The 57,671-nt window shown below is 67.0% G+C and carries 46 protein-coding genes and 1 pseudogene (2 of these 47 cut by a window edge); 21 read left to right on the top strand and 26 right to left on the bottom strand.

The window, feature by feature from the left end:
* Nucleotides 1–535 carry the 5' portion of a hypothetical protein gene (locus AAF481_01315; GenBank protein ID MEM7479785.1) on the bottom strand. It extends 146 nt beyond the left edge of the window, so 535 of the gene's 681 nt are visible here — the first part of the coding sequence; the start codon lies at nt 533–535; its stop codon lies beyond the left edge, outside the window.
* Between the two features lie 186 nt (nt 536–721).
* Here AAF481_01315 and AAF481_01310 point away from each other — a divergent pair, with 186 nt between their 5' ends.
* Nucleotides 722–1,603 carry a polyphosphate kinase 2 family protein gene (locus AAF481_01310; protein ID MEM7479784.1) on the top strand — a complete coding sequence of 294 codons (882 nt, stop codon included), beginning with the start codon at nt 722–724 and terminating at the stop codon, nt 1,601–1,603.
* A 44-nt stretch (nt 1,604–1,647) separates the two neighbouring features.
* Here the strand turns inward: AAF481_01310 and AAF481_01305 are convergent, their stop codons facing one another.
* Nucleotides 1,648–2,964, bottom strand: coding sequence for an NAD(P)/FAD-dependent oxidoreductase (locus AAF481_01305; GenBank protein MEM7479783.1), 1,317 nt, complete (start codon nt 2,962–2,964; stop codon nt 1,648–1,650).
* Between AAF481_01305 and AAF481_01300 the strand changes: the two genes are divergently transcribed.
* Both AAF481_01300 and AAF481_01295 read left to right on the top strand, forming a co-directional pair.
* Nucleotides 2,963–6,481, top strand: coding sequence for an MMPL family transporter (locus AAF481_01300; GenBank protein ID MEM7479782.1), 3,519 nt, complete (start codon nt 2,963–2,965; stop codon nt 6,479–6,481). The genes AAF481_01305 and AAF481_01300 overlap by 2 nt on opposite strands.
* A gap of 37 nt (nt 6,482–6,518) precedes the next feature.
* Nucleotides 6,519–6,668: a hypothetical protein gene (locus tag AAF481_01295; GenBank protein MEM7479781.1), complete on the top strand. Its 150-nt coding sequence runs from the start codon at nt 6,519–6,521 to the stop codon at nt 6,666–6,668.
* Nucleotides 6,669–6,709: 41 nt separating this feature from the next.
* Here AAF481_01295 and AAF481_01290 read toward each other — a convergent pair whose 3' ends face one another.
* The 4 genes from AAF481_01290 to AAF481_01275 form a co-directional block, all read right to left on the bottom strand.
* Nucleotides 6,710–9,178 carry a choice-of-anchor B family protein gene (locus tag AAF481_01290; protein MEM7479780.1) on the bottom strand — a complete coding sequence of 823 codons (2,469 nt, stop codon included), beginning with the start codon at nt 9,176–9,178 and terminating at the stop codon, nt 6,710–6,712.
* Nucleotides 9,179–9,281: 103 nt separating this feature from the next.
* Entirely contained in the window at nt 9,282–9,713 is a 432-nt protein-coding gene (locus AAF481_01285) for a hypothetical protein (GenBank protein MEM7479779.1), read from the bottom strand.
* Nucleotides 9,710–10,069 (bottom strand): hypothetical protein, encoded by a 360-nt coding sequence (locus AAF481_01280; protein ID MEM7479778.1) that lies wholly within the window; start codon nt 10,067–10,069, stop codon nt 9,710–9,712. Before AAF481_01280 ends, AAF481_01285 begins: the two co-directional genes overlap by 4 nt.
* The gene (locus tag AAF481_01275) at nt 10,069–10,323 is read right to left on the bottom strand and encodes a hypothetical protein (protein ID MEM7479777.1); all 255 of its coding nucleotides are present in this window, start codon (nt 10,321–10,323) and stop codon (nt 10,069–10,071) included. The genes AAF481_01280 and AAF481_01275 overlap by 1 nt, the downstream gene beginning before the upstream one ends.
* Nucleotides 10,324–10,588: 265 nt before the next feature.
* Between AAF481_01275 and AAF481_01270 the strand changes: the two genes are divergently transcribed.
* Nucleotides 10,589–11,749 (top strand): succinylglutamate desuccinylase/aspartoacylase family protein, encoded by a 1,161-nt coding sequence (locus AAF481_01270; protein ID MEM7479776.1) that lies wholly within the window; start codon nt 10,589–10,591, stop codon nt 11,747–11,749.
* A gap of 180 nt (nt 11,750–11,929) precedes the next feature.
* Nucleotides 11,930–12,151: a hypothetical protein gene (locus AAF481_01265; GenBank protein ID MEM7479775.1), complete on the top strand. Its 222-nt coding sequence runs from the start codon at nt 11,930–11,932 to the stop codon at nt 12,149–12,151.
* Between the two features lie 16 nt (nt 12,152–12,167).
* Here AAF481_01265 and AAF481_01260 read toward each other — a convergent pair whose 3' ends face one another.
* From AAF481_01260 to AAF481_01240, 5 genes are all read right to left on the bottom strand, one after another.
* Nucleotides 12,168–13,502 carry a WS/DGAT domain-containing protein gene (locus AAF481_01260; GenBank protein MEM7479774.1) on the bottom strand — a complete coding sequence of 445 codons (1,335 nt, stop codon included), beginning with the start codon at nt 13,500–13,502 and terminating at the stop codon, nt 12,168–12,170.
* 188 nt (nt 13,503–13,690) lie between these two features.
* On the bottom strand, nt 13,691–15,532 hold the full coding sequence (locus tag AAF481_01255) for a VRR-NUC domain-containing protein (protein ID MEM7479773.1): 1,842 nt from the start codon (nt 15,530–15,532) through the stop codon (nt 13,691–13,693).
* Nucleotides 15,533–15,741: 209 nt separating this feature from the next.
* Nucleotides 15,742–17,169 (bottom strand): M64 family metallopeptidase, encoded by a 1,428-nt coding sequence (locus AAF481_01250; protein ID MEM7479772.1) that lies wholly within the window; start codon nt 17,167–17,169, stop codon nt 15,742–15,744.
* Between the two features lie 77 nt (nt 17,170–17,246).
* Nucleotides 17,247–19,913: a hypothetical protein gene (locus tag AAF481_01245; protein MEM7479771.1), complete on the bottom strand. Its 2,667-nt coding sequence runs from the start codon at nt 19,911–19,913 to the stop codon at nt 17,247–17,249.
* On the bottom strand, nt 19,913–20,596 hold the full coding sequence (locus AAF481_01240; protein ID MEM7479770.1) for a hypothetical protein: 684 nt from the start codon (nt 20,594–20,596) through the stop codon (nt 19,913–19,915). Before AAF481_01240 ends, AAF481_01245 begins: the two co-directional genes overlap by 1 nt.
* Nucleotides 20,597–21,237: 641 nt before the next feature.
* Here AAF481_01240 and htpG point away from each other — a divergent pair.
* From htpG to AAF481_01220, 4 genes are all read left to right on the top strand, one after another.
* Nucleotides 21,238–23,181, top strand: coding sequence for a molecular chaperone HtpG (htpG, locus tag AAF481_01235; GenBank protein MEM7479769.1), 1,944 nt, complete (start codon nt 21,238–21,240; stop codon nt 23,179–23,181).
* Nucleotides 23,182–23,382: 201 nt separating this feature from the next.
* Complete coding sequence (locus tag AAF481_01230; GenBank protein ID MEM7479768.1) at nt 23,383–23,613, top strand: MbtH family protein; 231 nt, start codon at nt 23,383–23,385, stop codon at nt 23,611–23,613.
* Between the two features lie 74 nt (nt 23,614–23,687).
* On the top strand, nt 23,688–24,320 hold the full coding sequence (locus AAF481_01225) for a Type 1 glutamine amidotransferase-like domain-containing protein (protein ID MEM7479767.1): 633 nt from the start codon (nt 23,688–23,690) through the stop codon (nt 24,318–24,320).
* Nucleotides 24,313–24,657, top strand: coding sequence for a hypothetical protein (locus AAF481_01220; GenBank protein ID MEM7479766.1), 345 nt, complete (start codon nt 24,313–24,315; stop codon nt 24,655–24,657). Before AAF481_01225 ends, AAF481_01220 begins: the two co-directional genes overlap by 8 nt.
* Nucleotides 24,658–24,944: 287 nt before the next feature.
* On the opposite strand, the gene AAF481_01215 is transcribed toward AAF481_01220, so the two are convergent.
* The 11 genes and pseudogenes from AAF481_01215 to xrtH form a co-directional block, all read right to left on the bottom strand.
* Complete coding sequence (locus AAF481_01215) at nt 24,945–25,406, bottom strand: hypothetical protein (protein MEM7479765.1); 462 nt, start codon at nt 25,404–25,406, stop codon at nt 24,945–24,947.
* A 118-nt stretch (nt 25,407–25,524) separates the two neighbouring features.
* Entirely contained in the window at nt 25,525–26,271 is a 747-nt protein-coding gene (locus tag AAF481_01210; protein ID MEM7479764.1) for a 4'-phosphopantetheinyl transferase superfamily protein, read from the bottom strand.
* Nucleotides 26,272–26,290: 19 nt separating this feature from the next.
* Nucleotides 26,291–29,836, bottom strand: a complete 3,546-nt coding sequence (gene smc, locus AAF481_01205) for a chromosome segregation protein SMC (GenBank protein MEM7479763.1) — start codon at nt 29,834–29,836, stop codon at nt 26,291–26,293.
* Nucleotides 29,837–30,018: 182 nt separating this feature from the next.
* The gene (locus tag AAF481_01200; GenBank protein MEM7479762.1) at nt 30,019–30,813 is read right to left on the bottom strand and encodes an ABC transporter permease; all 795 of its coding nucleotides are present in this window, start codon (nt 30,811–30,813) and stop codon (nt 30,019–30,021) included.
* Nucleotides 30,810–31,715 carry an ABC transporter ATP-binding protein gene (locus AAF481_01195; protein MEM7479761.1) on the bottom strand — a complete coding sequence of 302 codons (906 nt, stop codon included), beginning with the start codon at nt 31,713–31,715 and terminating at the stop codon, nt 30,810–30,812. The genes AAF481_01200 and AAF481_01195 overlap by 4 nt, the downstream gene beginning before the upstream one ends.
* A 102-nt stretch (nt 31,716–31,817) precedes the next feature.
* Nucleotides 31,818–32,909: pseudogene (locus tag AAF481_01190) on the bottom strand (acyltransferase family protein).
* Between the two features lie 29 nt (nt 32,910–32,938).
* Nucleotides 32,939–33,607, bottom strand: coding sequence for a hypothetical protein (locus tag AAF481_01185; GenBank protein MEM7479760.1), 669 nt, complete (start codon nt 33,605–33,607; stop codon nt 32,939–32,941).
* The gene (locus tag AAF481_01180; protein ID MEM7479759.1) at nt 33,604–34,494 is read right to left on the bottom strand and encodes an ABC transporter ATP-binding protein; all 891 of its coding nucleotides are present in this window, start codon (nt 34,492–34,494) and stop codon (nt 33,604–33,606) included. Before AAF481_01180 ends, AAF481_01185 begins: the two co-directional genes overlap by 4 nt.
* Nucleotides 34,491–34,865, bottom strand: a complete 375-nt coding sequence (locus AAF481_01175) for a GntR family transcriptional regulator (protein ID MEM7479758.1) — start codon at nt 34,863–34,865, stop codon at nt 34,491–34,493. The genes AAF481_01180 and AAF481_01175 overlap by 4 nt, the downstream gene beginning before the upstream one ends.
* Before the next feature lie 386 nt (nt 34,866–35,251).
* On the bottom strand, nt 35,252–35,830 hold the full coding sequence (locus AAF481_01170) for a hypothetical protein (GenBank protein ID MEM7479757.1): 579 nt from the start codon (nt 35,828–35,830) through the stop codon (nt 35,252–35,254).
* Nucleotides 35,830–36,390: an exosortase H gene (gene xrtH / locus AAF481_01165; protein ID MEM7479756.1), complete on the bottom strand. Its 561-nt coding sequence runs from the start codon at nt 36,388–36,390 to the stop codon at nt 35,830–35,832. Before xrtH ends, AAF481_01170 begins: the two co-directional genes overlap by 1 nt.
* Before the next feature lie 198 nt (nt 36,391–36,588).
* On the opposite strand from xrtH, the gene pyrR reads away from it, so the two are divergent.
* Genes pyrR through AAF481_01150 form a run of 3 tightly spaced genes read left to right on the top strand, consistent with a single transcriptional unit; the run spans nt 36,589 to nt 39,361 of the window.
* On the top strand, nt 36,589–37,146 hold the full coding sequence (gene pyrR / locus AAF481_01160) for a bifunctional pyr operon transcriptional regulator/uracil phosphoribosyltransferase PyrR (GenBank protein ID MEM7479755.1): 558 nt from the start codon (nt 36,589–36,591) through the stop codon (nt 37,144–37,146).
* Nucleotides 37,146–38,087: an aspartate carbamoyltransferase catalytic subunit gene (locus tag AAF481_01155; GenBank protein ID MEM7479754.1), complete on the top strand. Its 942-nt coding sequence runs from the start codon at nt 37,146–37,148 to the stop codon at nt 38,085–38,087. Before pyrR ends, AAF481_01155 begins: the two co-directional genes overlap by 1 nt.
* Nucleotides 38,084–39,361 (top strand): dihydroorotase, encoded by a 1,278-nt coding sequence (locus tag AAF481_01150; GenBank protein MEM7479753.1) that lies wholly within the window; start codon nt 38,084–38,086, stop codon nt 39,359–39,361. Before AAF481_01155 ends, AAF481_01150 begins: the two co-directional genes overlap by 4 nt.
* 24 nt (nt 39,362–39,385) lie before the next feature.
* On the opposite strand, the gene cdd is transcribed toward AAF481_01150, so the two are convergent.
* Nucleotides 39,386–39,790, bottom strand: coding sequence for a cytidine deaminase (cdd, locus tag AAF481_01145; GenBank protein ID MEM7479752.1), 405 nt, complete (start codon nt 39,788–39,790; stop codon nt 39,386–39,388).
* Between the two features lie 131 nt (nt 39,791–39,921).
* Between cdd and AAF481_01140 the strand changes: the two genes are divergently transcribed.
* On the top strand, nt 39,922–42,327 hold the full coding sequence (locus tag AAF481_01140) for a PP2C family protein-serine/threonine phosphatase (protein MEM7479751.1): 2,406 nt from the start codon (nt 39,922–39,924) through the stop codon (nt 42,325–42,327).
* Between the two features lie 40 nt (nt 42,328–42,367).
* Here AAF481_01140 and AAF481_01135 read toward each other — a convergent pair whose 3' ends face one another.
* Nucleotides 42,368–44,680, bottom strand: a complete 2,313-nt coding sequence (locus tag AAF481_01135; GenBank protein ID MEM7479750.1) for an aminotransferase class III-fold pyridoxal phosphate-dependent enzyme — start codon at nt 44,678–44,680, stop codon at nt 42,368–42,370.
* 791 nt (nt 44,681–45,471) lie between these two features.
* On the opposite strand from AAF481_01135, the gene sucC reads away from it, so the two are divergent.
* The 4 genes from sucC to ndk all read left to right on the top strand — a co-directional run bounded on the left by sucC (nt 45,472) and on the right by ndk (nt 48,909).
* Nucleotides 45,472–46,641 (top strand): ADP-forming succinate--CoA ligase subunit beta, encoded by a 1,170-nt coding sequence (gene sucC, locus AAF481_01130; GenBank protein MEM7479749.1) that lies wholly within the window; start codon nt 45,472–45,474, stop codon nt 46,639–46,641.
* Nucleotides 46,642–46,643: 2 nt separating this feature from the next.
* On the top strand, nt 46,644–47,516 hold the full coding sequence (gene sucD / locus AAF481_01125; protein ID MEM7479748.1) for a succinate--CoA ligase subunit alpha: 873 nt from the start codon (nt 46,644–46,646) through the stop codon (nt 47,514–47,516).
* A 195-nt stretch (nt 47,517–47,711) separates the two neighbouring features.
* On the top strand, nt 47,712–48,386 hold the full coding sequence (locus AAF481_01120) for a Type 1 glutamine amidotransferase-like domain-containing protein (GenBank protein ID MEM7479747.1): 675 nt from the start codon (nt 47,712–47,714) through the stop codon (nt 48,384–48,386).
* Nucleotides 48,387–48,486: 100 nt separating this feature from the next.
* Entirely contained in the window at nt 48,487–48,909 is a 423-nt protein-coding gene (ndk, locus tag AAF481_01115) for a nucleoside-diphosphate kinase (GenBank protein ID MEM7479746.1), read from the top strand.
* A 55-nt stretch (nt 48,910–48,964) separates the two neighbouring features.
* On the opposite strand, the gene AAF481_01110 is transcribed toward ndk, so the two are convergent.
* The gene (locus AAF481_01110) at nt 48,965–50,458 is read right to left on the bottom strand and encodes a hypothetical protein (protein ID MEM7479745.1); all 1,494 of its coding nucleotides are present in this window, start codon (nt 50,456–50,458) and stop codon (nt 48,965–48,967) included.
* 191 nt (nt 50,459–50,649) lie between these two features.
* On the opposite strand from AAF481_01110, the gene AAF481_01105 reads away from it, so the two are divergent.
* The 3 genes from AAF481_01105 to AAF481_01095 are packed head-to-tail and all read left to right on the top strand — an operon-like array spanning nt 50,650 to nt 55,571.
* Entirely contained in the window at nt 50,650–51,852 is a 1,203-nt protein-coding gene (locus AAF481_01105; GenBank protein ID MEM7479744.1) for a bifunctional alpha/beta hydrolase/OsmC family protein, read from the top strand.
* Nucleotides 51,853–51,892: 40 nt separating this feature from the next.
* On the top strand, nt 51,893–52,489 hold the full coding sequence (locus AAF481_01100) for a sigma-70 family RNA polymerase sigma factor (GenBank protein MEM7479743.1): 597 nt from the start codon (nt 51,893–51,895) through the stop codon (nt 52,487–52,489).
* Nucleotides 52,473–55,571, top strand: a complete 3,099-nt coding sequence (locus tag AAF481_01095) for a serine/threonine-protein kinase (GenBank protein MEM7479742.1) — start codon at nt 52,473–52,475, stop codon at nt 55,569–55,571. The genes AAF481_01100 and AAF481_01095 overlap by 17 nt, the downstream gene beginning before the upstream one ends.
* Here the strand turns inward: AAF481_01095 and AAF481_01090 are convergent.
* Nucleotides 55,568–56,941, bottom strand: a complete 1,374-nt coding sequence (locus AAF481_01090) for a hypothetical protein (protein MEM7479741.1) — start codon at nt 56,939–56,941, stop codon at nt 55,568–55,570. The genes AAF481_01095 and AAF481_01090 overlap by 4 nt on opposite strands.
* Nucleotides 56,942–57,594: 653 nt before the next feature.
* On the opposite strand from AAF481_01090, the gene AAF481_01085 reads away from it, so the two are divergent.
* A protein-coding gene (locus AAF481_01085) for a hypothetical protein (protein ID MEM7479740.1) crosses the window boundary here: on the top strand, nt 57,595–57,671 show its 5' portion. It continues 400 nt past the right edge of the window; only the first 77 of its 477 coding nucleotides appear in the window; its start codon is at nt 57,595–57,597; the stop codon falls past the right edge of the window.

Below are 57,671 nucleotides of genomic sequence, written 5' to 3'. Positions count from 1 at the left end.
AGTGGAAGATCAGGCAGATGTTGCGGCTGCAGGGATCCTGCTTGTGCGGACTGCGCAAGAAGAACGCACCATTCAAAACCAGCTTCGGGTTGTTCCGGTAGACGGCGAGGCTCTCGTCCTGCTCGATCAAGGCGATCGCTTCTTCCCGCTCGGCGCGGTTGGGCTGGATCAGACCGTAGTCGTTGCGGGTCGAGATTTCACCGGTGGCGAGGTTGGCGGTCACTTCATGGGTCAGTCCCTGGTCGTAGTTGCGGATGATCAGGGTGGCCCGGCGGAAGGGGCCATCGGGGCCCTTGGGGTAGTCCGAACCGCCCCGCAGGATTCGGGTGCGGTCGTCGCCGAGCAGGGCCTTGACCGCCGGTTGAGCGAGCATCCAGGTGGTCACGGCCTGTTCTTCGGTGGGGGTGAAGGGATCGGCCGGATAGCTGGTGAGTTGCGGCAGGTCACCGCCCTGCGTCGCCAGCGCCGGCCCGGCCAGAGCGATGCCGACGATACAGAGCAAACCCAAAAACATGGTTGCGCGACAATTTTTCATGGTTCCTCCTGCAAACGAAAAGACTGGACGCAGTTCGACGCTTCGAGCAGACTGCGCAGATGCGGAATGTTCAGAAAACTAACGAGACCTGGCCCCTGAGAAGGTCCCCAACACTAAACTAGGATAGCAGAACGACGAATCATGCGCACGTAAGCTCTTGCGAGCTTCCCAAGGGGAGAAACATCGATGATCGAACCCGTAGATAGCCCGTACCTCGTGCCCTTCGACGGGTCCTTTCGACGCACGGAACTGCCCACCCAGCCTCCTTCCGGACCCTTGGCTCGCAAGCAGGCGAAGGCTCTCCTGGCGGAGCAGGTAGACCAGCTCGCAAAGCTTCAGCGAAAGCTCTACGCCGACGACCGCTACGCTCTGCTGCTGGTGTTTCAGGCGATGGACGCGGCCGGCAAAGACGGCACCATTCGAGCTGTACTCACCGGCGTCAATCCGGCGGGCTTCCAGGTTTCCAATTTCAAGCAACCGTCGGCCGAAGAACTCGACCACGACTTTCTGTGGCGGATTTCCCGCCGGCTACCGGAACGCGGCCGCATCGGCGTCTTCAACCGCAGCCACTACGAAGAGGTGTTGGTGGTGCGGGTGCATCCGGAATACCTCGGGCCCCAGCGCTTGCCGCGGCTGATGTCGATGGACCAGCGCTGGTCCGAGCGCTACCAGTCCATCCGCCAGTTCGAAGAGCATCTGGCCCGCAACGGCACCAAGATCCTGAAGTTCTGGCTCAATGTCTCCAAGGAAGAGCAGCGGCAGCGCTTCCTGGCGCGCATCGACGAGCGCCGGAAGAACTGGAAGTTCTCCGCCGGCGACGTGCGGGAGCGCGGTTTCTGGGACCGCTATATGGAAGCCTACGAGGATGCCCTGAACGCCACTTCGCGCCCGCATGCGCCGTGGTATGCGATTCCGGCGGACGATAAGCGCTATATGCGCCTGCAGGTGGCGAAGATCGTCGTCGAGTCCCTGCGACGGTTGCATCTGAATTACCCGGAACTACCGGCGGACGAGCGCGCCGCCCTGGCCGAACAGCGGCGCCTCTTGGTGGAGGAAGCCGGCGGTTAGCAGGGAGCTTCAAGGATCGGCCGAAGTCCGTTTTCAGCAACCTGCTAGGCGTCCGCCAACGGGGCGGCCTTGGCGCGGGTGATCAGCCGCACCGGCCGGTCCGCCTTCAGGTAGTTGAACCCCCAGGAGATCATCACCGCCAGGCGATTGCGGAAGCCCACCAGGTAGTAGAGGTGTAGCCCGAGCCAGGCCAACCAGCCGATGAAACCGGTGAGGCGCAGCGCGCCGACCTCGGCGACGGCGGCGTTGCGACCAATCACCGCCATGGTGCCCTTGTCCTTGTAGCGGAAGGGCTTCTTCGAGCCTTTCCGGCGGAGGCCGGCGAGGATCCGCCGGGCCACATAGCGGCCGGCCTGCATCGCCGGCGGGCTGAGCATCGGCAGCTCCTGGCCGTCCTGATCGACGGAAGCGAGATCGCCAATGGCGTACACGTCGTTGCGGCCGTCGAGGCGCAAGAATTCGTCCACCCGCAGGCGCCGGCTGCGGCTCTTCTCCGCCTCCACCTCGCCGGCGAGATCCGTCGGGCGCACGCCGGCGGCCCACACCAGAGTGCGCGAGGCGATCTCTACCTCGCCCGCCGGTTCGACTCCCGACAAGCGCACTTCGGAATCCGTCGCGCCCTCCACCCGCACGCCGGTCATCACCTCGACACCGAGTCGGGTCAGCACCTTTTCGGCATAGGCGCCGAGGCGCGGATCGAAGGGCGGCAGCAACCGGTCCATGGCTTCGACCAGGACGATTCGGGGGCTGTGTCCGATCAGCTCCGGGTACTCGGCGCGCAGCACCAGCCGGAACAACTCCGCCAGCGCACCGGCGTACTCCACTCCGGTCGGTCCGCCGCCGACGATCACAAAGGTGAGCCAGGCGGCAATCTCTTCCGGGTCGGTGGCTCGGCTGGCCTGGTCGAGGCAACTGAGGATGTGGTTCCGAAGCTGCAAGGCTTCGTCCAGGTTCTTGAGGCCGATGGAGCGCTCGGCGATCTCGCCGTTGCCGAAGAAATTGGATTCGCTACCGGCGGCCAGCACCAGGACGTCCCAGTCGATGCGGTGCCCGTCGGCGGTCGTCAGGTATTTCCCGTCGAGGTCGATGTCCGTCACCGTCGAGCGCCGGAAACGCAGGTTGCGCGATCCGCGCAGCAACTTGCGCAGCGGGTAGGCAATGTCCGACGGGTTCAAGAGCGAACTCGCCACCTGGTATAGCAGCGGGGTGAACAGGTGGTAATTGTTGCGGTCCACCAGCAGCACGTCGGCGTCGGCGCCGTCGAGCTTCTTGACGCACTCGATGCCGCCGAAACCGCCGCCGACAATCACCACCTGTGGACGGGGCGGACTCGATGGCCGAGTTGCAGTCTGGCTTTCCATGAGCGTCCTCGCGGGTCGTCGCCGAGTTTGCCACACCCTGCCGCGCCTGGGATACAGTTCGCCGATGCTCCGCAGCCGTTTCACCTGGCTGCTGCCCCTCGTCGCGGCGCTGGTCTTGTCCCTCCTCTCGTTATGGGTGGCCGGCCAATTGCGCATCGAGGGGCAGCTCGTCGACCTATTGCCGGCCGGCACTCCCGCGGCGGAGGAATACCGCAGCTATCTGGAGCGCTTCGGCGGCTTGGAAACGGTCTACGTGATGGTCACCGCGGCGGACTCCGCAGTCTCGGGCTCCGAGCCCGGCGGGCGAGGCGGCGACGAAGTCGCCGAGGAAGGGGGTGCGCCCGCCGGCCTGCTCGTCGAGGTGGCCGAGCAGTTGGCGGCGGAGCTCGAGAGCCACGCGGTGGTGGCCGAGGCGACGGCCGGCATCAGCCCCGAGGATCTCACCTTCCTCACCCACGAGGTGCTGCCGCGGGCGGTGCTGGCGGCGCCGGAAGAGGCCGTGGCAGAGCGCCTCGCCACCCCGGCGATTGCCGATCGGGTAGCGGAACTGCGCCGCCGCCTGCGCTCACCGGCGGGCCGCTTTGCGGCGCTCTTCGCGGCGGCCGATCCGCTGGGTCTCGCTGAGACCCTTGCGGGCGGCACCGGTTCCGCCGCCGGCGGGCCGATAGACCCGGAAACCGGAGGCTTTCTGTCCCGCGACGGCGCCGCCGCCCTGGTGCTGGTGACCCCCGCCGGCAGCGATATCGACAGCGAGACCGGCAAGGCTTTGGAGGCGGCTCTGGCAAATGCCTTGGCGGCGGTCCAGGAGTCCATCCCCGGCAGATGGCGGTTGTCCGCCGTCGGCGGGCCGCTCTACGCCGCCCAGGACGAGCGCCTCTTCCGGCGCGACCTCACCCGCACCGTCGGATTTTCCATCGTCGCTATCGCTCTCCTGCTGCTGCTCTTCTTCCGCGGTTTGCGGGCGCCCCTGGCGATCCTCCTGGCGGTGGCCGCAGGGGTGTTGTGGACCGGCGCGGCGGCGGCCGTGCTGTACGGCGCGGTCAGCGCCCTGGGAGTCGCCTTCGCGGCGATCCTGCTCGGCCTCGGAGTCGACTACGGGATCCACGGAGCGACTCGATTCCGCCAATATCGGCTGGGCGGAAAAGCCGCTGGCGGGTCCCTCTTCGCGGCTTGCCGCGATGCCGGTCCGGCGATTCTCACCTCCGCCGTGACCACCGCCCTGGCCTTCGGTGTCCTGTCCTTCGGCCACTTCCGGCCGGTTCGGGAACTCGGCGTTCTGGTGCTGGTGGGAATCCTCGCCATTCTCGTCGCGACCTTGGCCGTCGGCGCTCCGATCCTGGTTCTGACGGCCGGTGAGCGCGAGGATTCGAAGAGCACCGAAGGGTGGATTTGGCGAGTCCTGGGCCGGGCCGTGGAGATCGCCGTCGCCTGGGGACGCCGCCGGCGAAGGGTGGTTCTAGTGGTGGCACTGCTGCTCACCGCGGCCGCTCTCGTCGGGGTGCGGAATCTCTCGTTCAACGGCGATCTGCGCTCCCTGCGCCCGGCCGATCACCCGGCGATGTCCGCCGAGAGCGCCCTCGCTACGGGTTTCGATCTCGGCCTCGACCGCTCGACGGTGGTGGTCTTCGGCCAGGACCGCGCCGAGGCCCTTGGCCGAGCGGCGGAGGTGACGCGGCGGCTGCGGGCGATCGGCGCCGACGTCACCTCGCCGGCGGACTGGCTGGCCGAGGTGCCCGGCCGGCGCCAGCGGCTACCGGCCGCGGCGGCCGCTGGGTCGCTGCGCCAGGCCCTGACCGCCGAGGGCTTCGCACTCTCGGCCTTCGAGCGGCCGTTGGCGGTGCTCGACGCTCTGGCGGCCGGCGCCGGACCGCCGCCGATCGACTGGAGCGCCGCTCCCTCGGCGCTCGGCCGGCTGCTGGCGGAGGACGCTGAGGGCGCCTGGGTGGCGGTCTCGTTCGGAGTACCGGTGGGGCGCTGGCCGGCCGGTCCACCGCCGGAGATCCTACGCGGCATCGAGCCCCGGCCGGCGGTGGCTTCGGTGCCGCGCTTGGCGGCGGAGATCAAAGATCAGGTGGCCGGTGACCTGCGGCGCCTCGGAGGGATCGCCCTCGCCCTGGTGGCGCTGGTGGTGCTGGTGTCCTTCCCGGGACGCCCCGGCCGGGCCGTGCTCGCCCTGCTGCCGGTGACCCTGGGCACTCTATGGACCCTCGGCGCCTGCGGCCTCCTCGGGCTTCCCCTCGATCCATTCACCCTGCTCGTTGCGCCGCTGCTGCTGGGCATCGGGGTAGACGACGGTCTCCACGCCTTGCACGGCGCCGGCGCGCTCCATCGCTCGGTGCTCGGCGCCGGCCGGGCGATGGCGCTGACCACCCTCACCACCGTCATCGGCTTCGGCAGCCTCGCCCTGTCGGGCATTCCCGCGCTGCGCGGCGGGGGTTTGGTGGTGGCCCTGGGAACGGCCCTCTGTTTGCTGGTGACGTTGATCCTGCTGCCGGCCCTGGAGCGCTTGCGCCGGGAGGATCCGGAGGGCTCTTCAAGCTTCGAGCCCTTCGCCGTCGACCAGCCGGCGCCGGACGAAGTGCCGCCGCACGCACCGCGCACCGGCCGGATGGCCCGCTGGCTCGGTCCGTTCAGCTTTTCCGGTGTGTTCTGGTTTCGCCTCCACGCCTTCGCCGCCCGCACCCTGCCGGAGCGGGTCAAGGGCTGGGTGATCGCCGTGATGGCGGTGCTTTTCTGGACCTGCCTGCGGGGGGTGCGGCGGGCGATCGTCCGCAACCTGGAACCGGTGCTCGGACCGGTGGGCGTATTCGGCGGCGCCCGGCGGAGCTTTCGAACGGTCCACAACCTCGCCTGGTGCATGACCGAGCGCTGGGAACGGTTGGAGACGGACGTTCCCTTCGAGGTGCAGCAGGAGGGGGTCGAGACCTGGCGCGAGTTGCTCTCCCGGGACCGCGGATTCATCCTGGTCACGGCGCACATCGGCAGTTGGGAGGTGGGCTCGACCGTTCCCTCTTCGGAGGACGGGGTGGTGGTTCACGTGGTGCGCGAGGAAGAGATGGACGCCAAGACCCAGGCGGCGCTACGCCGGGCGATCGAGCGCCGCACCGGCTCGGCCTACCGCACGCACTTCGCCTCGACCATCGATCCGCGCCTCGGTATCCGCCTGCTGGAGGCCCTGCGCCAGGGTGAGGTGGTGGCTCTGCAGGGGGATCGGCCGCGGGCCGCCGGCCGCAGCATCGAAATGCGCCTCTTCGGCCGCCCCTATCGCATGCCCGTGGGACCGGCGGCGCTGGCGCGCTCGGCGGAGGTACCGCTGATGCCGGTGTTCGTGTTCCGCGAAGGGCGCCGAAGGTACCGCGTCGCTCCTTCGGAGCCGATCTACATCCAGCGCACCCAGGACCGCTCGGCTGATCTCCGGCCGGCCTTGGAAACCCTGGCGGCGGCGATCGAGGAGGCTGTCCGACACCGGCCCTATCAGTGGTTCTGCTTCCGAGACCTTTGGCCGAAGGGGGGCTAGGCGCCCGCCCGCGGGACCGCCCCCTCGACGCCAAGAAGTGCCACTCTCGGCCGGGCCGCGGAGGCGTCTCACCCCCATCCTCGGCGGCTCTCGCGAGGGCGCCAAGCCCGCCGCCTCGGCCTTGGTCCTCGGTCGCGATCTGCTGGAGTCGCCGATCGCGACCTTGATCGGCGATATTCAGGAATGAACGGTGATCTCCAACTGCGGCTCACTTCTTCGGTCACTAGTTCAAGGATTCCCCGCACTGGCCGACCAGAGATCCGTCGTTCCGCTTTCGAAGCCGTCTCCGAAGATGTCCGTCGAAGAGCACATCGAGGGCACCTGGGCGTGGGTGAGGGTGATGTCGTCGATGTACCAGCCGTCCACCGTCAGGCCGCCATCGGTGGAGAAAATCCAGCGCACTTTGATCGCCTGACCGGCGAAGGCCGAGAGGTCGGCGCTGTGTTCCGTCCAGGCGGCCTGGGTGCCCGAGAACGAGGGCGTGCCGGAGCTGAAGCCGCAGGCGTCGTTGGAGGTATTGAAGGTCGACGGATAGGGCGGGCTGACGGTGACGTTGCCCCAGGATGCGCCGTCGTCCGAAGACAGCTGGAGCACTCCGCCGTCGTAGCGGTCCTCGATGTCGTAGCGGCTCCAGAAGGAAAGCACCGAGGCCTCGCCCGGCGTTAGGGTGATGGCGTCCGTCTCCATGGCCACGCACAGGTTGTTGGTGTAGGTGGAGAAGTAGCTGCGGTCGCCGGAGCGGGCCACCGAATCCTCCACTTCCCAGCCGATGTGCCGGGCGGTGGCGCTGCCGGAGGCGAGGATGTCTTCCCCCACCTCGGCGCCGTTGACGAAATCGCCGTCCGCGTCGCTGCCGGTGGGAGTCGCCGAAGCCACTCGGTGGTTGCCGTCCTCGCTGGTGCTGCCGGAGTCCGTGGCGCGCACCTGGTAGTGGTACTCCACCCCGCTGGTCACCGCCGAATCGCCGTAGGAGGTGCCGGCCAGGCCCGCGGCGAGCAGGTTGCCGGCGTCCGGCGTGAAGGCCGGATCGGTGTCGCGGTAGACCCGGTAGGACACCGCGGCGCCGCAACTGGCGACGGCGGGGTCCCAGGCGACGTCCAGGGCGCAGCTCGTCGTTGCCCGATTGGTCACGCCGGTGACGCCGGCGAAGATCGGTGGCGCGGTGCAGGGACCGGTGGTCGACACCTCGACGCAAGCGGTAGCGTCGGATAGGCATTCCCCCGAGGGATCGGCCCGGCGCAGCCGGTAGCCGTAGGTCACCTGACCGGACACCGGCTCATCCCGGAAGGAGGTGCCGGTGAGGCCCGCCGCAACGGTCTCGAAGGTGCCACCGCAGCCGCCGAGGGCGCGTTCCACCGAGAACCCTTCTCCCAGGTCCCCGGCGTCCCAGGAAAGGTCGAAGGCGTTGTCGCCGCCAGCCACAATGCTGCTGCCGGTCGGCGCCTCCGGTGCCGTGCACAGGATCGGCTCCAGGATGAACAGTCCTTCGTTGACGTTGCTCACCAGCACCGTTCCACTGGCGAAGAACGGGTAGACACTCCAACTCCCGTTGGTGCCGGCGGCATTGCTGCCGGGAACGGTATCGAAGTAGGCGACTTCCTCCAACTCGCCGGCGGCGATGTTCGACAGATTCAGAATGCGCAGGCCGGCGCGGTAGTTCGCCTGGTAGGCGAAGGACCCCTTGATGTAGAGGTTGTGGTCACTCGCCGGCAGGTCCGATACGTGCGTCGCGATGAGCTGTGGGGCGGTCAAGTCCGACAGCTCCCAGATGTAGGTTTGGGTGTTGTGGCCGGCGTTGATCTCGTCCAGCTCGTCGTCGAGCAGGAAGTAGGCGTGGTCCTCGGTCAACCAGCCCTGGTGGGCGTAACCCAGATCGTCGTAGGTGGTGCGCGAGAGCTGCACCGGGTTCGAGCGGTCCGTGACGTCCACGATGGTGAGGGTGTCGGCATTGCTGGCGAAGCAGATTTCTTGCCCCTGGTAGGTCGTGTCCGGCCCTTGGTAGACGGCGCACTGGGCGTCGTGGGTGTAGCCGTCGGCACTGAAGCAGCCCTCGAACACCGGCGTGTGGGGGTTGGTCATGTCGAGCATGTAGAGACCGCCGGAGCACTGGTTGGAGCCCACCACCACCACCAGGTCCGTCTCGTCGTTGACCACTACGTTGTGGGCGCTGCCGAAACCGTCATGGTGGGCCATTTCGCCGAAGGTCACCGGTGGATCGCTGACGTTCGCCAGCATGCCGAGGTGAAACACCTGCAGGCCGTGGCCGGGGGCCTCGGAAACGATCACTGCGTGGTCGTTGACGACCTTGATGTCGTGCCAGAAGTTGTTGCTGGTGTGAGTCGGCAGCAGGCCGAGGTAGACCGGATTCGTCGGGTCCGACAGATCGACGAAGGCGGTGCCGTTGCGCATCCCCATCAAGGCGTACTCCGTGCCGGTGTTGGGATCCGTCCAGCCCCAGACGTCGTTGCCGGCGGTGCCGCCACCGAGATCTGCCAGGGGCATGCGGGCGAGCAGGTTGACGGAGTCGCAGGGGAAACCGTCCGCCTCGCCACCCACGCAGTCCGCCGCCAGGGTCGCCAGGGGTTCACCGGTCCGGGCGGGCGCTGCCGGCGGGTGGTGGTGCTCGCAGGCCAGCGCGAATCCGGAAGGGGCGGCGGCGATCAGAATCAGCAGCGAGAAAACGACAAAGTGGCGCATGATGGCTCCTTCGGCAAAACGCGACAAAGAACTTCTGAAAGGACCGGAAGACTTCAGTGGAAGGCAAGAGTATAGCCGCCGGCTCGGCCGGCGAGGGACCTCCTCAGTCGTCCACCCGTACGGTACTGAGACTGCCTTCGGCGACGGTGCGGTCGCCGTCCGTCACCCGCACGGAGAAAATTCCCAGGCGCCCGGCGCCGCCGGTGCGCTCGATCTTCGCGATCAGGGGGGCGCCAGCCGGGACGCCCTCCGGTGACAGTGCGGCACCGCGCATGCGCACTAGATAGCCGATCGCCGGCGCGCTGTCATCCCCCGCGTCGCCATCGCCGATCCCGGCGGTCAGCACGACCGCTCCCTGGGCGGCGAGTTCGAGGCCGAGGAAGGAAGGTGCCCGGCCGTTCGCGACGAAGGGACTGGTGGGGGGAATCGAGCCGCGGCACACCACCCGGTCCGGGCCGTGTTCGAGGATTTTCTCGACCAGGCGCGCCGGTGCCCGGTGCGGCAGCAGATGCGCCGGATCGATCGGTCGCTTCACGGGCGGCTCCAGCGGACCCGCCCTTGGGTGACCGTGGAACCGTCCCGCCGCACCACGAACGCGGTCCCCTCGTCGTCCTCCGGCACCTGCACCTCCAACTCGACCCGGTCGCCGGGAACCAGTGGCTGGCTGAGGCGGAGACCGTCGACGGCGCGGAGGGCGAGGCCGGGCTCGATCGAGTGCATCGCCTGGCGCAGCAGCTCGAGCTGAGCGACCGCCGGCAGCACCGGATGCCCCGGGAAGTGCCCTTCGAAATAGGCGAGGTCGGCCGGCAGGCGGCAGGAGAAGGAATGTCGGTCCCCATCCCGTGGGCCTGCTGAAAGATGGAAGGGTGCCGGTGAGTCAGGGGTGGACATCAGGCCGCCTCGCTGTGGCCGGTGTGGCCTCGATTGGAGAGTTCGAGCAGGGTCGGCGCCGGCCGCCGCGGCGCCAGCTGCAGGCGCCGCTGGAGGACGACCAGCCGGTCGAACAACCGCATGCGCCAGCGCACCTTGCGGGAAGGCCGCGGAAGGACGTGACCGGCGAGCACCGAAAGGATCGCCCACCCGGGGCATCCTTCGGCCACCTCGGCACCGGCGACGTCGTCGGCCCGGGGGGCACGAGGCGGCATTATGGCGACTGGGAACGGTCTTCGGATCATCCTAAAGTATATGACGAATCAGTACTTTGTGAGCATATGGGAGGCGCATTACGGAGTCAACGAAGCAAGCGACTGGGTGCACGACGGCGGGCCTTCGAAGGGCCTTTGGGGGAGCGCCGAGGCCTTGCCCGAAGAGGCTGAATAACGATAGGGTTAGGGTCTTGTTCGACTGGAAATCCGCCGCATTCGGTGGTCAGGGTTGCGGTCGAAGCCCGAAGACACCAATTGTGATTCGATGCCGGTAGCAACGCTTCCCAAGGCTCCGCCTTTACCCGGGGTCGAGAGGGTCGTCGGCCGTCGCCGTGGCGCCGCGGCCGGCCCGACCCTCCTCTGCATTGCCGCCCTCCACGGCAACGAACCGGCCGGCTTCCTCGGCGTGCGGCGGGTGTTGGCGGCACTCGCGGGTATCTCGGAGCTGCGCGGCGAGATCGTTGCCCTGGTGGGCAACCGCAAGGCGTTGGCCGCCGGCCAGCGCTTCTTGGTCGAGGATCTCAACCGTCTATGGAGCGAGGAGCGGCTGGAGCAGCTACGGGCCGGCGTCTTCGAGCCGCACGCCGAAGACGAAGAGATGCTGGAGTTGGACGACGAAATCCGACGCGTCACCGCCGAGGCCCGCGGGCCGATCTACGTGCTGGATCTCCACACCACGTCCGGCCCCGGCACGGCTTTCGCGGTGCTCGACGACACCCTGCCCAACCGGGACTTCGCCCTCGAGTTTCCGGCGCCACTGGTCCTCGGACTGGAAGAAGAGTTGTCCGGTCCCCTGTTGCCGATGCTGCTGGAGCGGGGCATGGTGACGGTGGGCTTCGAAAGCGGGCAGCATGACGATCCGGCTTCCGTCGATGGTGCCGAGGCGGCGGTCTGGATCGCTCTGGAAACCAGCGGCGTGCTGCCACCGGGCCACCCCGAAGTGGCGCGTGCCCGCGCCCTGTTGAGCGAACGTACCAGCCACTTGCCGCACGTTACGGAGGTGCGCTACCGCCACCCCGTCGATCCGGCGGATCGATTCACTATGGAGCCGGGCTTTGCCAGTTTCGATCGGGTCACCGTCGGTCAGCGCCTGGCGGCGGACCGCAACGGGCCGATCCACTGCCCGGAGGACGGTTTGATCTTGATGCCCCTCTATCAGGACCAGGGGGAGGACGGTTTCTTCATCGTGCGGGCGATCGAGGCGCGCTGGCTGCGGGTTTCGGAACGTCTGCGGCGTCTCGGGATCGAGAAATGGGTGCACTGGCTGCCCGGGGTGCGCCGGCATCCTTCGCAGGCCCATACCTTCGTGGTCAACCGGCGAGTGGCGCGTTGGTTCGCCCTGGAACTGTTCCATCTGCTGGGCTTCCGCCGTCACGGCCGGGTGGGTGACGAGCTGGTGGTTTCCCGCCGCAGCGGCGACGTCTGACCGTCACCGCCGCATCGGCACCGTGGCCGGTCACCCCGGCAGACTTCTAGCCAAATTCGACGCGGCTCCGCGGCCGAAACCCTTCGCATGTGCGGTATCGGGATTGCATACCCATACTTTTGTGGGGTAGTCCGTGAAACGTCTCGGGTGCTAGAGGCGTTGTGTTGGTGGGGGTCTGAGATGTGTGAGCTGCGTGATCCGGAGATCCGCTACCCAAAGATTGAAGTGTCGAGCCGAAGTGCCCACCCATTGGCGCTTATCGGGGCGACCCGGCAGGCACTGCGGCGTGCCGGCATTGGGCGACCGGAGATCGAGCAGTTCTCCGGTCAGGCTTTCGGCAGTGGCGATCCGGCAACCATCTGCGGCCGCTGGGTGCGCCTGACCGTCGAAGCGGACGACTGACAGGACGGCTGTCCGCTCAGGTAGACACCGGTTTCTCGCTCACTTCCCTCAGAATCTCCAGCTCTTCCCGGAAGGCCTCCACCAGACGGTGCGGTTCGGCCATCAGATCGACATCGCTGATCACTCCCAGACGCACTGTACCGGCGAAGCTGAGGATCGACACGCCGATGCCGATGTGGGCTCGCTGCGGCACCCAAAACATCATGTCGTGAATGCGCCGGCCGGAGATCGCCACCGGTTCCTGCGGGCCGGGAACGTTGGTCAACACGCAGGTGCACTTGTTGGCGAAGAAATCGGCCACCCACCGGCTGGCCCGCTGCGGCAGAGTCTTGAGGACCACCTGCACCGCCCCGAACATCACCAGCGGTTCTACGGACCGCTTGAGAGCGTCCATACGAGCCTTGACCTCCCGCACCCGCGTCAGGCCGTCGCCGATGTGCAGCGGCAGGTCGAGAAGCACCGTGGCGAACCGGTTCTCCATCTTGGGGATCTCGCCGGCGGAGCGCACGTTGACCGGCACCGAGGCCCGTAGCCGGGCGTCGTAGGGCTCGCCGCCCTGCTCCAGGTAGCGCCGGAAGGCGCCGGCGACCGCAGCCATCAGGACATCGTTAACGGTGGCGCCGAGGGCGTTCTTGATCGCTTTGACCTGGGCGAGGGGAATCGGCTGCGACCAGGCCACTCGCTTCTCACCGCCCGGACGCGGGCCGTGCAGGGCGCTGCGATCAGGCCGCGCCAGGGCCTTCCTGAGCAGTACGAAAGGCCCCGCCAGGGGTGCCTTGAGCCACAGCTTGGCGCGGCTGGGCTTGGCCTTCGCCACCCGCCGGGTCGGATCGTCGGCTTTGGGCTCGACTCGCTCCGCTCCTTCGCCGATCGGATCCTGGATCGAGAACATGATCGGGATGAGGGCCATGCCGTCGCCCATACAGTGATGGATGCGGGTGATCACTGCACTCTTGCCCTTGTCGATCCCCTGCAGGACCAAGATCTGCCACAGCGGCCGGTCCCGCGGTAGGGGGTCGGCGGCGAGGTGGCCGAGGTAGTCCGTCAGGCGCTCACGGGTCCACGAGCCGTCGCCCCAGTGGTCGCTGGGTTCGACCTCGAAGATGTGCCGTTCAATGTCGAAGTCGGGATCCTCTGACCAGTGATCGCGCCCGTTGATGGACACCACTTTCTTGCTGAAACGCGGGAAGCGGCGGCCGTCATCGAGGGACTGTACCCGGGCCAGCCAGACGGATCGCAGGGTGGCCGCGTCTAGGGTATCGGTGGTGTACACCCCGACGATGTTCATCAGGTTGTGCGGCGAGTCCTGGAGCCATAGGGCATCCGAGGCGGCGACGGGTTCAGCCTGCATTTTTCACCAGCTACCTACTGCGAGGCCGTATGTCACCGAGTCTGCTGCGTTATCCGCAAAACCTGTTCCTCGACGTAGTTCGAGTACGCCTTCGTCACAGAACCCGCGGATGCCTTGCAGCTTCAGCCAGCGACGACCTCTCGCTACGGTCGCTGGTGAGAAATGCAGGCTAGGGTCCGCGGAGGCGGTCATGAGGTGGCTTTCTCCGAGGCTGCAGGCGGCGGGCCGGGGGCGTCATCGGCGCCGTCGAACAACCCTGCTACCGGCTGCGAGCGGTGGGCGAAATCGTAGCACGCGACGGTGCGCTCTTCGCTCCAGGTGAGGCGCAGGACCGAAGCCCGAACCTCGTGCGCCGTCAGGTAGTCCAGCCAGCGGCCCTGCTCCGGGCGCAGGGTGTCGCCGGGCCCCTTGACCTCGATCAACTCGAAGGCGGAGGCCGGGTCCCGTGGGTCGGCCAGGAAGAGATCTGGCAGACCCCGCCCATAGCGGCCCGGCCCGCGGCTCAGGCGATCGCACACTGCCGCGAGCTGACGGCCCGAGAGGCGCCGGAGGACGAACTCGAGGTGTTCGTCGAGCTGGGGATGCCAGGCGACGAGGCGATTCGCGATGCCCCATTTCTTGCGGACGATCGCCCGTAGACGGCGTCGCAGCCGGTGCCGGGGGGCGGCGGCGAGGTCCGCCAGTCGGCGTTCCACGGCGTTTCGGCGGGCCGCTCGGAATTCCGGCCCGGAGAGATCGAGCGGTCCGTACTGGAAGGGATGCTCGAAGGCGCCGGCCACCGGCGAGAACACGATGTCCCAAAAAGCGAGGCCGAAGAGCGAGCGCCACAACCGGTTCTCCGCAAAAAAGCCGCGGCGCCCCTCCCCTTGCAGGTGCTCGAGTACGTGGGCTTCGATCGACACGCCGACCGGCGGTGGCGGCAGTTCGAGGGTCGTCGTCGGGCGCCGGGGACGCTGGGCGGGGCCCACTTCCCGCCGTCGGCGCAGGATTCGGTGCTGAATTCGCGGCCCCACCTCTGCCTCCGTCTCGTCGCGCGGTGCGGCGATCATGGCGGCGCAGAGATCGAGGGCTTCGGCCTGGCGGTCGCTACGGCTCAGAATGCGGGCGGCTCGCTCGCGCGCCGGCGGTCGATGGGCGGCGGAGTAGAGTTCGAGGGCCTCGTCGGTGAGTTGCCGGCGTTCGAGGTCGCGGCCGAGGAGAACCAGCAGGCGATCCACCCGCGGCCGGGCCACCGCATCCCAGGGTGGTTGCCGATGGACGATCTCGCGCCCCCGCTCGGCCGCCGCTGCGATCTCGCCGGCCTCTAGCAAATCTTGAATCTCCTGCCCGCGGCGGCGCGCCTCGAGGGTGTCGTCGAGGGCAGCACGGTGGGGAAAGAGCCGGAAACGGCGGTCGAAGTCATAGGCCTCGAAGCGCAGAAGTCCCATGTCCCGCAGCACGAACTCCGTCAGGCTTTGGCCGAAATTGCCGAAGAACAAGAGTTGGAGGGTTTCCACCTCCGCGAGGCGCAGCAACCGGAGCATCGGAAAGGTCGCCAGGGCCCGCTCGAGACCGGACTCCAGGTGCAGTGCCGGATCCGCCCCCTGGGGTTCGCCCTCAGGCCCCCTCAACACCCGGTCCGCAAGCTCCGCTTTGCCGAGGCGGCAGGCTCTCACCGCCGCTCGCGGCGGCAGCACGACGACGGCGAGGGCTTCGATCTCGCGCCGCAGCAGCAGCGAGATGCGCTCGGCGGCCGGCGAGTCCGGAGCGTCATCGGCGAATGAGGCGCCCGTCAGTTCGCTCATCGCGGCGTCGAGGTCGGGAATTTCCCGGTAGGCCAGCCGATCGCGCCGAAACAGCGGCCCCTTGCGGGAAATCAGTCGCACATAGAGCCGTCGGGCGCCGGTCGAGAGGTGCGCAAAAGCGGTGGTGAATTGCTTCTCCGGGTCCGTCAGCAGATCGCCGTAGCGCTCGACCACGGTCGCCAGCATGGCCTCGAAGTTGTCGAGGTAATAACCCTCGGGCAGGGGGCGAGGTTCGGACGGAATCATCGGCCCGTCCAGTGTACCCCGGGCGTGAACCGGGCGGAAGAAGAGGGTGCGAAGAATCAGGTGCCAACCTAATGTCAGGAGGCAGAAGAAGTAGGTGCCACCCGAATGTCGGTGGGCGAACCGAAGGAAGCAGGTGCCACCCGAGTGTCGGCGAGCGAGCCGGGCGTCCGCGGCAGCCCGGCTGTTCTATCTACCTTCGTCGTGCAGGACTACTCGGTGTAGAGCGCGATCACCCGACCAATCCCCTCGGAGCACACCGGGCAGAAGGTCTTCGGATTGCGGGTGAACATGATGCAGTCCAGAGCCGGCCGGTAGAGGCCCTTCGCCTGATAGCCGGCGCCTTCGAAGGCGCCGACCTTGCCTGCATGTTCTTGAGCGCCGAGAAACGGTATCGTCTGCGCCTTGACCTCATCGAACAGCGCTTCCATCTCTTCCTCCGAGGCGCCCTCGGCGCGCAGCTTCTGGCGTTTCTCCTGGTAGGCGAGGGAGAGGGTGTCGTATTCGTCTTGATCCCAGGGGGTGGGAATCGGCGTTTCCGCGGTGACCAGATGTCGCCATTTGAGGTTTTCCGGGTCGAGGAGCGCCGTGACGTTGGGCGACCAGGGCTCTGTGCCCGGCGCCGTGAAGTCCTCGTAGGACACCTGGGAGGTGTAGTACTCGTCGCCCAGGCCGGCGAAGGAGTGGCCGAATTCGTGCACCACCAGGTACGGCGCCTCGCCGCTGCCGGCGGCGGCCGTGGTCCATAGGTTGAAGATGCCGCCGCCACCGTACTTGCGCTGGTTGGCCAGCAGGATGAGGGCGTCGTAGGGTGCCAGCGCCGCCGCTTCCCGCAGGGCGCGGTTGGAGTAGGTGAGGATGTAGCGCTCTGAATCGAACGCGTTGTAGGACAGGCCCAGAGGGCTGTTGCGCCAGACGTCTTCTCGCGGCTTGGTGACGCCCGACTCTCGGGACGGCAGGTCGATGGCGCGGACGTTGAAATCTTTCTTGTGGTGGTCGAAGGGCGCGGTGGTGAAGAGATGGTCCATCAGGCTCTTCACGTCGTCCCGGAATGTGCTCATCTCGGCGGCGGTATAGCCGTCGCCCAACACCAGTAAATCGACCTTCTTCGCCGGCGGGCCGTGCTCGAAGACCGTCCAGGGGGTGCCCACCGGCTCGAGAGGCGACCGGTTGACGGAGCGGTGGGCGGGATCGACGGTGCGGCGGAAAATCTCGGCGAAGGTGCCGTCCCCCTGCCGCTTGTGGAGCACCAGATCCACCGGCTGCTTCGGCTCCGGGAAGCGTTGACTTTCGTGGAAGGTCCGCCAGTTGCCCTGGCGCGCTTCGCCGATGGTTTCCCACTCGCCGTAGATCGAGGCGAAGCCGCGCGAATAGAGCACCGCGCCGCCGCCGGCTTCGGTCACCTCGAAGCGATATTTGCCGAGGCCGGTGCCGTCGATCAGTTGGATGCGACTACCGGGCCAGTCGCTCTCCAGGCGCAGCTCGTCGAGGCTGATGTGTTCCTCTCCGGCGGTGCCCGTATGGAAGTAGTCGAAGCGCAGGGAGCGACCGGTGAAGTGGTCGTCGAAGTCCGCCGCGGCGGGCAGGGCGTTGAGGAGCAGGACGGTGACGAACAGGATGGCGGACAGGGTACGAATCATCTCGGGCCTCCGGGGGTTTGATCCAGTCGGTGGATCTTACCCGGTGGCCCGAGAGGCTCGCTCCGGACGGTAGCCGGCTACGGCCGAAAGACCCGCCACGAATAGAACAGGTCGAAATCCTCGCCTTCACCACGCGGGAACACCTCGTAGACCGTTTCACCGCGGTGGAATCGACGGCGGGAGAGGTTGGTGGTGCCCGGGTCCGGGGCGCCTCCACCGGGGGAGAAGCCCACCAGGGCGTCCCGCCGGGCGGTGGCCAGCCACGCCATCGCGATGCGTCCGCTGCGCCGCAGCTCGATGGTGAAGTAGTTGGGCTCCCGGGAGGCGAATTCCGGCACGCTGAGGAAATGGATGCGGAGGGCATGGTGGCCGACCGGTTCGGCCAGCACCAGGCCGGACCGGGCGTCGAAGTCGTCCCACAGGGGAGCGATGCGCGGCGGGCCGGTGAGCAGTTCCGTGGCGCCCTCGTTGCGCCGGGAACTGCCCTCGCCGAAGGTCAGGTTGCCGTTGGAGTTGACGAACACGCTGTCCCAGGAGTTGCCGGCAAAGGGGAACGAGAAGGCCGGGAAGGGTACCTCCGTCGAGGTGTCGTCGCCGGCGGCGATGGGGTCGCCTCGATAGGCGGCGATCTGCAGAGTGTAGCGCGCACCGCGCCGGGGCACTCCCTGGCCTTCGAAGGCCGGATCGTCCCCGGTGGTCACGGCGAGGGCCAGGTGGCGGGCCGTCGGAAAGGAGAACAGCAGCCGCGAGAGCTGGCCGTCGCCGCCGTCGTCGTCCTGGAACAGCCGTTCGCCGGTGTCGGCGTCGAACAGTCCAAGGCGCGTGTCGAGGGAACTCCGCACCACTTCGGCGGCGACGATGTCGTCCGGGCGGGTGCGGAAGCGGAAGAAGTCCACGTCCTCGCCGGCCGGTGCCAGATCCGTGTAGGAGAAGGACCGGTCGCTCGCGAAGGGTAGATGCACCGGTTGCGCCCGGTTCAGACGGTCGTTGATCTCGAAGCGGTCGCGGAAGGGTGCGAAGCGGGGCAGGATCTTGAGGGTCGAGCCGGCGAGGTCGTTGTCCGCCGTTTCGAAGTTCTCGAAGGTGGCGGCCTCCCACCACAGGCCGTTCAAGTTGAGGCCGCCGTGCCGCCGCAGGTTGCTCTCCCGCTCGAAGCCGGAGGTGCGCCGCTCGCCGCAGGAGGCACCGACGATGCCGTCCGAGGCGGCGATGTCGCCGTAGGTGAGGACCGTCGCGCCGAGCCAGCGATCGAGCCAGATCTCGAAGCTGTTTTGAGCACCGGCTTCGGAGCTGTCGGCGGGGACCTGGTGGTAGCGCACCCGCAGGCCGTGCGTTTCCGCTTCCCAGGTGACGGCGCCGCCGGCGGACGGATTGAGGTCTGTCCACAGGGCGGCGATGCGCGGCGGTCCGGCCAGCAGCTCGACAACGCTCGGCGAGCCGTCGGGGCTGGCCCGTTCGAAGGTCAGGTTGCCGTTGGAGTTGATCCATAGGGAGTCGTAGCGCTCGCCGCAGAAGGGCACTTCGTAGGGCAGGAAGATCTGCCGGGAGGCGTCGTCGCCCAGGTCCAGAGTGCCGACCGGTTGGGCATTGAAGGCGATATCCACCCCTTCGAGGGTGGCCCCCGGTGGAGGTGCCAGGGGAGTGAATTCGAAGCGGTCGTCGGTGGCGTCGTCGGTCGATTCGGCGTCGCCGTTGTAGAACTCTTCGAGGCCCGGCAGCGGGCTCAACGGTGGCGTGCTGAAGGTGCCGGCGATCAGCTCGTCGACAAACAGGGCGTAGTCGGCGCCGGCGGTGAGGCCGGTGAGGCGGTATTTGCCGACCTCCGGGGCGCCGGGAGAGAAGTCGTCTGTCGCGTCGCTCGAGATCGCCGAGACGGCATCGCCGAAGGGATCTTCCAGATTGCGAGCGATGACGTTGACTCCGGTCAACGGAGTGGTGCCGTTGGGACCCTGGACCCGGCCGGAGATGGCGCCGCTCCCGGCGAGGAAATCAGCCGTCGGGTAAAGGGTCGAGAGAGACGCGACGTCGTCGCGATGGGGCGATGCGATGCCCGCCACCGGGCCGAAGTAGAGCGGGTACATGGTCTCGATGGTGCCGCCCAGCGGCGGCACGGGAAAGACATCGACCTGCGATGGACCGCTGGTGTCGCCGAGCACGAGCTGGCCGTTGACCACCGTATGGGCGAGGTTTTGGAAGTGGCCCATCTCGTGGACCATGATGTCGAGCGCTTCGTCGCCATCGGCCAGCGCCCGGCCGTTGAAGATCGCGAAACCCTCCAGGATCTCGCAGTCCGCCAGGGAGAACCACTCGCTGCCGGCGAATCCGAGGATGCCGGAGCCCTCGCCGAAGAGCTGGTCGAAGATCTCGCCGGTGTCGTCGAAGATCACCGGGCTGATGCCGTCTTGCGCCGCGGTGCCGAAGTAGGTGGCGAAATTGTCCACCGTGATGTCCTCCGGCAGCTCGTCCGGGACGGCGAAGAAGCTGGTGGCGGAGGGTACGGCGCCCCAGGTGTCGAGCGCGGTTTGGAGCTGGCTCCGCGCCTCGCTGTTGGAGAGCGGTCCAAGGGGTCCCGGGTCGACGGCGATGGGGATTTGCCGCCCACCGTCGGGCCAGCGGTAGGGCTCGCCGGGGCGGCAGTTCTGGAGCGGGCCGCCGGCGAACAACGAGGCGGTGGACGAGGCGGCGACGAGGACGAGGCTAAGAAATCGGATGTAGATTCTCCGTTGCGAGAGGGAAGTCTTCATCACGGGACCCTCTCCACCTCGACGTTGTGTTCAGATCGTCGAAGGGACCGTTCCAGGTGGTCGGCGAGTTCCGCGTAGGTCATCGCTTGGGACCTCTTCGCGGCGGTCGATCGATCGCCGTCCGGTGGGTCGCCAGCGGCCAGGTCTCGATGGGCCAGGGCGGTGTTGCCGAAGCCGTTCCGCACCCTCGCCTGATCGCCGAAGCCGTCGATGACGAAGGTGCCCTGGCCGAGGCCGACCGGGGCGGCGAGTCCGGCGCTGCTCGGCTTGGTGACCATCAGCAGGTATTCGCCGCCCAGTTCGAGGCGGGGCATGAAAGCGAACGTTCGGGAGCGACTGGCGCTTGCCGGGTCCCCTCCCTCCGGGGAAGTCACCATCCGGAGGTCGACGACGAGCTGGCCGTCCTGCTGGTCGAAGGAGCCTTTGAAGGCTTCGCTCACCCGCAGCCGATAGACGATCACCGGCACCTGACCGCCGCCGACAGCGGCGGTCCCGTGGTCCACGCTGACCACCGTGCCGCGAAAGATCCGATCCGCCTGGTCGGCGAGTTCGTCGAGGTCGAGGGCGCGGACCATCGCCGCGTCGGATCTCGATCCATGGAGGATCCCGGTCAGCGAGGCCATGAGGACCAGGGTGAGAACCAGCAACCGGTGGGAGCGCAAATGCCTGCACATGAAAATCATCAAACGGCCTCCTTGGGCCTTGCGACACCCGTCGATGTCGCGGCAATTGAATACACCTAGACTGCCGGTTCCGGAGGACGAGAGAACACCGATCCGGTTCCGGTTCGGGAGGGAAGCAGTGACCGAGAGTGGTTGGATGCTGCATCCATGTATATGCGTTCGAGCGTCTGCAGAGGGACAAGGCGTCGGTACTTTCGCTTCCCTTTGAGTATTGATGTACCGGAGTCTAGGAGGGGCTAGCCGGGGTGGCGAAACCGCCGGCTCTCGCCTTCGCCACGAGCTGTTAAAATAGCGATAGAACGAAGGGCCGAAGCGCGAAAAAGCCCGAATGATAGCGGGCTCGAACACGCTCGGAACCAACCAGCCTGCCTTTCTCACCAGCAACCTACTGCGAGGCTGTATGCCACTGAATCTGCTGCGTTATCCGCGGAACCTGCTCTTCAACGTACTGCGAGTACGCCTTCATCGCAGAACCCGCGGATGCCTTGCAGCTTCAACGACCTACGGCCTCTCGCTACGGTCGCTGGTGAGAAAGGCAGGCTAGATTCAATCGAGGCGCCCACCCCATACCGACGAAGCAAGGCGCCGGCCTGGAAGGCCGGGTACGGTGCCCTTCGGTGCGCCCTCGGGAGGAACCTTTGATGAGCGAAACCTACGAGTTTCAGGCTGAAACGCAGCGCCTGCTGCACCTGATGATCCATAGCCTCTACACCAACAAGGAGATCTTCCTGCGGGAACTGATCTCCAATTCTTCGGATGCCTTGGACCGGCTGCGTTTTGAGGCCATCACCCAGCCGGAACTTGTGTCCGGCGACGAACCCCTGGAGATCCGCCTGGATCCGGACTCGGAGAAGCGGACCCTCACGGTGCACGACAACGGCATCGGCATGAGCCGGGAGGAGGTGATCGCCAATATCGGGACCATCGCCAAGTCCGGAACCCGGGAGCTGATGGAGAAAGTGCAGGCGACGGATTCCGAAGACCAGCTCGCCGCCCTCATCGGCCAGTTCGGTGTGGGCTTTTATTCCAGTTTCATGGTCGCCGACCGGGTGATCCTGGTCACCCGGCGGGCGGGCGAGGAAATGGCGACGCGCTGGGAATCCGCCGGTGACGGCCGCTACGAGCTGGACGAGGCGGAGCGCGACGGCCACGGCACCTCCATCACCCTGCACCTCAAAGAGAGCGACGGTGACGACGGCCTCGACGACTTCACCGAGGAGTGGACTCTGAAGCGCATCGTCAAGCGCTACTCGGACTTCGTGACCTACCCGATCCGACTGGAGGTGGAGCGCGAGAAGCCGGTGCTCGACGACGAGGGCAAGCCCGTCGAGGGCGGCGAGACGAAGACCGAAACGGAAGATCTCGTCCTCAACTCCATGAAGCCCATCTGGACCCGCTCGGAGGGCGACGTAGAGGAGGCGGAGCTGAAGGAGTTCTACCGCCATATCTCCCACGACTGGAGCGATCCGATGCTGCCGGTGTGGCTCAAGGCGGAGGGTCGCTTCGAGTACCAGGCGCTGCTCTTCGTGCCCGGCTCAGCGCCCTTCGACCTCTATTACGTGGGCTTCGAGCCGGGGCTCCAGCTCTACGTGCGGCGGGTGCTGATCATGGAGCGCTCGGCGGATCTCCTGCCGCGCTACCTGCGGTTCATCAAGGGCGTGGTGGAAGCCTCGGATCTGCCCTTGAACGTTTCCCGCGAACTGCTGCAACACAATCGCCAGGTAGTGGCCATTCGCAAGGGTCTGGTGCGCAAGGTGCTCGACACCCTGCGCAAACTGCGCGACGACGAGCCGGAGAAGTACCTGGCCTTCTGGAAGGAGTTCGGTCGGGCCTTGAAAGAGGGGGTGGACGAAGAGCGCGACTACCGCGATCGGGTGATCGAGCTGCTGATGTTCGAAACCTCCGAGGGCGAAGAATTGACCACCCTGGCGGCCTACGTGTCGCGCATGCCGGAGGACCAGGAGGAAATCTTCTACCTGACCGGCGAGTCGCGCGAGGCGGTGGCCGCGTCGCCCCACCTCGAGGCCTTCCACGCCAAGGGCATCGAGGTGCTTTACCTGGTGGATCCGGTCGACGAATTGATGGTGCAGTCCCTGACCGAATACGACGACAAGAAGCTCCGTTCCGTCGGCAAGGGCGCCATCGACCTGTCGAGCGATGACGAGAAGGAAGAGATGCAAAAAGAGCTGGAAGAGAAGGAGAAGACCTTCGAGGGCATGCTCGAAGCCATGCAGAAGCACCTCGACGAACACGTCAAGCAGGTGCGCCTGTCCGGCCGACTGACCTCGTCGCCGGCGTGCCTGGTGGGCGCCGAGCACGACTACAGCCCGCAGCTCGAAAAGCTCCTAATGAAGGGCAAGGGCGGCGGCGCGAAACAACGCCGGATCCTGGAGCTCAATCCCGACCACGCCATTGTCCAGACCCTCCGAACGCGCTTCGAGGAAAAGGGGGAAGAGGGCGTCGCCCTCGACAAATACGCCGATCTACTTTTTGGCTACGCCACCCTGGCGGAGGGGTCGGAGCTGGTCGACCCGGTGCGCTTCAACAGTCAGGTGGTCGAGCTGATGGAGCAGGGGTTGGGGTAGCCTGACGGCCGCTTACCCGGATCACTCGCTGAGATGTTTCACCAAGAGTTGGTCGGAATAGGTAGTAAGGAATTCACACCAAAGTTGTCCCGGTCGGTAGATTTCTGACACTATATAGACGAGATTCTATGTACCGAACGGCCTTCCGCTGGAGTGCTGGAGGAAGGTCGTTGGTCTTTCATCGACTGTGGAGAACCTGACGTGACTTGGGACGAAGAAGACGACAAGACGATCTATCGCGTGGTGGTGAACCACGAAGAGCAGTATTCCATCTGGCCCGCTGACCGCGAATTGCCGTTGGGTTGGAACGCCGAAGGCAAAGAAGGCACCAAGCAGGAATGTCTGGATCACATCGAAGAGGTGTGGACGGACATGCGTCCCTTGAGCCTGCGTAAGAAGATGCAGGAAATGGAAGCCCAGCAGGGAGGCTGACTTCGCAACCGGTTCTGCTCCTCGCCGACAGCCGGTTTCTGTTCGGTGAGGACGCTCGAAGGTGGCTCCGCCCGGTGGCGCGCGAGTCGTCCGGCGGCCGGGCCGTGTATCTCGGAGCGTCAAACGGTGACGACCCGGCGGCCTTTGAGATTTTCGATCAGGCGGTCGCCGCGGCGGGCTACGCGGATCGCTCGGCGATGCGCTCCGGCGATGGCGCCGAAGGGTTTGCCGGAGCCGATCTGATCCTGCTGGCCGGCGGCGATCCGCTCCTCGGCTGGCGCGCCTTCGAGGCGAACGGTTGGGTCGATGCCCTGCGAAGTCGTTGGCAGCGGGGTTCCCTGCTGGTGGGAGTGTCCGCCGGCGCCGTTCAACTAGGTCTTGGGGTGAGGCCGGATGCCGATCGGGCGGTTTCGATGCTCGCCTTGGCGCCCTACTGGATCGGCGCTCATGAAGAGGCGGCGGGGTGGGCGGAAGTCATCGCCACCCAGCGGGCCGACCCGCGATGCCGACCTGCGCTGGCGCTTCCCTTCGGAGCAGCGGCGCGGGTGTCGGCGAACGGCCAATTCGAAGTGTTGAGTAAGAAAGTGGCTGAAGTTCGTTGGTTCAGCGACGGGCCTACCTTCCGGTGGAAGCGACCGGTCGAGGGTCAACGAGAGCTAGTGATACGAGACGATAAAAAGTCATTCGAGGAGATCGACCATGGCTGAGATGGGAAAGTACTGTAAGGCCTACCTGGCGAAGCAGTTCCGGGCCTTCGCGAACTGGCAGGAAAAGACCGACGATCTGCGCAAGGAAACGCAGGTGGTCGACGGCAAGGAGACGGAGATTGAGCGCTCGACCCTGGAGGACGACGACATCCTCTATCTGCAGGAGAACTACACCGTGACGGACGGCATCTTCGTCGACGAGCACATCATCTTCGACGACTTGACGGACGAGTGGAAAGCCTTCTGCCACGACGAACTCGACTTCGAGATTCCGCACTTCGAGCCGATCGAGATCCAGCCGGCGGAGCCCGAGGCGGCGGAGTCCGCTTCGGCCTGACCTGGGCGGTATTCGAGCACCGATCCGGCCATCGGCTCGGAAGACCATCAAACGGCCTGTGGTGGAGCGCTCCGGCGCCCGCGACAGGCCGTTTTCTTACATGCATTTACGTGTCCCCCAAGGTGGCCGCCGAGGGGAGTGATCTGCTAGCGAGCCCACCGGGTTGGGCGCCCCCGAACGAGGCGGCGGCAGAGCCGCCGAGGATGGGGGGTGAGACGCCTGCGCGGCCCGGCCAAGAATGACACTTCTTGGCGTCGGGGGGGCCTGCGCGGCCCGGCCTAGCCCCCCTAGGGATAGTCGTCTAGTTCTTGGAAGGGTAGGCCGCAGGGGTAGAAGATGTTGAACACCGGCTGTTCGATCAACTCGGCGAAGCGCAGGAAGATCGGCGCCCAGGTTTCGAGATTCGACTCTCCGGACTCGATCTGCTGGTAGTCGCCCAGTTCGATGCCGAGGGCCTCGGCCATTTCGTCCGGGCTCTTTTCCCGCCGTTCCCGGTGTTCCTGGACCAGTTGGCCGAACTGGCCCGCTTTGGCGTCCTCGGATCGGCCGCTCGGCGCGATCAAGCGCGAGACCGGAGTCTCCAGTGCGATGGCGATCTGGGCCAGCAGCGGCCCCGCCGTCTCGGCATCGGTGTCGCCAGCCTCGAGCCGGCTGTACTCTTCGTCACTCACCTCCAGGGCGCCGGCGGCGGCGCCCGATTCGATGCCTTTCTTGGTGCGTTCTTTGCGCAGTACATCACCGAGTTTCATCTTCCAGACTCCTTTGGTTTTTCAGCCTATTGCCCGAGCGTCGAGGACCTTGGCCGGCCCTGGCGATGAAAGGGGCGAGGTCGGCAGGCAATCCTTTAAATAGATTTCAATATATATCTTACCCTTCTTCGGGTTCCCACCGCCAACCGCGCAATTCCCAGCCGCGCCCCGGCACCGCCACGGCGCCGACGTAACCCGGCCCGGGGTTGACGTGGAACAGCGACCATTCGGCTGCTTTGGCCGGGTCGCCATCGAGGGCGAGGAAGCGAGCCTCTTCGAGGGAGACGTCGAAGCGGTCGAGGGGCAGGGACAGGCCGTCGCCCAGGGCCTTGACGTAGGCCTCTTTGCGGGTCCAGCAGCGAAAGAACGCCAGCTCCTTGGCCTCCGACGGCACCGACCGCAGCGCCCGCCGCTCGCTGGCCGAAAAATGCCGTTCGGCGACCGCCTCGGCGTCGGGCATGGCCCGCAGATGCTCCACGTCAACCCCCAGTTCGACCTCTTCGGTGATCGCGATCAGGGCCAGTTCGTGGGAGTTGGTGAGATTGAACTGGAGGGTGGTGTCCGGCAGGAAAGGCTTGTCCTTCGGGCCGTAGGCGAAGGAGAGGGTGGCGGCCGGCTGATCGAGGTACTGCCCGAGCAAACGCCGCAGCGCCCCACGGCCGACGATGTAGCGCCGTCGGTGGCGATCGAAGTGAAAACGGTCGGCCCGCATTCTTTCGTCCGGCGACAGGAGTGCCCGATAGCTCGCCATTTGGTTCTCTGGCGGGTTGAGATCGACCCGCCAGATGTCGATTCGTCCGGCCGTCAGGGCTGCCGGCCGCGGAGGTCGGGAGGGGGGGGCGGAGAAGCGATCCAGATCGCTCATCGAAGAACGACTCGGGCCGTCAGGCGGTGGCCGCTTCGGGCGCTTGGTTGCCGGTCGCCGGCTGCACCTCGTCCATCTCGACGGCGACGAGCTTCGACACGCCCTTTTCTTCCATCGTCACGCCGTAAAGGGTGGAGGCCGCTTCCATGGTGAGTTTGTTGTGAGTGATCACGATGAACTGGGTTTCCCCGGCCATCTCGCGCACCAGATCGACGAAGCGCAGGGTATTGACGTCGTCCAATGGGGCGTCCACCTCGTCGAGAATGCAGAACGGCGAGGGTTTGGCCTGGAACAGCGCGAACAGCAGCGCGATGGCGGTCAGGGCCTTCTCGCCGCCGGACATCAGCATGATGTTCTGGGTGCGCTTGCCCGGCGGCCGGGCGACGATCTCGATGCCGCTCTCGAGCACGTCCTCCTCGTCGAGCAAGCGCATCTCCGCTTCGCCGCCGCGGAACAGGTGGGTGAAGATGCGGGAGAAGCTCTCGTTGACCGCCGCGAAGGTGGTCGTGAAGCGCTCGGTGGAGGCTTCGTCGATCTCCCGGATGGTCTCTTTCAGGCGCTCGATGGAGTCCACCACGTCGGCCCGCTGCTGGGTGAGGAACCCGTGGCGCTCCTCCTTCTCGGCGTACTCGTCCACCGCCAGCAGGTTGACCGGTCCTAGGCGCTCGAGGGTTGCCTTCAGGCGGCCGAGGTCGGCTTCCATCTCCGGCAGGTTGGGCGGCGCTTCGCCGGCGTTTTCCGGCAGGCCTTCCTCGAAGCGTTCGAGATACGAGGCGCTCAGGTGCTCCGCCTCCTGGCCCAGGCCGGCGCGGCGCACTCGCAGTTCCCCGAGCAGTCCACGCACCTTCTCGATCTCGTTCCGGCGCGCCGCGATGGCGCCTTCCAGTTCTTTGAGGTCGGCGCGCTGTTCGTCGAGGCGGGTCTGGGCGGCGAGCACCGCTTCCTGAGCGCCCGTCCGCTGCTCGAGGGCCGCTTGGAGTTCCCGATCGGCTGCTTCGAGACCGGCGCGGATCTCCTGCCGTGCAGCATCCAGCCGCGTCGCCTCCTCGCGCCACTGGTGGATCTGCTCCTCGCCTTCGCCCAACTCCCGGCGCAGCCGGGCCATCTCGCGGTCGTGCGCTTCGAGGCGCTCGCGCAGCAGATCGAGGCGGCCGCGGCGGCCGGCGCTCGCTTCTTTGAGACTCTCCCGATCGGCTTTGGCGTTCTCCCGTTCGGCGACCAGGCGGTCGAGCCGCTCCTGCCCCTGGGTTTGCTGGACTTCCACCTCGGTGAGTTCCCGGGTGGCGGCGGACTGCGCTTCCTGGGCTTGCCGCACGTCGTCCTCGATGCCCCGGCGCTCACCAGCGAGCAGGGCGATCGCTTCTTCGATGCGGCGGCAGCGGGCTTCGGTGGCCTCGTGGCGGGTCTGGGCCACCGCCAGCTCCTGGCGCTGCTGGGTCATCTCCTCCTGCAGGCGCTGGAAGTCGCGGGCTAGGTGACTGCGCTGTTCGACCAGCCCTGCGAGCTGTCCCCGGGCGTCGGCGAGGCGCCCTTCGAGGCGCGGGATCTCCTGCCCGAGGTCCGCCAGTTCACGCTCCCGCTCGAGCACGCCGGGGGCCGCCTGGCGGCTCTCCACGTTGAGCACACCGCTCGCCGCCCACACTCCGTCGCGGCTGATGAAAGCGACGCCCGGATGCTGTCGGGCCAGGCGCGCCGCGTCGGCGGAGGCCTCCACCAGGTAGGCCGGCGGCAGCGAGGCGGTGAGGTCGTCCCCTAGGGCGAGGGCCTTTTGCACCGACAGCAGCGCTGCCGGATCGTCGACTTCCGGAGCTCCTTCGTCGCTCGTCGCCAAAGGCTGGATGAGGGAGGTGCCGACGTCCGCATCGGACAGTGCCTTGGCCAGGTCCAGCGGATTCTGGGAATCCCCGAGGACCACCGCGTCGGTCAAGCCGGCGAGGTAGAAGTCGAGGCTCCGCTCCCAGCCGGCGAGCACTTCCACCCGGTCGGCGAGGAAGACCGGCGCGTCGACGCCGGCTTGGGCAAGAGCCTCTTCCACCCGGCTGCGCCGCTCCGCGTGGGCGCGGGAAAGTTCCGTCAGGAGGCGGCTGCGCTGCTGCGCTTCGCGCACCTCCTCTTCCAGGGCGGTCACCCGCCGGGCCGCTTCCGCCTCTCGTCCGCGGGTGGTTTCGAGAGCCTGCTCCAGCTCGCCGTGCTTCTGGCGCCGGCCCTCCAGTTCGGCGGCGAGGTTGTCGACCTGGCCTTTCGACAGCTCCGATGCGCCGCGCGCCTGGGCCAGTTCCGCTGCCTGTTCTTCGCTCTCGTGATCCAGCCGGTGGCGCCGGACGTTGTTCTTCTCGAGCTGAATGTCCGCCTGATGAAGCTGCCGCCGCAGGGTCTCTTGCCGGTCGGCGCCGGCCGCCATCTCGGCCTTGAGAGCGTCCACCCGGGCTCCCGCTTCGCCGAGGGCCCGGTCGGCGGCGGCGATCTGGTCTTGGTCGCGGTCGACTTCTTCGGAGGCTAGGCCCAGCTCGCGAACACGCTCCTTGCGGCGCTCTTCGAGTTCCCCCAGCCGCCCTTCGTTCTCCTCGATCTCAGAGCCCCGGCGCGCCGCCAGGGTGCGGCTCTGGGCCGCCCGGTCGCCGAGTTCTTCGAGCCGCTGGCGGTTGGCGGTCAGGTACTGCTGCCGGCCCTCGATGGTGGCGCCCAGATCGGCGTGGTGCTGGTGGCGTTCGGCCAGTTCCTCAGCCAGGCGATCGAGGGTTTCGCGACCCTCGGCGAGGCTCGCTTCGTCCAGGCTGAGGGCGGCGGTGATCTCGGCCTCCTGGCTCTGGGCGGCGGCGATGCGCTCGTCCACCTCCGCGAGCCGGGAAGAGAGGTGGCTCCAGCGCCCGAGGAGCACTTTGCCGAGGAGCTCCCGGTGCTCCGCCTCGCGTTCCCGGTAGCGCCGGGCGGCGCCGGCCTGGCGCTTCAAGGAGCGCAGCGAGCGCTCCACCTCGGAGAGGATGTCGTCGAGCCGCAGGAGATTGCCGCGGGCCTCTTCGAGCTTCAATTCCGCTACCCGCCGACGGGCCTTGTAGCGGGTGATACCGGCTGCCTCTTCCAGCAGCTTGCGCCGTTCCTGGGGCTTGCCGGAGAGGATCATCCCGATCTTGCCCTGCTCGATCACCGAGTAGGCGCGGATGCCCAGGCCGGTGTCCATCAGCAGATCCTTGATCTCCTTGAGGCGCACCACCTTGCCGTTCAGCAGATACCGGCTCTCGCCGGTGCGGAACACCCGGCGACCGATCTCCAGGCGACCGTCATCGGTGCCGGCGATGGAAGGATCCGCTTTGAGAGACAGCGACACCTCGCCCATGCCGAGGGGCTTGCGGCGCTGCGATCCGGCGAAGATCACGTCCTCCATCTTGCCGCCGCGCAGGCTCTTGGCGCTCTGCTCGCCGAGCACCCAGGTGACGGCGTCGGCCAGGTTCGACTTGCCGCAGCCGTTGGGACCGACGATGGCGGTGATTCCGCCGGCGAACTGAATGGAAACCGGTTCGACAAAGGACTTGAAGCCGGAAATGGCCAGGCGGTCGAGCTTCAGCATGTGGGGATCTCTTACTCGGTGATTTGCGGGCGTTTCGTGGCGCCTTCGAGGATTCTCAGACGATAGCAAGGAATCGCCTGGGACCACAACCTGTAGGCGGAAGAAACTTCGACCCCACTAGATCTAGTGGGGTCGGGAAAGGACCGCGGATCCGACCTGGCGCGCTGAGTCGACCCCGGGGCTCAACCCCTGCGGGCGACCCGCCAGACGGCGATCGCGCCGGCCAGAACCGTGACGCCGATGAGGGCGGCGAGGGAAAGCTGCAGCGGCACGAACTGATACTGCTCGGCGCCCGCGGCGTGCATCGCGAGCTGGCTGACGTGGAACTGGGGCCACAACGGCGCTTGCCAGTGGAGCGACTCCGGGAGCGGAAAGAAAAGGCCGGAAAGGTAGCAGCCGGGCAGGTAGAGGATATTGGCCCACACCGGTGCCGCGGAGCCGCCGAGGAATGCCCCCACTAGCAGACCCAGGGCGCAGAACGGCAGTGAGCCGACGAGCAGTCCGCCGGCCAGCATCGCGATCTCGGACCCGGCGAGGGCCAGCTTGCCCGAGACGACCGCGGCGACGAGCATGGGTAGGAGAGCCAAGGCACAGAAGACGACGCCCACCACCAGCTTCGCCACCAGCCAGGAGGCGGTGGGCGCCGGCTGCGCACGGCGCAGGGCGACCACGCGGGTTTCGCGGTCGAGGGCCAGCGCCGGACCGATCCCGAAGAGCGCCGGCATGGTCACCGCCAGGACCGCGAAGCCGGTGAACAGGAAGGTACCGATCTCCGGTTTCTCGGCGATCGCTTCGCCCCAGATCAGCACCGCGAACAAGAGGTAGAGCCCGAGGGGGAGCAGGATCATCGGCGCCAGATAGCCGGGATTGCGCGCCAGCCGCAGGAATTCGGACCGGATTTCCGTCAGGTAGGCGCGGACGAGCCGGCCGGTCGGAAGCTCAAAGGGAGCGTGCGTGGAGGTGATGGTGGTGTTCATGCGGCCTCCTCGGTCAGTTTCTGAAATGCCTCGCTCAAGCCCGCCTCGCGCACCTCGAGACGCCGGAGATCCGGATCGCCATCGAGCAAGCGCCGGACGACCGACTCGGCGTCGCTGGCGACGAAGCGCAGTCGGTCGCCCTCGCGCGCGATTTCGAGCACGCCCGGCCAGGTGGCGACCTCGTCCGCCGTCAGGGCGGTCTGGCAGCTCACATGGCGCCGGTCGACGAGGGAGCGCACATCGTCGACGGTTCCCGCCGTGACGACGCGGCCTTCGGCGAGCACCGCGACGCGGTCTGCGAGGGCTTCCGCCTCTTCGAGGTAGTGGGTGGTCAAGACGATCGCGCAACCGTCCGCCAGGAGCTCGCGCACGGTGGTCCAGAGCGCCTCGCGCGCCCGCACGTCGAGGCCGACGGTCGGTTCATCGAGGAAGAGAAGCTGTGGGCGTCCGCAGATCGCCACCGCAAACTGCACCTGGCGCTTTTGGCCTCCGGAGAGCTTGCCGTAGGGGCGGCGGGCGAGATCGAGGATGCCGGCGCGGGCGAGGACCTCATCGACCGGCAGCGGGTCGGGATAGTAGCTGGCCGCGAGGGCGACGTGCTCCCGTACGCGCAGCTCCTTTGCCAGATCCGCATCCTGCAGCAAAACCCCGAGGCGCCGCCTTCGCTCGACGTCCTGCGGTGGGCCGCCGAACAGTTCGGCCACGCCGGCGTCCGGCTCGATGAGACCCAGCCAGGCGGCGACCGCGGTCGTCTTGCCGGCGCCATTGGGTCCGAGCACGGCGAGGAGCTCTCCCGCGCGGACCTCGAGATCGACGCCGTCGAGGGCGGTCACGGCGCCGTAGCGCTTGACGACTCCGCGCAGGCGGGCGACCGGTTCGCGGCCGGCCGGCGAGGGAGGCAAGGCCACCGGGCGCTGTTTGCGGATCGGCACTCGCCGGCCGTTCAAGAGCTGTCCGATGACCGTCGGGCGCACCAGCAGATGGTAGCTGGCGAAGAGGATTGCCAGGCTTAACGTCAGGACGAGCGGATACTTCACCCCCCAGTGCAGGGGCCAGTGGCCCACCCAGACCTGCAGCGCCGCCACCAGCGGCAGATGCGCGAGGTAAATCCAGTACGACGCGTCGGCGACATACCGGCGCGCCCGGCTCTCGGTCGACAGGAAGCGCAGGCTGGCGCCGATGAGTCCGAGCACCCAACCCCAGTTGGCGACTCCGTAGGCGAAGGTCGTAGCCGTCCGCAGTCCGCCGGGTTCGCCCATGGCGTTGCCGTCCATGACGTGGAGGCACCACGTCGTGGCGGCGATCCCCAGCGCCAGGTGGATGTGCCAGCGTCGCCCCAGAGCGGTGAGCGCTTGCGGTGCCCGGTGGACCAGCCAGCCGAAGGCGAAGGCGGTTCCGAAGCCGACCGTTGCCGGCAACTGCGGGATCAGCGAGCGATCCGGCGTCGGGATCCCCTGCCAGTAGAACCAGATCGGCAAACGCAGCAGGACGAGGACGACCGGTGTGCCAAGGAGCAGGACCGCCAGCGGCCAAGAGAGCGATGCCGTCACCAGGCGGTCTACTGCCGAGCGGAAGATCTCGCGCCGGTCGAGGCGGGCGACGACGGCGCGTGCCGCCAGAAAGCCGGCATAGAGAAAGAGTAGCTGGTACAGGAACCACAGGTGGGTCAAGGGGAAGGCTCCCGGCTCCTTCGGTAGCTCGGGCATCGCCGGCGGGGCTCCGGCGAAGACCTTGTCGAGGCCCACCGTCCACACCCACGCGATCAGAGGGAAGAGCACTAGCCAGCCGATGACCAGCGGCAGAAGGATGCGGCTTGCCCGGTTCGACCAAAAGCCGCGCGCTCCCCGCTTGCGGTACAGCAGGCGCGCGAAGAAGCCGGCGATGAAGAAGAAGAGCGGCATCCGGAAGACGTGCGACACGTAGGCGGCATCCTTCAGGAAGGCGCTCGTCGAGAGGTCGCTCATCGCCCAGATTCCCGGCGGAACACTCGGTAGGAAGCTGAGCGCCGCGTGGAAGGCGACGCCGAGCAGCAGAGCGAAGCCGCGCGCCGCGTCGAAGGCGTGGAGGCGGCTCGGGGAGGTTGCATTCGGGTTCATGGGAAGCTCCTTTGGCCTGTCAATGCAGCTCAGACGAGATCGCGCCGCCGCGCGGCGAGGAGGAGAAGAGACAGGATGGCGAGGGCGGCGACGGCGAGTTCCGCACCGAGCACCGCCCAGAATGCGGGCGACCAGTCGGGGTGCGGTGTTTCGAATCCCTCGCCGATCCCGGGGATGGCGAAGACGGTAAAGATGAAGACGCTGACCGACATGTTGGTGATGATCACCCCGGCGGTCGCCAAGGCCTCGGACCGTGCGGCGAGGACCCACGACAGGAGGATGACGAAGTTGGTGAGCAGGTAAACGCTGAGCAGAACGGCGAGCGGCAGGAGCCCGTCCGAAATGTCCGGATCGATGAGGACGAGGGCGATCACCGCGCCGGTCGTCGGCGCCCAGCACAGCAGGAAAGCGAGCCCGAGCCCGACTAGCTTCGAACGCACGTATCCCGCCGGATCGATCGGCAGGCCGAGAACGAACAGCAGTCCGTTTTCCTTGCGCTCGGTGAACACGCCGTGCATGACCAGGATGGCGCCGGCAGCGACCACCGCGGTGAGCCAGGCGAGAATGCCGATGTTGAAGCCGATCCGTCCGTGGGCGGCGACGAAAAGGGACAGGACTCCGGCGAGCGCTCCGCTCCCCACCGTCCAGCGATGAACATAGAGCTCCTTGCTGGCGAGCTGTCGAATGACGGGGTTCATGACTTCCTTTCCTCCCGCTGGGCCATCACGGCGGCGACAAAGATCTCTTCCAAGCTCATCCGCTGGACTTCGCGAATTTCGCCGGGAAGGCGAGCCGGCAGGCTGTCGGAGAAGCGGTTCGTGATCAGGGTTGCATGGCCCCCGTCTTCGCTCCGGCCGACGATTTCAGGCAGATCGGCGAGCGGCTCTCCAGCCGGCAGGCGCAGGTGGATGCGGCGCCAGCGTTCGAGGAAGCTCTCCTTGTCGTCGCTGGCGACGACGCGGCCGCGGTCAAGAAAGGTGATGCGGTCCGAGAGGCGCTCGACATCGACGGTGTTGTGCGACGAGAAAAGGATCGAGCGGCGCTCGTCGCGCATGACGTCCGCCAGTTCGGCCAGCACCTCGTGACGCGCCACCGGATCGAGACCGGTGGTCGGTTCGTCGAGGACGAGGAGCCGCGGGCGGCGGGCCAGGGCGAGCAGCAGCACCGCTTTCGCATGCTCGCCAAGGGAAAGACTCGACGCCGATTGCGCCGGGTCGAGCCCGAAGCGATCGAGGAGGGTGGCGGCGTAGGCCTCGTCCCAGGCCGGGAAGATCCCGCGCATGAACTCCATGTGCCAGCCGAGCGAGGCGTGGGGAAACAGGCGCATCTCCGCCGACGCGAACCCGACGTCGGCCTTCGCGGCCACCTGCCCGGCCGGCATGGGATGCCCGAGGAGCCGGACTTCCCCGGCGTCGGCCGTGATCAGCCCGAGGGCGAGGCGGATCGACGTGCTCTTGCCGGCCCCGTTCGGCCCGACGAGACCGAGGGTCTCGCCCGGCGCCACCTCGAAGCTCGCGCCGTCGAGGGTGAAGAATCGGTAGCTCTTGCGAACGCGTCGCAGCTCTAGTGCTTTCACTGGGTTCATTGCCGCTCCAGCTTTCGTCGCGCGCGGCGCAGGCGCGTCGCCAGTGCGTCGTCGTCGAGTCCGAGAATCCGGCCCACCTCCGCGGCCGCCGTCAAGTGGCCGTCGAGTTCCCGCTGCTTCAGTTCGCGCGCGAGACCGTCGCTATCGGCCACGAACGATCCCTTCCCCTGTCTCGTCACGATGGTCCCTTCCCCTTCGAGTTCGAGATACGCCCGCTTGACCGTGATCACGCTGACCCGCAGCTCCGCCGCCAGTCCCCGGATCGAGGGCAGCTCGCGCCCGGGCGGCCAGTCGCCGGCAGCGATGCGCTCCCGGATCTGCTCGAGGATCTGCAGATACATCGGACGCGCGTCGGTCTGGGAGATGGTCAATTTGCTGTGCATACTGTGTATAAAGTCTATACACAGTCGAATGCACATTGCAAGCGCCCGCCCGCCGGCGGCGGGCCAAGGGCCATCCGGGGCTCGCTCTAGCCCGTCCTTCTCACCAGCCTTCTGCTGCGAGTGCGGATGCACCTGCATCTGCGGCGTCTTTTGGCCTCTCCGCTCCTCGACGTACTTCGAGTACGCCTACGTCGCTTCGAGAACCAATCTCCTTGCAGCTACAGGCGCCTACGCCCTGTCGCGACGAAGTTGGTGAGAAGAACGGGCTAGCGAGCGCAACTCGGCCCGGCTGCCGCTATTCCGGCAGAGGTCTGGTCCGGCTCGGACTGTCGAGGAGGAGACGCGCTAGGGAGTCAACGCGAGGGGAGGAGAACTCAGTCCTGCGCTCGCCGGTCGGCGGTGAGCTGCGGAAAGTAGAACACCACGAACAGAACAAACGGGAAGGCGAGTTTGAAGGGGAGATCCAACAGGTGTTTGCCGAGGCCGTAGAAGTTGCGCGCGAAGGCGCCATAGTTATCCAGGCTCCAGCGTCCGAGCTGGGTGGCGTAGGCGAACTTCACCCAAAAGAAGGCCAGAATAACGTGGAAGAAGACGGCGATCAGCAGCGCCCAGCCGAGGCGGGGCAGACGCTCTTTGATGGGAACGCCCGGCACGGCGAGGAACAGGCCGGCGAGCAGGATCAGGTGAAAGTGGAGATCGGTGGCGCGAAAGGAGTACACCTGGCGCTTGGCCGGCGGAAAGTCCGACCGGTGGACCACCACGTAGCCGCCCTTGCGGTATTTCTCGTCCGGGTGGAAATAGAGTTCCGTGACGTCCGGGCTCTCGCTCAGGGTGAGCAGGTTCTCGGCGCTGACCTTGAGAAAGCGGTTGTAGAAAGGGGTGATGACAAGCCAGACCAGGGTGACCGGAACGATCCAGGCGAGGAGCCTGAGAACGAAGGGGCGGAAAGGCATCAAGGGTCGCCGCCCACCGCCTCGGCCGTTTTGCCGGGGCCGGTGAAGCGGCTGGCCCAAAAGATCCACAGCAGCACGCCGGCCAGGATCACCACCGTCTGCCAGATCACCGTGTGGGAGGCATCGAACAGCTTCGGGAAGTAGACGCCGGTGAGGAACAGGGCCACCACCCGCAGCAAGTTGACCGCCTGGATCGCCACGATGCCGATCGCCAGGCCGATTCCTCGCGCCTTCCAGGACGCCGGGAAGGCGAGCACCGCGGCGATGAAGATCAGCATCGTTTCCACGCCGTTGCAGCCGTTCTTGATGTTCACCGCGAAGCGTGCGTTCTCGATGATCGTGCCGCGCATCGAGATGTCCTGGCCGATCAGGTTGAGAGCCACGCCGCTGGCCTTGGCGACGCCGGCGGTGAACGGCTCGATGACCGAGTCATTGACCGCCGGCAGGGAGACGACGGTGAAGGACAGGCCGAGCAGGACCACGAAGATCACCAGGAACATGATCTCGCGGCGCCGGCTGGGCGGCGCTTCGGACTTCGAACGGGAAGATGATTTGGCCATCGGCTCCGGGGCGGTTCTCGGGGTCAGCGGACAGAAGATCCAAAGGGGGATCGGGGCGGCGGTTCAGGGTGGAATAGTAGCGTCCTGGCGGGCCTTTGAGAAGGGGGCCTCGGGGGCGGCGGCGAGGGCGGCTGGATCCTGCGTTGACAGGCCCAGCCGCGGCCGCGTACCATGCCGCCGATCCGGAGGAACCAAGCCTTGAGCGAAACACTGATCGAAAAGGGGACTCTCCTCGACGCCGACCAGATGCGCCGCATCGTCCGGCGGATGGCCGGCGAGATCGTCGAGCGCAACGCCGGTGTGGAGGATTTGATGCTGGTCGGCATCCGCACCCGCGGCGTACCGCTGGCGGAAGCCCTGGCCGAAGAGATCCAGACCATGGAGGGAGCGGAGGTACCCTTGGGCACCCTCGACATCACCCTCTACCGGGACGACCTGTCGACCATCGCGCCGCAGCCGGTGGTCAAGGGCACCCACTTTCCGGTAGATCTCGAAGACCGCCATATCGTGCTGTGCGACGACGTGCTCTACACCGGCCGCACGGTGCGGGCGGCCCTCGACCATCTGGCCGACTACGGCCGGCCGAAGGCGGTGTGGTTGGCGGTGCTGATCGACCGCGGGCACCGAGAATTGCCGATCCAGGGCGACGTGGTGGGCGAAACGGTACAGACCTCGGACCTCGAAGTGATCGAAGTCAGCTTCTTGAAGACCGACGGCTCGGAACGGGTCCGGCTGCTGGAGCGGACGGTCTCCTGATGGCCGCGGGGACCTGGCAGAGGAAAGATCTGCTGGGGATCGCGGAACTGTCGGCGGATGAGATCCGCTTGATCCTGGAGACCGCCGAAAGCTTCAGCCAGGTCGCCGAGCGGCCGATCAAGAAAGTTCCCACGCTGCGCGGCAAGACCGTCGTCAATCTGTTTTTCGAAGCCTCCACCCGCACCCGTTCAAGCTTCGAGATCGCCGAGAAGCGCCTGTCCGCCGACGGCCTCAACTTTTCCTCTTCCGGCTCCGCCCTGTCGAAGGGCGAGAGCTTGATCGACACCGCCTTGAACCTGCAGGCGATGGCGCCGGACCTGATCGTCATCCGCCACGGCGCGCCGGGTGCGCCGCACCTGCTGGCGCGGCGCCTCGACGCGGGGGTGATCAACGCCGGCGACGGCGCCCACGAGCACCCCACCCAGGCGCTCCTCGACGCCTACACCATCCGCCAGCACAAGGGCCGCATCGCGGGCTTGAAGATCGCCATCGTCGGCGACATCGAGCACAGCCGGGTGGTGCGCTCGAATATCCATCTGCTGACCAAGCTGGGCGCCGAGGTCACCGTTGCCGGACCTCTGACCATGCTGCCGGCGGCCGTGGACCGCCTCGGGGTGCGGGTTTGCCACCGTCTCGAAGACGCCATCGCCGGGGCCGACGTGGTGATGATGCTGCGCATTCAGCTAGAGCGCCAGAGCCGGGCGCTGTTCCCGTCGACGCGCGAGTACTTCCAGCTCTTCGGCCTGACCCGCGAACGCCTGAAGGCAGCCGCCGAGGACGCCATCGTCATGCACCCGGGGCCGATGAACCGGGGCGTGGAGATCGCCAGCGACGTGGCCGACGGACCCGAGTCGGTGATTCTCGAACAGGTTGCGAACGGCGTGGCGGTGCGCATGGCGGTGCTGTATTTGCTCTCCGGCGCCGGCGAGGAGGGGGTATGAAGACGCTCGTGACCGGCGGCCGGGTGATCGACCCGAGCCAGGATCTCGACGGCTTTTTCGATCTGCTTTTGGAAGATGGCGTGGTCGCCCGGGTCGACGAGTCGGTTTCCGCTAGCGACGCCGAGGTGTTCGATGCCGAGGGCTTGGTCGTCTGCCCGGGCCTGATCGACATCCACGTCCACCTGCGGGAGCCCGGCGAGGAGTACAAGGAGACGGTAGCCACCGGCACCCGTTCCGCCGCCGTCGGCGGTTTCACCGCCGTCGCCTGCATGGCGAACACCAAACCGGTGAACGACAGCCGGTCGGTGACCGAACACATCCTCGAAGAAGCCCGGCGGGCCGGCTACGCCCGGGTGCATCCCATCGGTGCCGTCAGCAAGGGCCTGGCCGGCGAAGAGCTGGCGGAGATCGGCGAGATGGTCAGGGCCGGGGTGGTGGCGGTGTCCGACGACGGCTTACCGGTGGCCAACGCCGAACTGATGCGCCGAGCGCTGCTCTACGCCCAGCACTTCGACATCCCGGTGATCCAGCACGCCGAGGATCTCGATCTCACCGGCTCCGGCGTGATGCACGAGGGCGAGTGGTCCACCCGTCTGGGGCTGCCGGGCATTCCCGGTTCCTCGGAGGATGTGATCGTGGCGCGGGATCTCATCCTGCTGGAGGACACCGTCGGCCGCTACCACGTTGCCCACCTGTCCACCGGCCGCAGCCTGGCGATGGTGCGGCGGGCGCGGCAAGCGGGCCTGCGGGTGACCTGCGAGGTGTCCCCCCACCATCTGCTGCTGACGGACCAGGCGGTATCCGACATGGAGATGTCCACCGCCACCAAAATGAAACCGCCGCTGCGCGCCTCGACGGATCGTGAAGCCCTGCTCGAGGGTCTCGCCGACGGCACGGTGGACGCCATCGCCAGCGACCACGCCCCTCATCACGTGGACGAAAAGGACGTCGAGTTCACCGCCGCGCCCTTCGGCATCGTCGGTTTGGAGACCACCTTGAGCCTGTGCCTTGACCGCCTGGTGCGGCCGGGGGTGATCTCCATCAGCCGGATGATCGAGCTGCTGTCCACCGGCCCGGCGCGGGTACTCGGGATTCCCGGCGGCAGCTTGGCGGAAGGCCGTCCGGCGGACGTGACGGTGTTTCACCCGGACCGTTCGGTGACGGTGGACGCGGCGACGATGGCGAGCACGTCCCACAACACGCCGTTTGACGGGTGGAAGCTCAAAGGGGCTCCCGTTTGTACCTTCGTGGCGGGGAAGAAAATCAACCCCTAGCCGTGGGCGGAGGAGAGACCGGGTCTACTCCGGTGTCGGCCGCGCATCGGCCAGCCGGAAGGCCGCCGGCAGCAGTTCCGTCAGCCGCGTTTCTTCCTGCTCTCCCTGCTCGTTAGCGCACAAGATGGGCAGATCGTCGACGAATTCGACCAGGGTTTGGCGGCACAGGCCGCAGGGTCGGGCCGGGGGCGAGGATTCGGTGACCACGACGAGGGCCACGAACTCTCGATGGCCCGCGGCGATGGCGCTGCCCACCGCTTGTCGCTCGGCGCACACGCCCAAGGTGAGCAGGCCGTTCTCGACGTTGACGCCGGTGACGACGGTGCCGTCACCGGTGAGCAGGGCGGCGGCCACGCGATAGCCGCTGTAGGGAGCGTAGGCGTGTGTTCTCGCCCGGCGGGCAGCGGCCAAGAGTGGGTTCCAATCCATGAAATTCAGCGTAGCATGAGGGAAACCGAATCTTTCGGCCGTGAACAATTCGTGCGCCGGCGGCGTACTGTGGGGCGACCCTCGACCGTTCACAGGTACCCCGAGGCGATGGGAAGACGGAGACGGAGACGATGGAAAGAACCCGAAGTCTGATCCTCTGGCTGCTGCTCGGCGTCGCCGCTGTGGCGAGCCTGGTGTGGCTCTATCCCTGGACGATGCCTCTGCAGCCGGACGATTGGACCGTCAACGTAGCGGAAGCGGAGGCGATCGGACTGGAGCGCCTGAGAATCCTCGGCGACCTGCCTGAGGACCCCTATGTTACGACCACCATGGATGGGGAGTCTCGGTGGGAGCTTCGCCTCCGGAGTCTGCTCGGTGAGCGCTCGGCGGAAGAGCTGCGGGCCAGCCGCCTCGGACGCGCCCTCCTCTCCTGGGAGGTGACCGTTTGGGAGCCGGCGGCTCTGGTTTCGGCCTGGACCTACAAGGCTCGAATCAATGTCGCTGGTGAGACCTTGGCTCTGGAGATGCGGGTACCCCCAGACGAGGAGCTGCCGAATATTCCTGCGGACGAGGCGGTGCGCCGCGCCAACGAATTTCTCGTCGCCCAGGGGCACGATCTGGCGCTCTTCGACGAGCCGGTGGTGCGAAGCCGTGAGATGGAGAATCGCACCGACCACACGCTGCTGTTCCGGGATCGTGACGGGGTCTTCGGCAAGGACAGTCCCTACGGTTTGCAGGTGACGTTCGCGGGTGATCGCTTGACCGGCGTACGGACCTACTTCGACGATGCGGAGAGGAGCGCCGCTCAGTCCGCTAACCAGGCGCTGACCTTGCTCGGTCAGCTTTGGATCTTCCTGTCCCTTCCGCTGCTGCCGGTGATCGGTTTCTTTTTCCTGCGTCGCTACCACGCGGGAGAGATCGGAGTGCGCCGAGCGGTGCAGGTCTTTCTGCTGGTTGGAGTCACCGGCTTGGTGTCGATCGTGATGGGCTCCCACCAGCTCTCTTCGGGCTGGAATATCGGGGTTCTCACCCGAGGGCAGATCAACGCCGTGGTGGGCCTGCAGCTCGTCTTGCTGTTCGCCTTTCCCATCGCTCTGATGAGCTTTCTCTCGTGGTCCGTCGGCGAGTCCCTATGCCGTGAGCGTTGGGGAAAGAAGCTCGCCGCCTTCGACGCGCTTTTCCAGGGGGCCTGGGCCAACTCCACCGTCGCCCGGGCGTCGCTCCGGGGATTGGTGGCAGGGGTGGTGATCGCGGCGGGTCTCTTGATCTCGGCCCGACTGCTGCCCGGCGATGCGCCCCTCGATTCGCTGATCGGCCCCTGGTGGCAGGCCAACCGATGGTTCTCCGTATCCCTCGTGGTGTTCTGCATCGGCTACGGCGCCTACATGGAGATCTTCGGCCGGCTGCTGATGGTTTCCTCATTCACAACGCGCTTGGGGCGATGGGTGGGTGTTCCCTTGGCGGTGTTGTTGGGGGCGGCGATGTTCTTTCCTCCGCTCATCATGCTGCCGCTGAAGTGGAGCGTCCTGCTCTGGCTGGTCGTTTCGGCGTCCTTTGTGTTTCTGTTTCTCCGCTTTGGACTCTTCACTTCGCTGCTGGCCCAGGTCACCCAGATGGTTGTGGTCAGCGTGCTGCCTTTCCTGGCTTCGGCGGATTCCTGGCAGCAGCTCCAGGCTGCTCTCGCCCTGGCCGTCGTGGCCCTGCCCTTTCTGCTCAGCGCGAAGTTCCTATTCAGCTCGCGGGAGTTCGAATACCGCTACGAGGACGTTCCTCCGCACGTCCGGCGCATCGCCGAGCGGGAGCGCCAGCGGGTGGAGTTGGAGACGGCCCGGCGGATCCAGAGTTCCATTCTGCCGGACCTACCGCCGCGGCTGAACGGAGTGGACCTGGCCCATGCCTACTTGCCGGCGACAGAGGTCGGGGGCGATTTCTATGACGTGCTCGCCCTGGACGATGGGCGGCTGGCGCTGGCCGTCGGCGATGTCGCCGGCCACGGCGTATCGAGCGGCCTGGTGATGTCGATGGCCCGCTCCGCCCTCGCCGTGCAGGTGACCTTCGATCCGGAGGTCGATGCGGTGTTCCGCACCATGAATCGAATGGTCTATCAGACCGCCCGCAAGCGCCTCCTGACCACTTTGAGCTACGCGCTCCTCGATCCGGTGCGCCGGGAGCTGTACTACGGCAGCGCCGGGCACCTCTTCCCCTACCGCATCGACCGCCGCGGCAAGGTGGATACGCTCGAATCGGTGGCCTATCCCCTGGGCGTGCGCAACCCGCTCTCCGTCAACGTGCGCACCGCCCGGCTGGAAGCGGAAGACGTTTTGTTCTTCTACAGCGACGGGGTGGTCGAAGCGCGCCGCGAGGGCAGCGATGAGATGTTCGGCTTCGAGCGCCTCGAAGACAGTCTGCGACGCCACGCTCCGGAAGGTCCCGAAGGCCTGCGCGACGGGGTGCTGGCGGATGTCGAGAAGTTCACCGGCAGCGCCCTTCGGGAAGACGATCAGACCATCTTGGCCCTGCGCCTGCCAGCGGCTTGAGCAGCGGCTAGTCGTCGCCGGTGGGCCGCAAGCTCGCCTCCTACGATGGCGAGTGAGCGGCAAAGGCGCGATCGAGGGCCCGCAGGGTGCGGTCGACATCGTCCGCCGTCAGCACCATCGGCGGTTTGATCTTGATGACGTTGTGGAGCGGTCCGTCGGTGGAGAGGAGGAAGCCGTCTTTCTTAGCCTCCTCGACGATGGCCGATGCCTCTTCCGCCGCCGGTTCCAGGGTGTGGCGGTCGCGCACCAGCTCAAGGCCCAGGAATAGGCCGCGGCCCCGAACGTCCCCGATCAGCGGATGCCGTCCGGCGAGCTGCCGCAGTCCGGCGAGAAACCGCCCGCCGAGGACTCGGGCGTTTTCTTGCAGGCCCTCCTCCTCGATCACGTCGAGCACCGCCAGGCCGACAGCGCAGGAGACAGGATTGCCGCCGAAGGTGCAGAAGAATTCCATGCCGGTGGCGAAGGACTCGGCGAACTCACGACGGGTGACCACCGCCGCCATCGGGTGGCCGTTGCCGATGGGTTTGCCGAGGACGACGATGTCCGGGACCACCGGAGCCTCGGGAGTGCTCTGCAGGCCGAAGCCCCAGAACGCCTCGCCGACCCGCCCGAAGCCCACCTGCACCTCGTCGGCGATGCACACCCCGCCGGCGGCCCGAACCCGCTCGAAGGCGTCGGCGAGGTACCCCGCCGGCGGCTCCACCTGGCCGCCGCAGGAGAGGAGCGATTCGCAGAGGAAGGCGGCGACGGGGTCGTTTGATTCTTCGATGACCCGGCCGACTTCTTCGCCGTATCGCCGTCCGAGATCGGCATCCTGCGGCCCGCCGGTTCGGCGGTGGCGTCCGCGGTAGGCATCCGGCGCCGGTACGACCGATACGTCCGGTCCCGCTGCACCAGCTCCGCCTTTGCCCAGGAATTTGTAGTGCGACAGGCCGATGAGCTGCTCCGTGTGGCCGTGGTAGCCGCCCTCCATCACCAGCAGGCGTCGGCGTGCGGTGTGGGTGCGGGCTAGCCGCAAAGCGAGTTCGTTCGCCTCACTGCCGGAGTTCACGAAATAGCACACCTCCAGCGGCTCCGGCAGGAGGGACGCCAGCCGGTCCGCATAGTCCGTCAAGCCGTCGTAGAGGTAGCGGGTGTTGGTGTTCAGACGGGCCATCTGCCGGTGCGCCGCCTCGACCACCCGCGGATGGGCGTGGCCGACGTGGCAGACGTTGTTGACCAGGTCGAGGAACGGCCGCCCCCGGTGATCGAAAAGGTAGGGCCCACGGCCGCGGACGATCTTCAGGGGCTGGCGGTAGGACAAGCCGAGGGAAGGTCCGATGCGTCGTTTCCGCGTTGCCGACAGCGAATCCGGCGCCTGGCCGCCGCCAGGGGCCGGCTTCCGCTCACACATCCCCCGCGCTCGGTCCTCGCCTTGGGCCGGGGACGATTGGGCGAGTCGTTCGAGGGCGGTCCAGGCCGGCTTCTCCGTGACCAGCAGGTACTCGTTGCCTTCGGCTTGCGCCCGCCGGCGGGCGGCGAACACCAGGCTGACGGCGAGGCGGGCGCACACCAGTGGGAAGAAGACGGCGATCTCGTCTTCCTCCAGGGGAAGTATCTGGTGATAGCCGGCCAGTACGTCGAGGGCGGCGGCGACGGGATCGTCTTCGCCGAGGCAGCCGTAGGCGGCGGCGATGGCGACCTCGCATACCCGGTGGGAGGCGGTCAGGTCGCCGAAGTCGAACAGCCCGAAGACCGACTCGCCGCGCTCGTCCACGGTGACGTTGTAGTCGTTCAAGTCGCCGTGGATCACCGACGGAGGCAGGGTCGGCCAGGCGTCCCGCAGGTGGCCGGAGTACTGCTGGAAGGCATGATCGAGAAGGGCCTGGCGGTTGCCTTCTGCCACTTGCGAAACATGGCGGGCCTGGCGGTGCGCCCAGCGCAGGTCCCAGTCGTGCTCGCGCTCGATGGCGACTGGATGATGGAAGGTCGCCAGAGCTCGATCGAGGCGTGCCGCGGCGGCGCCCAGGCTGCGGCGGAGCGCCGGGCCGCGCTCTGGCACATCCACCCACAGCCGGCCGTCCACCCAGGTCAGCAGGCGGACCCGCTCGCTCGGCCCGCTTGGCGGCTCGACCAGCCGAGGAATGCGCAAGGGGAGTGTCTCCAGGGCCAGATGCCGTAGGGCGGCGTTCTCGAGATCGAGCAGCTCGTCGTCGCGCTCGTCGGCGGCGATCTTGAGAATGAAGCGCCGGCCGTCCTGGGTCTCCAGCCGGAAGTTTTGGTCCATCTCGCCGGGCAGGGCGGTGGCGGTGGTGGCCGTCAGGCCGTAGATCTCGGTGGCGAGGTCGACGGCTTGCTGTTCGAGGGTGTTCATCGCCGAATCTTAGTGGACTCACATTCCGCCAGCGAATCCCGCATGTCTGGATTTCTGTGCCCGGTCGCCGGTGGCGAGGAGTCGGTCCCCGGGACCGGGCGAGCCTTGGATTCCTTTGGAGGTGTGGGCTCGCCCTGCGCATTGCGAGCGCGAACCACCGGCGGCCTCCCCAAGCAATCCCGAGCGCTCGCAATGAGCTCCCGGCTGACCGACTCCTCGCCACCGGCGACCACACCGTTCTCCCCGCTTCTCAACAACCTCAATTCGCTCGCTGGCTCTCTGGGCTGAATTTCGCCCTTGGAGGATCTTCCAGATTGGCGAGTGGATTTTGGTTCCTGGTTGGGGAGTTGGTGCCCGGTGGAGTAGAGAGTGTGAACCTCGTGGAGTGGCAAGGAGGTGGGGCTGTCCTGCGGCCGCCAGGGAGCTGGCCGCGAGCGCTTTGTACTTCATGGGGAGGCCTCGGGTGGTTTGCGCTCGCGGCGCGCAGGGCGAGCCCGGCCCTCCGCAGGAATCCGGAGGCTCGCCCGGTCCCAGGCGGCCGCGGGACAGCCCCACCGGCCCACTTCGATCCTCGGTGGTCCCGGGACATTCCCACCAGCCTGACTCTAGTCCCAGGCGGCCGCGGGACAGTCCCAACGGCCGAACTTCGATCCCAGACGGTCGCGGAATAGCCCCACTGCCTTGGGTCAATCCGCATTCGGTTCCTGATAGAGTCTCAAGCTCTTGAAGGCTGCGGCGGCGCGTTGCTGAAACTGCCGCCCCCCACTCCCTGCCAAGTCCCGGAGGTCAAGTTGAAAATCCATGAGTATCAAGCCAAGGAGATCCTGCGTCGCTATGGGGTGGCCACCCCGCGCGGGCAGGTGACCGACGACCCGCGCGAGGCGCGTCGGATCTGTGAAGAATTCGGTGGCCGCTGCGTGGTGAAGGCGCAGATCCACGCCGGTGGCCGCGGCAAGGGCGGCGGCGTGAAGCTGGCTGGGTCGCCGGAGGAGGCGGAAACCCTCGCCGGCCAGATTCTCGGCATGCAGCTCGTCACGCCGCAGACCGGACCGGAAGGCCAAGAGGTCCGCAAAGTCCTCATCGAAGAAGCCCTCGACATTGCGAACGAGCTGTACGTCTCGGTGACCCTCGATCGCCAGAACGAGACCTTGGTGCTGATGGCCTCCCAGGAAGGCGGCATGGACATCGAAGAGGTCGCCGAGGAGACGCCGGAGAAGATTCTCCGCGCATCCGTCGATCCCCACCTCGGCCTGCTGCCCTTCCAGGCGCGCAACCTGGCCTCCGGTCTGGGCCTCCAAGGGGGTACCGCCCGCCAGGCGGCCAAGCTGCTGACGGCGCTGGTCCAGGCATATGTCGACTCCGACGCCTCGTTGGTCGAGATCAATCCGCTACTGGTGACCGGCGGCGGCGATGTGCTGGCGCTGGACGCCAAGATGAGCTTCGATGACAACGCCCTCTTCCGCCACCAGGACATCGCTGAGATGCGCGACGAGGCGGAGGAAGACCCGGCGGAGGTCGAGGCCGGAAAATTCGGCCTCAACTTCATCAAGCTCGACGGCGACATCGCCTGCATGGTCAACGGTGCCGGCCTGGCGATGGCGACCATGGACATCATCAAGCTGTCCGGCGGCGAGCCGGCGAACTTTCTGGATGTCGGCGGCTCCGCCAGCCAGGAGGCGGTGAAGAACGCCTTCCGCATTCTCGTTTCGGATCCCGAGGTCAAGGCCGTCCTGGTCAACATCTTCGGCGGCATCGCCCGCACCGACCGAATCGCCGGCGGGGTGGTGGGAGCGATTGAGGAGTTGGGTGATGTGAACGTGCCGGTGGTGGTACGCCTTGAAGGCACCAACGTGGAGCAAGGCCGCGCCATCCTGCGCGCGGCGGATTTCGATTTCATCGTGGCCGAACAGATGGCCGACGCCGCGACCAAAGTGGTGGCCGCGGCCCGAGGGGAGGGCTAGTCATGGCGATCTGGGTCAACGACGACACGCGCCTGTTGGTACAGGGCATCACCGGCAAGGAAGGCGAATTCCATGCCCTCGGCTGCCGCGACTACGGCACCCAGGTAGTGGCCGGGGTCACGCCGGGCAAGGGCGGTCAGAAGGTGGCCGGCATCCCGGTGTTCGACTCGGTGGCCGAAGCGCGCCGCGAGACCGGCGCCAATGCCACCATGATCTTCGTGCCGCCGCCCTTCGCTGCCGACGCGGTGATGGAAGCCGCCGGAGCCGGCATCGAGCTGGTGGTGTGCATCACCGAGGGCATTCCCGCCGCGGACATGCTCACCGTCACGCGCTTCCTCGAGGACCACCCGACCCGGTTGGTCGGCCCCAACTGCCCGGGGGTGATCACTCCCGGCAAGGCCAAGATCGGCATCATGCCGGGCCATATCCACCAGGCCGGCAAGGTGGGCGTGATCAGCCGCTCCGGCACCCTCACCTATGAAGCCGTCTGGCAGCTCACCAACCTGGGCCTCGGTCAGTCGACCTGCGTCGGCATCGGCGGCGACCCGATCGTCGGGACCAGCTTCATCGATGCCTTGACGGCTTTCAAGGACGACCCGGAGACCGAGGCGGTGATCCTCATCGGCGAGATTGGCGGCGATGCCGAAGAGCGTGCCGCCGCCTGGGTGAAGGAGCACTTCGACCGTCCGGTGGTGGGATTCATCGCCGGCCGCACGGCGCCTCCGGGCCGCCGCATGGGCCACGCCGGGGCGATCATCGCCGGTGGCAAGGGCACCGCCGCAGAGAAGATGAAAGCGCTCGATGCCGCCGGCATCCACGTGGTGGAGTCGCCGGCGGAGCTGGGCGCCACCGTCGCCCGCGCCCTCGGCCGGTAGCCCGGCCTTCTCGCCGGCAACCTACTGCGAGGCCGTATGCCACTGAATCTGCTGCGTGATCCACAGAACCTGCTCCTCGACGTACTGCAAGTTCGCCTGCGTCACAGAACTTGCGGACGCCTTGCATCTCCAGAGACCTACGGCCTCTCGGTACGGTCGCCGATGAGAAGGTCGGACTAGAGCGAACCGGTGGTGATGATTCCCATGCGGCCCGTCGGCGAAGGATGGCTGGTGCTCCTCGGCGGTGGCGAGTTCACCTTTGGGGAGACCCTGGACGCCGACGAGGCTTGGCTCGCCAAGGCCGGATCGGGGACGGTGGGATTCCTGCCGACGGCCAGCGGCTCGGACGACTACGGCCGTCAGTTCACCGGCTACCTGGAAGAGGAGTTCGACCGCGTGGCGGAGACCATTCCGGTGTACCGGCCGCGGGATGCTCGCCGCGGCCGCAATGTCGAGCGCATTGCCGACGCTGCAGCGGTATACCTTGGCGCCGGGATCGCGGACCGGTTGATCGAGACCGTCGAGGGCACTCCCGTCGCCGAAGCGTTGCTCGACAAGCTGCGCGCCGGCGGTACGGTGGTCGCCATCGCCGGCGCTGCCCAGGCCCTCGGCCAGGTGGCGCGCTCCATTGCCGTCGGCAAGACCCTGCTGGGCCTCGGCTGGTTGCCCTTCGGGGTGATCGAGCCGAACTTCAATCCGGAACACGACCGGCGCTTGCGCAAGCTGCTCACCGAACCCGGTGTTCGCTGGGGGCTGGGTTTGCCGGCGGACTCGGCTTTGTTTCTCGGTCCGAGAGGAGTCGTGGAGTCCCGCGGACCGGTCTTCCGCCTCGACACGGCGAATGGAGACCTGGTGGAGTTGACCGGCTGATCGATTCAACAGCGAATATCAACGGCGCGGGCCGGTTGTGCCGCGCCGCTCATTCATGCAATCAAGACGGGAACTGGACCGTTCCCGAAGGAGTAGGAAGATGGAAACGACTCTCGCCATTCTGAAGCCCGACAGCGTTGCCGGCGGCAACGCCGGCAACATCCTCGCCCACCTGGAGAAGGAAGGCTTCGTCATCCGCGGCCTCAAGGTGCTGCGTCTGACCGAGGCGCAGGCCCAGGCCTTCTATGAGGTCCACAAGGAGCGCCCTTTTTATGGCAGCTTGGTGGAGTTCATGACCAGCGGACCGTGCATGCCGGTATCCCTGGAGCGCGACAATGCGGTGGCGCACCTGCGCCAGGTGATGGGCGCCACGGACGTCTCGCAGGCTGCGGAAGGATCGGTGCGCGCTCTCTACGGCACCTCCATCGAGAGGAACGCCATCCACGGCAGCGACTCGCAGGAAAACGCCGCATTGGAGCAGGCCTTCTTCTTCTCCCGCGCCGAGCGCATCGCCGCGCGCTGACAGGTTGCTGAAAAGGCCTTCGGAGCCGAGAGCTGACGAGTCATTCAGTGCTCCGCTAGGGCGCCTTCGTCAGCAGCACCACCGGATCGGCCGGATAGTCCGGATCGAAGAAACGGGCCACCGGCCGGTAGGTGCCGGCAATGGCCGGGGCATCGAGCATTTCATCGAGAAAGCGCCGCCGGAAAAGCGGCGCGTCCATGATGTAGTCCGGCGCTTCGGCGGCGAAGTAGGCGTGGAGGCGGTCTTCCTCGCGGGCCGACACGATCGCTGGATTCACCAAACCCACCAGGTCGAGCACCGATCGATCGGCGCGGTAGGCCAGAGCGCCGATCTCCACCGCCGCTACTCGCGCGTCTCGGGCGGAGTGGCGGGCCAGGTAGTCGCCCACTTCCCCGTACAGGCGGGTGCGGGGATCCGGCGTGCCATTCCATGCGGTGGCGGTCCACGACACACCGGGGAACCAGACGGGGAGGGCCAGAAGGAACGCGATGAGGAGTGCTGTCCAGCCCGTCGCCGTGCCCGGTGAGAAGTGAGTCAGGCCCCGGCCGAGGCGCCCGCCGAGACCAACCGCTCCGATCGCCGCCAGGGCGAGAAGACCGTTGACCAGAGCCAGGTGGTACCAGGGGGCAAAGGGTACACCGCTGGCGCGGTAGAAAACTTCCAGCACCAGCACGGCACCGGCCAGCGCTAGAAATACCCGAGAGCGGTCGCGCAGAGTCCAGGCGATGCCGGCGGCGGCGAGGGCCAGGAGAATCCACAAAGTGCCCTGCGGGAAGGCGCGCTCGAGCCAGTGCCACTGGTCGAGGCCGTAGGGAGACGCGTCGGCCATCTCGCTTTGTTTGCCGGCGAGGGTCGCCGGCACCGGCGAGCCGAAGGTGCGCTGCAGTATCGCCACCAGGAGGAGCGGCGGCGTACCGGCGGCGAGGGCGAAGGGCCACGGGAAGCGGCGCATCGACCAGCCTCCCTCACGCCACAGGAGGAGCCCCACCAAGGCACTGGCAGCGAGAAGATCGAGACGCAGCCAGGCGGCCAGGCCGAGGGCGAGGCCACCCCCCACGAGGCTGCCTCCGGAACAGTGCTCGCCGCGCAGGACGAGGCTGATCCCCAGCGCTCCCAGGGCGGCTGCCGGCATCGCTTCGGCCCCGAACATTTCGATGTTCCAGCGACAGGTGAAGGCGATGGCGGCGAAAAGGACCGCTGTCGCGACCCGGATCGATCCGGCGCCTGGTCCGCTCAGCAGGAGTAGGGCCATCAGGGCGAGACTTGCGACGGCGAGCAGGGTGCCGCCGTCCGGAGGGTCGATGCCTGCATGGCGGTCGGCGGCGCCGAGGAGAAGGGCGAGGCCCGGAGCCGTGGTGCCGAGGACCGACTCGCCGTCATTGAAGGTCAAGCCGTGGCCGTCCGCCCAGCGGTCCGCGTAGCGATAGGTGATGTAGGCATCGTCGTAGGACGCTCCCCAGAACCCGCTGGCGACGGTCACCGCCAGCAGCAAGATCCATCCGCTGGCAAGCCATTGCGCAGCGGGGCGCGGCTGGCCGCGATCGGTCACCGCAGACGAGTTCGTCGGCGTTGGAGAGGCTTCGGGTTCATCCGCCATGCGCTAAGCTTTCGATGCGGGTTCCAACGCGCGGGACGTGTTGGAGGCTGCCGCATGATACCTCCCGATCTCGCGGTGCGATGAATCTAGCCGGTCGGTCCGGTCGGTCAAGGTTGGAGAGCGCCAAGCCTGAGGATTGAGCCATGAAGAGCGAGCGTTTTCGATTCCCTGGATCCCTCGGCGCGGAGCTGGTGGCGCGCCTCGACAAGCCGGCCCTGGGGAAGCCACGGGCTTATGCCCTCTTCGCCCATTGCTTCACCTGCTCGAAGGATTTGAAGGCGATGGGCTGGATCAGCCGCAGCCTCGCCGCTCGCGGGATCGCCACCCTGCGCTTCGACTTCACCGGTCTGGGGGAGAGCGAGGGCGACTTCCATGAGACCGACTTTTCCTCCACCGCGGACGATCTGGTGGCCGCCGGCCGCTTTCTGCGCGAAACGCTGGCAGCGCCGAGCCTGTTGATCGGCCACAGCCTGGGCGGCGCGGCGGTATTGGCCGCCGCCGTCGAGTTTCCGGAGGCGGTAGCGGTGGTGACCCTCGGCGCGCCGAGCGAAACCCGCCATCTGCTCGAGACCTTGCAGCCGATCGTCGAGGGCGACGGTGCGGCCGCCGGTGAGGTGCTGGGAGTGGAGGACCTGCGCATCCGCAAGGAGTTCCGCCAGGATCTCGCTGCCGACCACCTAGCCGATGCGCTGGCGAACCTCGGCAAAGCACTGTTGGTCCTCCACGCGCCGGAGGATCGGGTGGTCGGTATCGCGCACGCCCAGAGCTTGTTCGACGCGGCGCCGCAGCCCAAAAGTTTGATCTCCTTGGATGGCGCCGACCACCTGCTGCGTAGCGAGGACGACGCCCGCTGGGTGGCGGATCTCATCGCCTGCTGGGCGGATCGCTACCTGCCCGCAGTGACGGCCGAAACGAGCGAAGGCCAGGTGGAAGTGCGCGGCGGCGCCAGCGGCTTCCTGCAGGAAGTGTTGGCCGGCTCCCACCGCTTCGTCGCCGACGAACCGCTGTCCGTCGGCGGCAGCGACCTCGGACCGACGCCCTACGATCTGCTGCTGGCGGCCTTGGGCACCTGCACCTCGATGACTTTGCGGATGTATGCGAACCGCAAGAAGTGGCCCCTCGAAAGGGTGCGGGTGCATCTCGAACACTCCAAGGTCCACGCCGAGGACTGTGAGCACTGTATGACCGAGAAGGGCAAGATCGACCGCCTCAGCCGGCGCATCGCGGTCGAGGGCGACCTGAGCGACGAGCAGCGGCGACGCTTGCTGGAAATCGCCGACCGCTGCCCGGTGCATCGCACCCTGGAGGGCGAGATCGACATCGTCACGGAGCCTGCCGGCGGCTGAGGCGAAGAGCGGTGAGCCCCTGCTAGGATGGTGGAACGACATGCCGCAATCGCCGAACGAAGAAGTCACCAGTCTGCTGGTGGAATGGCGTGAGGGAGATCCCCAAGCCCTCGATCGCCTGATGCCGCTTGTCTACGGTGAGTTGCGGCGGCTGGCCGGCCGCTATATGCAGCGGGAGCGCGCGGACCACAGCTTCGATCCCACCGAACTGGTCCACGAGGCGTATCTGAAGCTGGCCGGCAAGACCCATCCCCGCTGGCGCGACCGCATTCATTTCTACGCCGTGGCGGCGCAGCTCATGCGCCGTATCCTGGTGGATCACGCCCGCGGCCACCGCACCGCCAAGCGCGGTGGCGGGGTGCCTAAGATCTCTTTGCAGGACGCCGGCGAGGTGTCCGGCGACGAAGGGGCCGATCTGGTGGCGCTCGACGAGGCGCTCGAGAATCTGGCGAAGATCGACGTGCGCAAGGCCCGCATCATCGAGCTGCGCTTCTTCGGCGGCATGACCATCGAAGAGTCGGCTGAGTTTCTCGGCGTCTCCACGGCGACGGTGATCGCCGACACCCGTCTAGCGCGCGCCTGGCTGCTGCAGGCGATGAAGGCCAGGCCGGCCCTGCTCGATGAAACCCAGCCCTAGCCCGATGGATCCGGAGCGCTGGCAGCGGATCGAGACCCTCTTTGCCGAGGCGGTGGACCTCGAAGCCCATGCCGTGGCGCCCTTCCTCGACGAACGCTGTGCGGACGATGCCGAACTGCGCATCGAAATCGAGCGCCTGCTCGACGCGGATCGTTCCACCTCGGCGGCCATCGAGTCGGCCGTCGTCGAGGGCATTCGCCTGTTCAACGACCAACAGAAGGAGCGCGAGGAGGGGCGCCGCATCGGCCCCTACCGGATCGTCGAGAAGCTCGGCGAAGGGGGCATGGGGGAGGTCTTTCTCGCCTTGCGCGACGATCACGAGTACGACCAAAAGGTCGCCATCAAGGTGGTGCGTCCGGGCATGGGAAGCCCGGGCATTCTGGAACGCTTTCGTCGCGAGCGGCAGATCCTGGCGAACCTCGACCACCCCAACATCGCTCGCCTGTTCGACGGTGGCACCACCGACGATGGGCTGCCCTACTTCGTCATGGAGTACATCGAAGGCGAGCCCATCCACCGCTACTGCGACGACCACGGGCTGTCCATCACCGAGCGCCTCGAGCTCTTCACCACCGTCTGCTCGGCGGTCTACCACGCCCATCAGAATCTGGTGGTGCACCGCGACCTCAAGCCCTCGAACATCCTGGTGACCGGCGACGGCACGGTCAAGCTGTTGGACTTCGGCATCGCCAAGCTGCTGGCGCCGGAGGCCACCGCCACGCAGGTCGACCTGACGGAACTCGAAAAACCCCTCACCCTCGCCTACGCCAGTCCGGAGCAGGTGCGCGGTGACCTGATCTCCACCTCCAGCGACGTGTATTCCCTGGGGGTCGTGCTGTACCTTTTGCTCACCGGCCGCCGACCGATCCAGGGGCTGCACGTGCCGCGCCGGGAGGTCGAGCGGCGCATTCTGGAGGACGAGCCACCGCTACCCAGCCAGGTGATCCGCCGGCCCAAACCGGTCGACGGTGCCGAGCCCCTGGCGGCGGAGGAGATCGCCCGCCGCCGCGGCGGCCGGCCGGAGGCCTTGACCCGCCGCCTGGCCGGCGACCTCGACAATGTCTCTCTCAAAGCCCTGGCCAAGGATCGCTCCCGCCGCTACAGCTCCGTCGAGCTGCTGGCGCGGGATCTGCGCAATCACCTGGAAGGGCAGCCGGTGCTGGCGCGAGAGGCGACCCTCGCCTACCGGGCCAGCAAGTTCGTGCGGCGGCATCGGCTGGGGGTGACCGTGGCGGCGGCCTTCCTGCTGGTGATCGTGGTCTCCGGCATCGCCCTCTTCCAATCCTCCCAGCGCGCCCGGCAGGAGCGCGACAAGGCCTTGCGGGTGGCCGGCTTCATGGCCGAGATGTTCGAGATTTCAAATCCCGAGACCTCCCTCGGCGAGACCATCACCGCCCGCGAGCTGCTGGACCGCGGTGCCCGCAAGCTGCGTCGGGAGCTCGGCGAACAGCCGGAGATTCGCGCCGCCCTGCTCGACTCGGTGGGCTTTGTCTACTACAAGCTCGGCCTCTACGAGCAGGCCGGCCCGCTGGTGGCGGAAGCGCTCGGCGTGCGCTCGGCAGAGCTGCCGCCGGATCACCCGGATGTCGCCGAGAGCCTCAATCACATGGCGGCGGTGCGCTGGGCACAGGGCTCCTACGACGACGCTCTGGACCTCTTTCGGCGCTCCCTGGCGGCCTATGAGCGGTCCTACGGTGAAGACGACCCCCACGTTGCCGGCGCCTTGAACGATCTGGCCGAAGCGTTGCGCGGCAGCGGCGGCTACGACGAAGCGCGCGTCCACCTCGAGCGCTCCCTGAAGATCTACCGCGACGCCTACGGTGACGACCGCCAGGAGGTCGCCGAGACGCTGTCGAATCTCGCCCTGTTGCTCGAAGAGCAGGGCGATCCGGAGGCGGCGCGGCCGCTCATCGAGCGCGCCCTGGAGATCGACCGTCGGGTGTTCTCGGGACCCCATCCGGTGGTGGCCCAGGACTTCCACAACCTGGCCCTCATCGAAGAAGTGCTGGCGGACTACGAAAGCGCCGCTGGGCACTACGGGCAGGCGCTGGAAATGCGCCGGCAAGTGCTCGGCGACGACCACCCGAGCACCCTGGAGACGGTCAACAATCTCGCCGTGGTGCTGTTCTTCCAGGGGGAGTACCGCCGGGCGGCGGAGCGCTTCCGGGAGGCCCTCGACACCTCGCGCAACCTGTTGGGACCGCAGCATCCGGACGTGGCGGCGATGGCGAACAATCTCGCCGTAGCCCTCCTCAAGCTGGGGGCGGAGACCTACGGCGAGGTGATCGAGCTGCTGCGCGAGGCCCTGGCGATCCGCATCGACGTTCTTGGGGAGGAGCACAAGGAGGTCGCCCTGACCCGCGATAACCTGGCGAACGCCTTGCTGACGGTGGGCGACTACGAGGGCGCTGAGCCGCTCTACCAGCGCGCTCTCGAACAGCGCCTGGAGATCTTCGGCGAGGAACACGAAGACGTGGCCCGCAGCTATTCGAATCTGTCCCTGCTGCGCTTTGTCCAGGGGCGCCACCGCGAGGCGGTGGCGACGCAGCGGCGTTCCCTGGCCCTGTACGAGAAGATCTTTGGCGAAGAGCACCCCAAGACTCTCGTCGCCCTCGCCGGTCTCGGGCAGCGGCTCGGGGCCGAAGGTGCGTCCGAGGCGGCGATGACCGCCTTGCGGCGGGCGGCCGACCTACAGCGCGAGAGCCTGGGCGACGAGCATCCGGAACTGGCCAAGACCCTCACCTACCTCGGCGAGATCCTGACCGACGCCGGCCGCCTCGACGAGGCCGAAGGCCTGTTGCGGGAGGCGCTGGCGGTGCGCCAGGCGAAACTGCCGTCGGGGCACTGGCGGGTGGCCGAGACGGCCAGCGTGCTGGGGAGCTGCCTATCGATGGCCGGCCGCTACGACGAGGCGGAGCCGCTGCTGCGTTCCAGCTATGAAGAGCTCAAGCGCGAGCGCGGCGCCGGCAACGTCAACACCCGCAAGGCCCGGCGGCGGCTGGCGGAACTCTACCGCGCCACCGGCCGCTCCGCCGCCGCCCAGGTCTTCGCAGCTTCCCCGGAAATCGTTTCCCGGTCCTAGCGCGCCGTCAGGGCGTGAGCCACCGTCACCACACAGTCCAGGTAGACCGTTTCGCCAGCTCCCGGCGCCGGCAAAGGGGTGACGTTGCCGGGGCCGTCGCTGGCGAAGGCCGGCAGGGTCCGCGGCTGGTTGGGAATATGCTGGGGGCCGGCGCCTTCCGGCTCCTCGCACTCGCCGCCGCTGCCGCCGCCGGGCTCCTGGGGCTCCTGATCCGTGGGTTGGAACTTGATGCCGTTGACCAACGGCTGTGGAGCGAGGGCGCTCTGCGGTTCCGGGCAGCAGCACGGTCCCGGGGTGTCGGTGGCGAAGTACATCAATCGGTAGGAGGTGTCCCCGGTCAGAATGCTCGTGTCGGCCAGAACCAGCTCGCTGGTCGATGAGTCCCACAGCTGGTTGTGGGGCGCCGCGTCGAAGCCCGAAAAGTCCGAGGTGCGATCGAGATCCGTGTACGGACCCCGGAAGGCGAGGAAGTCCTCGTCCGCCCGGCCGATGGAGGTGGTGTAGGGAAGGACCGTCAGGCCGTCGATCTGAGTTTGACCGTCGCCGCCGACGCGGGAGATGCGCAGGGCGGTGGTTTCGTTCGGAATCGGTTCCACCAAGGCATGATCGATCTCGGCGCCGATGGTCATCTCGAAGGGTCCTTCGTGGATCCACACCCGAGAGGTCGCCGGTATGCTCGGCTCAGAGTAGACGAGCATCAGGCTGGCCCCGTCATCGAGGGGCAGCGGAGGATCCCCGCCGTTGATCGGGTCGTCGAAGGGATTCGACCCGTCGGTGGTGGCGGCGCCGAAGAGCTCGACCGCATAGTCGTTGTTGAGGCGCGGCTGCAGGAGGTCGAGGGGCACGTTGGCGCGGTAGGCGGCGAACACTCCGAACTCAGTCCAGCAGGGATTGTCCGTCACGTCGATCAGCTCACCGGTGAGAAGACGTCCGGCAAAGCGGATCTTCAGGTGGTCGGTACGATCCGGCGCTTCGGTGATGCGACCCCAGTACAAGAAGGCCTGTACCGCGACGGAGCCGGACGGCAGGCCGCGCAGTGCGATGGTGCCTTCGCCGGAGTTGCGCAGACCGACGCCGGTCACAATCTGGTCCACACCGCCGGGCAGCGGGTCGCAGTTGAGGTGCGCCGGTGGATCTTCGGCGCAGGCGGTGGCGATCAGTGCGAGATCCAGCTCGAGTCGCGGATTCATCGTGAAGAAGGGTAAGAATCCGATCTCCTTGCCGCCGCCGCTGATCGTTTGGAGGGCTCCTCCGACGGCGGCCGCCGGCACGGGAGTGGCGATCAGGGCCGCCGCCAGCACGACGGTCAGAGCTTGGCGAAGGGATACGGGAGACAACGGTTCCTGCGGGTGAGCGGCGTGGTTGAACATCCTAGACCTCCTTAGGCCCGCGGTGGCGGGCGTCCTTGCTTCGAGTGCCATAGAAATAGACTTCCAAAGGGTAAAGCGAGATTTCAATCCAATTCGAATAACGGCACCCTAAATTCGGCCCGAGACGGACGAAAAGAGGATTTGATGATTCAATCCTTCAGCGTTTTTCGCTTTTCGAAATGCGGGCGGACGAATCTCTTCCGAGGACGATTCCTTCGAGGGCCGGCGCCGTCCGTCAACCTTGCTTCGGGGGTGGGGACCGCACGGCGGCGGGCCCACCCCCACTTTTTGGCCTGCAGTCCTCACCCGCAACCTACTGCGAGGCCGGATGCCGCAGAAGCTGCTGCGCTATCCACGGAACCTGCTCCTCGACGTACTGCAGGTACGCCTGCGTCGCAGAACCGGCGGATGCCTTTCATCTGCAGCGACCTACGGCTGCTCGCTACCGTTGCGGGTGAGAAATGCAGGCTTGCCTGGCCTTGCAGGGGTGATGCCCTCAGCCGGTACCCTTCGTCGAGATCACGACTGTCCTTCGATGAGGACGCCGAGACGGCTCCTGTTACCTACTTGAAGCCAAAAGAGACTGTTTTGTCTAGCGATCCAAGGGTTGGCACGGTTCGTGGTCTATGAGTGCCGCAAGGAGGTAAGACACCATGCGAAAAGCACTCATCATCCTCGCCCTCGGAAGTTTGATCCTGGTCACCCCGGGAGTTGCTGAAGCCGGACACGG

This window comes from Acidobacteriota bacterium (genome assembly GCA_039030395.1).
Lineage (GTDB): Bacteria > Acidobacteriota > Thermoanaerobaculia > Multivoradales > JBCCEF01 > JBCCEF01.
The sequence above is the reverse complement of the archived record's forward strand: the minus strand, read 5'-3'. Positions and strand labels throughout refer to the sequence as shown.

Excerpts from the sequence above, each read along its gene's own strand:
- AAF481_01265 (MEM7479775.1), top strand. The coding sequence starts at position 11,930 with ATGTGTGAGCTGCGTGATCCGGAGATCCGCTACCCAAAGATTGAAGTG.
- ndk (MEM7479746.1), top strand. The coding sequence starts at position 48,487 with ATGGAAACGACTCTCGCCATTCTGAAGCCCGACAGCGTTGCCGGCGGC.
- AAF481_01140 (MEM7479751.1), top strand. The coding sequence starts at position 39,922 with ATGGAAAGAACCCGAAGTCTGATCCTCTGGCTGCTGCTCGGCGTCGCC.
- AAF481_01170 (MEM7479757.1), bottom strand. The coding sequence starts at position 35,830 with ATGCCTTTCCGCCCCTTCGTTCTCAGGCTCCTCGCCTGGATCGTTCCG.
- xrtH (MEM7479756.1), bottom strand. The coding sequence starts at position 36,390 with ATGGCCAAATCATCTTCCCGTTCGAAGTCCGAAGCGCCGCCCAGCCGG.
- smc (MEM7479763.1), bottom strand. The coding sequence starts at position 29,836 with ATGCTGAAGCTCGACCGCCTGGCCATTTCCGGCTTCAAGTCCTTTGTC.
- AAF481_01180 (MEM7479759.1), bottom strand. The coding sequence starts at position 34,494 with ATGAACCCAGTGAAAGCACTAGAGCTGCGACGCGTTCGCAAGAGCTAC.
- AAF481_01185 (MEM7479760.1), bottom strand. The coding sequence starts at position 33,607 with ATGAACCCCGTCATTCGACAGCTCGCCAGCAAGGAGCTCTATGTTCAT.
- AAF481_01280 (MEM7479778.1), bottom strand. The coding sequence starts at position 10,069 with ATGTCCACCCCTGACTCACCGGCACCCTTCCATCTTTCAGCAGGCCCA.
- AAF481_01275 (MEM7479777.1), bottom strand. The coding sequence starts at position 10,323 with ATGCCGCCTCGTGCCCCCCGGGCCGACGACGTCGCCGGTGCCGAGGTG.
- AAF481_01310 (MEM7479784.1), top strand. The coding sequence starts at position 722 with ATGATCGAACCCGTAGATAGCCCGTACCTCGTGCCCTTCGACGGGTCC.
- AAF481_01305 (MEM7479783.1), bottom strand. The coding sequence starts at position 2,964 with ATGGAAAGCCAGACTGCAACTCGGCCATCGAGTCCGCCCCGTCCACAG.
- AAF481_01215 (MEM7479765.1), bottom strand. The coding sequence starts at position 25,406 with ATGAAACTCGGTGATGTACTGCGCAAAGAACGCACCAAGAAAGGCATC.
- AAF481_01290 (MEM7479780.1), bottom strand. The coding sequence starts at position 9,178 with ATGCGCCACTTTGTCGTTTTCTCGCTGCTGATTCTGATCGCCGCCGCC.
- AAF481_01260 (MEM7479774.1), bottom strand. The coding sequence starts at position 13,502 with ATGCAGGCTGAACCCGTCGCCGCCTCGGATGCCCTATGGCTCCAGGAC.
- AAF481_01255 (MEM7479773.1), bottom strand. The coding sequence starts at position 15,532 with ATGATTCCGTCCGAACCTCGCCCCCTGCCCGAGGGTTATTACCTCGAC.
- sucD (MEM7479748.1), top strand. The coding sequence starts at position 46,644 with ATGGCGATCTGGGTCAACGACGACACGCGCCTGTTGGTACAGGGCATC.
- AAF481_01200 (MEM7479762.1), bottom strand. The coding sequence starts at position 30,813 with ATGAACACCACCATCACCTCCACGCACGCTCCCTTTGAGCTTCCGACC.
- AAF481_01220 (MEM7479766.1), top strand. The coding sequence starts at position 24,313 with ATGGCTGAGATGGGAAAGTACTGTAAGGCCTACCTGGCGAAGCAGTTC.
- cdd (MEM7479752.1), bottom strand. The coding sequence starts at position 39,790 with ATGGATTGGAACCCACTCTTGGCCGCTGCCCGCCGGGCGAGAACACAC.
- AAF481_01250 (MEM7479772.1), bottom strand. The coding sequence starts at position 17,169 with ATGATTCGTACCCTGTCCGCCATCCTGTTCGTCACCGTCCTGCTCCTC.
- AAF481_01300 (MEM7479782.1), top strand. The coding sequence starts at position 2,963 with ATGAGCGTCCTCGCGGGTCGTCGCCGAGTTTGCCACACCCTGCCGCGC.
- AAF481_01135 (MEM7479750.1), bottom strand. The coding sequence starts at position 44,680 with ATGAACACCCTCGAACAGCAAGCCGTCGACCTCGCCACCGAGATCTAC.
- AAF481_01120 (MEM7479747.1), top strand. The coding sequence starts at position 47,712 with ATGATTCCCATGCGGCCCGTCGGCGAAGGATGGCTGGTGCTCCTCGGC.
- AAF481_01270 (MEM7479776.1), top strand. The coding sequence starts at position 10,589 with ATGCCGGTAGCAACGCTTCCCAAGGCTCCGCCTTTACCCGGGGTCGAG.
- AAF481_01210 (MEM7479764.1), bottom strand. The coding sequence starts at position 26,271 with ATGAGCGATCTGGATCGCTTCTCCGCCCCCCCCTCCCGACCTCCGCGG.
- AAF481_01155 (MEM7479754.1), top strand. The coding sequence starts at position 37,146 with ATGGCCGCGGGGACCTGGCAGAGGAAAGATCTGCTGGGGATCGCGGAA.
- htpG (MEM7479769.1), top strand. The coding sequence starts at position 21,238 with ATGAGCGAAACCTACGAGTTTCAGGCTGAAACGCAGCGCCTGCTGCAC.
- AAF481_01095 (MEM7479742.1), top strand. The coding sequence starts at position 52,473 with ATGAAACCCAGCCCTAGCCCGATGGATCCGGAGCGCTGGCAGCGGATC.
- AAF481_01150 (MEM7479753.1), top strand. The coding sequence starts at position 38,084 with ATGAAGACGCTCGTGACCGGCGGCCGGGTGATCGACCCGAGCCAGGAT.
- AAF481_01105 (MEM7479744.1), top strand. The coding sequence starts at position 50,650 with ATGAAGAGCGAGCGTTTTCGATTCCCTGGATCCCTCGGCGCGGAGCTG.
- AAF481_01245 (MEM7479771.1), bottom strand. The coding sequence starts at position 19,913 with ATGAAGACTTCCCTCTCGCAACGGAGAATCTACATCCGATTTCTTAGC.
- AAF481_01240 (MEM7479770.1), bottom strand. The coding sequence starts at position 20,596 with ATGATTTTCATGTGCAGGCATTTGCGCTCCCACCGGTTGCTGGTTCTC.
- AAF481_01090 (MEM7479741.1), bottom strand. The coding sequence starts at position 56,941 with ATGTTCAACCACGCCGCTCACCCGCAGGAACCGTTGTCTCCCGTATCC.
- AAF481_01100 (MEM7479743.1), top strand. The coding sequence starts at position 51,893 with ATGCCGCAATCGCCGAACGAAGAAGTCACCAGTCTGCTGGTGGAATGG.